A 56,319-nucleotide genomic window follows, 5' to 3' on the forward strand; every position below is an offset into this window, starting at 1 on the left:
TTCCGAGTTCACCGGGAGCACGCGAGAGCAGGTAAGTTCCGCCCACGTCAGGGATGAAACCGATTCCGGTCTCGGGCATTCCGATCATCGAGCGCTCGGTCACGATGCGAATGTCGCCGTGTGCGGACACTCCGACGCCGCCGCCCATGACGATCCCGTCCATGATTGCGACGTACGGCTTCGGGTAGTTCGCGATCTCGGAATTGAGGATGTACTCCTCACGCCAGAAATCGAGCGAACCGGTCTTGCCGTCCTTGGCGTCGTGGTAGATCGAGACGATGTCGCCGCCGGCGCACAGACCACGCTCGCCGGCGCCCGTGAGTACGACCGCCTTGACGTCGTCGTCGTACTTCCATTCCGCGAGTGCCTTGGCCATCGCCTTGACCATCGAGTGGTTGAGGGCATTGATCGCCTTGGGCCGGTTGAGGGTGATGAGCCCCAGTCCGTCACGCTTTTCGATCAATACCTCGAGCTCGTCGCTCATACTGCTCCTTGCTTTCCCTGACCTGATGCGACCACGCTGCGCGCGATGACCACCCTCATGATCTCGTTGCTGCCTTCGAGGATCTGATGAACCCGAAGATCGCGGACGATCTTCTCGATCCCGTACTCAGCAAGATAGCCGTACCCGCCGTGAAGCTGGAGAGCCTTGTTGGCTACGTCGAACCCGGTGTCGGTGGCAAAGCGCTTGGCCATCGCACACAACTCCACGACGTCGGACGCTCCGTCTTCGAGTGCGGCAGCGGCGCGCCACAGCAACGTCCTGGCCGCTTCGAGTTCGGTACGCATGTCGGCGAGCTGGAACTGCAGGGCCTGCGACTCGATCAGTGCCGAACCGAAAGCTTTGCGGTCCACCAGATATTCGACTGCCTTCTCCAGCGCTGCCTGGGCCCCACCAACCGAACAGGCGGCGATGTTCAGCCGGCCGCCGTTGAGACCTTTCATGGCGATGCGGAATCCGCTGCCCTCTTCACCGAGCATGTTGGCGGCAGGAACTCGCACGTCTTCGAAGATCACCTGACGGGTGGGCTGCGCGTTCCAGCCCATCTTGACCTCGTTGGCACCGAAGGACAGTCCGGGCGAATCCTTGGGCACGATGAACGCCGAGATCCCCTTGGCGCCGGCAGATCCGGTGCGCGCCATCACGACGTACACGTCGGAAGTGCCTGCGCCGGAGATGAACTGCTTGACGCCGTTGAGGATGTAGTCGTCACCGTCGCGAACGGCCTTGGTGCTCAGGCCCGCAGCATCGGAGCCAGCGCCGGGTTCGGTGAGGCAGTAGCTGCCCAGTTGATCCATCGAGCAGAGTCCGGGAACCCACTTGTGGCGCTGTTCGTCGTTGCCGAACTGGTCGATCATCCACGTGACCATGTTGTGGATGGAGATGTACGCGGCGATCGACGGATCGCCCTTGGCCAGCTCTTCGAAGATCCGGGCAGCGTCGACGCGGCTCAGCTCACTGCCGCCCACGTCTTCACGAATGTAGATACCGCCCATTCCCAGGGACGCCGCCTTACGGAGGACGTCCACCGGGAAATGCTTGGTCTGATCCCACTCCACTGCGTTGGGCGCCAGATGCTCGGCCGCGAAGTCGCGGGCAGTGTCACGAATCGCCCGCTCGTCATCGGTCAGAGTAAACATGGAAAGTGTTCCGATCAGTTCATCGTGGGGATGACGAAGTGGTTGGTCTCTTCCTTCTTGCCGGAAGGCCAGCGCTGCGTCACGGTCTTGGTCTTGGTGTAAAAGCGGAAGGAGTCGGGACCGTGCTGGTTCAGGTCACCGAATCCGGAGCGCTTCCAGCCACCGAAGGTGTGGTACGCGATCGGGACCGGGATCGGCACGTTCACGCCGACCATGCCGACGTTGACGCGAGCGGTGAAGTCACGCGCGGTGTCGCCGTCGCGGGTGAAGATGGAGACGCCGTTGCCGTACTCGTGTTCGGTCGGAAGACGCAGTGCCTCTTCGTAATCGGCAGCGCGGACCACCTGAAGGACGGGTCCGAAGATCTCTTCCTTGTAGATGCGCATGTCCGAGGTGACGTTATCGAACAGGGTTGCGCCGGCGAAGAATCCACCTTCGTGGCCTTCGAGGGTGAAGCCGCGGCCGTCGACGACTGCCGTTGCGCCCTCGTCGATGCCGATCTGCACGTAGTTGTTGACGCGGTCGAGGGCATCCTGGCAAACGAGCGGTCCGAAATCGACGCCTTCGTCGTCACTGCGACCGATCTTGAGCTTCGCGACGCGCTCCTTCAGCTTCGCGACAAGAGCGTCCGCGGTCTCCTCGCCGACGGGAACGGCAACCGAGATGGCCATGCAACGCTCGCCGGCGCTGCCGTAGCCTGCACCGATCAGGGCGTCGGCAACCTCGTCGAGGTCCGCGTCCGGCATGACGATCGCATGGTTCTTGGCGCCACCGAAGCACTGTGCGCGCTTGCCGTGAGCTGCGGCCGTCTCGTAGATGTACTGAGCGATCGGCGTGGAGCCGACGAAGCCGACAGCCTTGATTCGGTCGTCGGTGAGCAGAACGTCGACAACTTCCTTGTCACCGTTGACCACGTTGAACACACCCGCGGGCAGTCCCGCCTCGAGGAACAGTTCAGCCAGGCGCAGCGGGACGGAGGGGTCGCGCTCGGAGGGCTTAAGGATGAAGGCGTTACCGGCGGCGAGGGCGGGGCCGGCCTTCCACAGCGGGATCATCGCGGGGAAGTTGAAGGGCGTGATGCCTGCAACGACGCCGAGCGGCTGGCGCATGGAGTACACGTCGATGCCGGTGCCGGCACTCTCGGTGAATTCGCCCTTGAGCAGGTGCGGAGCGCCGACGGCGAACTCGATGACCTCGAGGCCACGCTGGATGTCGCCCTTGGCGTCGGCGACGGTCTTGCCGTGCTCGGACGAGAGGAGGCGGGCCAGAGAATCCATCTCGGCCTGGGCGAGCTGCAGGAACTTCATCAGCACGCGGGCACGCTTCTGCGGGTTGAACGCTGCCCACACCTGCTGCGCCTCTTCGGCATTGGCGATGATGGCTTCGGTCTCGGCCTTGCTCGCGAGGGGAACGCGGGCCTGCACCTTGCCGGTGTTGGGATCGAACACGTCCGCAAATCGATCAGATGTCCCGGGAACACGCTTGCCACCGACGAAGTGCGTCAACTCGTGAACCGTCGCATTTTCAACCATTGTGCTAACCCGTTCCTTGCTCGTATGGACCGCCCAGGAGGCAGCAGTGAATATGTCTACCATCCTATAGTTGGATGTCCATGTATGTCTAGAGCCCAAGGGCTGTGCGCCTTTATTAACCGCGGGGGGTTAATAAAGGCGCACAGCGCGGAGCGCGGCTGCCGCTTCCTGCGCGACTACTGCATCGGTGACGTCGTATCCGTCCGATCCCCCACCAGGTCCGCCGGAAACTGCGACAACCTTGCGCGCCGAGAGATGCACCGCATCGACGCCGACGGCGGCGATTGCCGGGATGTCGTCGACGGTTATTCCGCCACCGGCCATGATCTGGATCCGGCCCGCGGCATGTTCGACCATTCGACCGATCTCGTCGAGTCCCTCATTGCAAGTGTCCGCACCCCCGGACGTCAGCACGCGGGTCACGCCCAGGTCGATCAGTTCGTCCAGCGCGGTCAGACGGTCGGTCACCACGTCCATCGCACGATGTACTGTCACCTCGACTCTCGCCCGGTCCACGCATCCGATGATGCGGCGCAGCACGACGGTGTCGATCGAATTGTCTTCTGTCAGCGCGCCGATCACGATGCCGGAAGCTCCACCGGCCACAGCAGCATGTACGTCGTGCTCCATCACCCACACTTCGTCGGGTGAGAACACAAAACCTCCGGCGCGCGGACGGATCAGCGGGTGAACCGCGATCCCCACTTCCGACACAGCCTCGATCACTCCGATGCTGGGCGTCAATCCCCCCGTCGGGCCGAGTGCCGCACACAACTCGACTCGAGTCGCTCCCACCGAACGCGCGATCCTCGCCCCCCGCACGTCCTGCACAGCCAGCTCCAGAACCGTCATGTCAGAAGGACTGCCACGACGGCTTGTGTTCGAGCGCATACCGGTAGTAGTCGGCAAGTTTGAGTGAACTGGCCGCAGCTTCGTCGATGACGACGGTGACATGGCGATGCAATTGCATCACCGAAGCCGGGCAGAAGGCAGACAACGGACCTTCGACGGCAGCGGCGATCGCGTCAGCCTTGCCTTCTCCGGTCGCGATCATCACCAGATGCCTTGCATCGCTGATGGTTCCGAGCCCCTGGGTGAGCACGTGATGTGGGACGTCGTCCACACCGTCGAAGAAGCGTGCGTTGTCGATCCGGGTCTGCTCGGTCAGCGTCTTCACGCGGGTTCTCGAGGTCAACGACGATCCGGGCTCGTTGAAGCCGATGTGGCCGTCGGTACCGATGCCGAGCAACTGCACGTCCACTCCCCCGGCCGCCGCGATGCTCTGGTCGTACCGGGCGATCTCCTGCTCCGGGCACGGCGCTTCACCGTTGGGACTGGACACCATCGCGGGATCCAGGTTGACGTGATCGACGAACTCCGACCGAATCACCGAGTAGTACGACTGCGGATGGCGTTTCGGCAATCCCAGGTACTCGTCGAGCAGGAATGCCCGAGCCAGCGAGAAGTCGAGTTCGGCGTCGCGATGCCTCGCTGCCAGTTCACGATAGGTTCCGATCGGCGACGACCCCGTTGCGAGACCGAGCGTCGTCGCCCCGGCTCTGACGTAGCCTTCGACGATGTCCGCGACGGTCGAGTCGACCTCCGCGGGTGTCGGCTGAATTACGATTTCCATGATTTTTCCTTTCCGGCGACTTTTCCGCCGAGTAGTACACGCCCCAGGCGCAAGTGACGATCGGTGATCAGGATGTCGGCTCGGCAGCCCACGGCTAGCGATCCGATCAGGTCGCCAAGTCCCAGCAGACGCGCTGGGCTCCGAGTTGCCGCTGCCACAGCGTCTTCCAGCGCGACGCCGCCGTCGAAGACAGTGCTGCGAAGCACGTCGAGCAATCTTGCAGTCCCTCCGGCGATGGCACCGGAACTGCCGTCGGTGGTCGCGAGTCTTGCCACTCCGTCGGCAACCGTGACGTCGAGCGCACCGAGTTGGTAGTCGCCGTCGTCCATTCCCGCCGCGGCCATCGAATCACTGACCAAGGCGATCTGGTCCGGTCCGACAGCGTCGAAGACCATCGACACGGTCTCGGGCGCAAGATGCACACCGTCTGCGATCAGTTCCACCACCATCTCGCCTCTCGCGGCAGCCGCCAGGCACGCCGCGACGGGACCCGGAGATCGATGGTGCAGGGGCGGCATCCCGTTGAAGAGGTGGGTCGCGCTGATCTGTCCGGCCCAATCCCCCTGCACCGCAGCATCGATCCGCGCCGACGTCGTTGCCGCGTCGGCATCGGTGTGACCGAAACTCGGCACGATGTTGCGATGACGCATGATCGCGAGCAACTCTTCGAAATTCTCGGTCTCGGGCGCCAAGGTCATGGACCGCACGGTCCCACGCGCGGCGTCACACACGGCTTCGAGCAGATCCGGATCACCGGGAATGATCGCCGCCGGATCCTGGGCACCGCAGCGGACGCCGTTGATGAACGGCCCCTCGAGGTGGATACCCAGAAGTTCTCCGCGTTCGACCAGATCGGCGAGCATCGTTGCTTGTCGCACCAGATCTGCGCGCGGTGCGGAGACCAGGCTGGCCAGCATTCCGGTCGTGCCGTGCTCACAATGATGCGCCGCCGCGCGGCTCGCTCCATCGGCGTCGGTGTTCGGGAAACCAGCACCCGCGGCGCCGTGGCTGTGGACATCGATCAGGCCGGGCATGATCACCGCGTCGGTGCGTTCCGGAATGACGACGACGGGTGTGGACGCCACATAGTCCGCAGCCGAGCCGACCCAACTGATCTTTTCGCCGTCCACGACGACGACTCCGTCGTGAATCTTCCCGGCCGGAGATCCGATCACAGTTCCCCGCAATACGATCGGATCGCCGACAGTAGCCGAGCCTGATGTACTCATGCCGACTCGCGAATCCGCGCGACGGCCGCTCTACCCTCGATCGGGTTTCGCGCGCCCCGCGCCGCCGCGGCCATGTCCTTGCACACCGCCAGATCGAGAGAGACCAGTTGCGCGCGAACTGCGCCCAATGCCGGGACCGACATCGACAGACTCGTCACGCCCAAACCGACCAGAACCGGAGCCAACAGCGGGTCCGACGCGGATTCTCCGCACACACCAACAGGTTTTCCGGCATCGGCGCCCGCCTGACCGACCATCGCGATCAGATCGAGGACCGCCGGCTGCCACGGATCGAGCAGTTGCGCCAGGCCTCCGGCCATACGATCCACGGCGCAGGTGTACTGGCTCAGATCATTGGTACCGATACTGACAAAATCGAGGTGCTCGAGGATATCCTTCGCCCGCAACGCTGCAGCTGGAACCTCGATCATTGCTCCGACCTTGCCGATCCCCCGCGAACGCGCAAGTTCTGCAAAGTCTTTCGCCTCGTCGGCCGTAGCTACCATCGGCGCCATGACCCACAGATCGGCACCCGTCGCATTGCCGGCCGCCGCGAGGGCGTCGAGCTGGCTGATGAGGGTGTCGGGATAAACCGTGCCGACACGGAGCCCGCGGATACCAAGGGCCGGATTCTCCTCGACCCCGAGATCGAGAAACGGCAACGGCTTGTCCGAACCCGAATCGAGAGTGCGGACCACCACCTTCTGTCCGGCGAAGTGCCCGAGCACCGACGCGTACGTCTGTGCTTGCTCCTCCACCGACGGTGCGTCGTGACGCCCGAGATACGAGAATTCGGTACGGAACAGTCCGACGCCCTCGCAATCCGCCGCTCCGGCCCGCGCCGCGTCCTCGAGGGTTCCGATGTTGGCCGACAACCTCACCGCGAACCCGTCACGCGTGCGTCCTGGACCCTGTGCCGAAGCCGACTGCTCTGCCACGAACGATGCTTCGAGGACTGCGCGCTCGCGCGTTTCTGCCGAGGGATCGATGGTGACCGTCCCGGTGGTGCCGTCGAGGATGAGAAGTTTCCCCTCCGCCAGCAGATCGGTTCCCGAGCAGTTGACCACGGCCGGGATTCCGAGCGACTTCGCCAAGATAGCCGTATGGCTGGTCGGACCTCCTTCGGCAGTCAACAATCCGACCACGTCACTGCTGCCCAGCGTCGCCGTATCCGCCGGAGCGAGGTCGCGCGCCACCAGTATGTACGGGTAACCGGGAGTGGGGATTCCGGGCATCGGCTCCCCTCGAAGAACGGCCACGGCTCGCTGCCCGAGATCGCGCAGATCGGTTGCCCGTTCGGCCATGTACCCGCCGAGCGCCGTGAGCTTTTCACAGAAGGCGTCGAAGGCGACTGCGACGGCGTGTGCGGTCGGCAGCCCCGATTCCAGGTTCGCCTTGGCCGCCTTCACGATGCCCGCGTCGCGCGCCATCGCAGCCGACGTCGTCAGGATCTCCGCGGAGACGCCCTCGACTGTCTTTGCACGCGAGAGCAGTTCCTCCGCGACGGCGTTCAGTGCCTCACGGATCCTGATCAGCTCCGCCTCGGGACTGCCTGTGATCGGGTCCGACGCCGAGGTCGGCTCAGGCGTGGAGAATCGCAACCACGGCGCGCAGACCGAACCCGCGCTCACTCCGATACCCGCGATGCGGTGGTCCACACTCGCCGTCATCAAGCTTCGTCCAGTTCGGATGCGAGAAGCTCTGCGAGCGAACCGACCGCAGCGTCGGCGCCGTCACCGTCAGCACGCAAGGTCACCGAATCCCCGAATGCTGCACCGAGAGTCATGACAGACAACATGCTGGAGGCATCGACGGGTTCGCCGTCGCCGAGCGCGATGGTGACGTCTACCGGTAGATCGGCTGCGGCGCGCGCGAAGAGCGCTGCGGGTCGTGCGTGGAGTCCGACGCGGGATCCGATTGTCGTGGTTGCGATCGCCATGTTCAGCGTCCTTCCAGTTCCTTGTCGAGCTTGTTTTCCAGTTCGGCGACGAGCGGGGCGTCGGTGCGGCTGTCACCTTCGGCAGCCAGTGCCAGTTCGGCCTCGAGCAGCGCTGGGTCGGGCTCACCTGCGGCCACCTCGACCTCTTCTTCTCGTCCTGGCGTGCGCAGATTCCACTTCTTGATGACGAAGCTGAAAAGGAAGTAGTAGATCACGGCGTAGCCGAGTCCGATCGGGATCAACATCCATGCGTTGGTTGCCTTGCCGAAGTTCAACACGTAGTCGAAGAAGCCTGCGGAGAACGTGAATCCGTCGTGAATCCCGAGCGCATTGACCAAGGCCATCGACGTTCCGGTCAGGAGCGAGTGGATGACGTACAGGGGCCACGCGACGAACATGAAGGAGAATTCGAGCGGCTCGGTGATACCGGTGAGGAATGCGGTCAGGCCGGTGGAGAGCATGATGCCGCCGACGAGCTTCTTCTGAGAAGGCTTGGCGTTGCGCCAGATTGCGAAGGCTGCAGCGGGGAGGGCGAACATCATGATCGGGAAGAAGCCGGTCATGAACGTACCAGCGGAGGGGTCGCCGGCGAAGAACCGGTTGAGGTCACCGCGAACGATCTGACCGCTCGCGTCCTGGTAGTCGCCGATCAGGAACCACACGGCGGAGTTCAAGATGTGGTGCAGGCCCGTGGGGATCAGGAGGCGGTTCGCTGCGCCGTAAATGCCGCCGCCCACAACGGTATTGGAAGCAACTGCTTCACCGACCCAGTTGAGGCCGGAGTTGAACAAGGGGTACACGAATGCCATCAGGACACCGACCACAAGACCGGTGATCGCTGTCAGGATGGGAACGAGCCTGCGCCCGTTGAAGAACCCGAGATAATCGGGAAGCTTCGTTCGATAGAACCGCTGCCACAAGATCGCCGACAGCAAGCCCATCACGATACCGGCGAGCACACCGTAGTTGATCAGGGATTGATCCCCGTTCGGGTCCGTCTTCCCTTCGAGGACGATCGGCGACATCGCCTTGAACACGCCGTCGATCACCATGTAGCCGACGACGGCTGCCAAGGCAGTCGATCCGTCGGCCTTCTTGGCCCAGCCGATCGCGATACCGACGGCGAAGATCAGCGGCAGCCACGTGAAGACTGCTTGTCCTGCCGCAGAGATCACTGCAGCAGCACTGTGCATCGAACTGAATCGCCCGAGCAGGTCGTCCTGGCCGAGGCGGAGCAAGATTCCCGCAGCCGGCAGAACGGCGATCGGAAGCATCAAGCTTCGGCCGAGGCGTTGAACCCCGGCGAACACTTTCGATTCCTTCTTCGGGGTGTCTTCGAGAGTCATCAAGGACCTTCTTCGTTCGCCGGGCCGCGTCGCGATCGGCCGCTGGTTCTGGAAATTCGGGTGTCGTACACGTGCAGGTTTCGTGAAAATGCAGGTCACGGTTCTTGCTCGGAAGTGAGGCCGAAACCGTTTTGTCGAAACTGTTGTGGAGCCGGACTTCCAACGGGTACTGTCCGGTCATAACCAGTTGTAGTTTTACCTGGTGGAGGCGAGTTGTCAACACCCAAATGTGACATACGTAACCGGGATAGCCTTGACCAGCAACTAGTCAGCCCACCTGTACGACCGTTCAACGATCACGACCAACCCGACAATCAGGAGCAGCAAATGTCGAAAGCGGAAGCAATCATCAAGGGCCTCGGCGGCGCCGAGAACATCGTCGAGATCGAGGCTTGCATCACCCGCCTGCGTACCGAGGTCAAGGACGGAGCGAAGGTGAACGAGTCCGCTCTCAAGGCTGCCGGCGCACACGGCGTGCTCAAAGCCGGAACGGTTGTCCAGGTCATCGTCGGGCCCGAGGCCGACACCCTTGCCGAGGACATCGAGGACATCCTGTGACGGTCGTCCTCGCCCCGCTGCCCGGTCGGGTCGTCGCACTCGCGGACGTCCCGGACCCGGTGTTCGCTCAGCAGATGGTCGGCTCGGGCGTCGCGATCGAACCCGCCCGCGGTCAAGGCCCGCTCACGGTCGTGGCGCCGATCAGCGGAAAGATCCTGAAACTGCACCCCCACGCGTTTGTGATCTTCGGCGAGAAGGCCACCGGCGTGCTGGTCCATATCGGCATCGACACGGTCAAGCTGGAAGGCGACGGATTCACGCTCATCGCCGCCGAGGGTGACACCGTCGATGCGGGTGATCCCATTGTCAGCTTCGATCCAGCGCACATCGACACGACCGGCTACTCGGCGATCTGCCCGGTTGTCGTAATGGATTCCAAACCGGACACCGTCGAATCCCCTTCCGTCGGTAGGGACGTCACCACTGGCGACACTCTGTTCGACTGGTCGGCGTAGCGCAAAGGGCGAGCACACCGGAAGGTGTGCTCGCCCTTTCGCTTCGAACGATGACTATTGGTCGCCGCGCGTTTTGGGCCGCGCTTGGCCCTGGACTTCCATCTGCAACTGGTAGCGGTCGGATCGGTACCAACTGCGAGTGTGCTCGACCGGTGCGATCTCGCTGAACGACACTCGATCGAAGTACAGAACCGGAGCGCCTTTACGAGTGCCCAGGAGAGTCGCGATCTCCGTACTGGCACCATCTGCACTGACTGTCTGCTCTGCCCGATCGATCGGCTTGTCGTACTTGTCGGCGGTTGCCCGATAGATCGAACCCGTCAAGTCCATGTCGAGTAAACCCGGCAACAGTTCGGGATTGAACCAGCCGTCGTCCACGCTCACCGGCTCGCCGTCGGCAAGGCGCAAGCGCTTGACGTGGTAACCGTCGGAACCCGGTCGCATATTCAGTGCGGCAGCAGTGTTTTCGGGGACCGGCCCCTGTTCGCTGACCAGGACCACCGTCGTGGGGTGATGCCCCTGGGCGCGCATTTCCTCGGTGAAGGATGCAAGGTGCAGCTTGGATTGGACAGCACGGTGCGCAACGAAGGTTCCCTTGCCACGCACGCGAACGAGGTGTCCGTCATTGACCAGTTGCCCGATTGCCTCGCGAACCGTGATCCGACTGACGCCGTAGTCCTGCATCAGGTTTCGCTCGCTGGTCATCAAGTCGCCAGGCTGGAGCTCTTGGGTGCACTTGCGCAGGAGAATGGTGCGCAACTGCTCGTGTTTGGGTATTGCGCTGTCGCGCAAATGAACGGGCATCACAGCGACTGTCCCTCCGAGAAATGAATAGTCGTCTATTCGCCGACGACAACGACCTGAAATCGCAGGCAGGTCCCGACCGGACCGGTCCAATTAACGATACTGGAATTTACGACAGGAAACTAGCACCAGTCCGGAGTTGTCCGATTTCAACCGTCCAACCGTCGGTAGATGGACCGTATTTCGTCCAAGGCGACGTTCTGCTGAGCCATGTCCAATCCCAATGCCGCAACCGCCTCGCGCAACCGCCTGATATCCAGATCGTCGATCGCCGCGCGAAAAGGCACCTTCGGTAGCGCAGGGAGGGCAGCCGCGATTCCGAACCAATTCTCGACGTCCACCGAAACAGTCGACTCGTCTTCTACTCCCCCGATCAACTGCTCCAGGTCGACCCCGCGAAGTCTCAGCAACCTGAGCGGATCGGTGTCGATTCGCTCCGCGGTCAAGAACGCCACGGCCGCAGCGTGTTTGCACGGCCAACCGACATCGGGGCAGGTGCAGTCGAAGCGAAACGCCGACGGACCGTCCGGTATCAGTTGAGCAGCAAGCATGTCCGGGACAACGCCGGACACCAGTGCGGCAAGACTTCCCGGCACGCGGCGGATCTTGGTGATGATGTCGTCGATATCCGATTGATCGAGGGTGTCGATCGACAGCGTGGAAACGAACGGTTGAAGTTGGCTGCCTTGAACCTCGGCCGTCACCACTCCTGGTTCGATGTCGAGCGCCAAGACCTGACCCGAACGCGCATACGTACGCCCACGCGTGACACGAGGTTTGTCGCCGATCTCTTCGACGACCCGAACAAAAGCCTTGCCCCAGAACGTCCTCCCGAACGCTGGACGAGGCTTGACCGGCGCGGGTGCTCGCCGTCGAGGCCCGGTGTACTCACTGAAATCGGGGCCCTTACCGCGCGGACTCATTCGCCCACCGCGTCGTCGCCGAGTCGCAACAGCTCGTCCAGTTGCTCGACGCTCATCTCCGTCACCCAGTTCTCACCAGTCCCGACTGCAAGTTCGGCGAGTTCACTTTTACTCGCGATCATCGTGTCGATTCGCTCTTCCAAGGTTCCGACGCACACCATCTTGCGTACCTGAACGTTCTTTCTCTGACCGATGCGGAAGACACGGTCCGTCGCCTGGTTCTCTACCGCCGGGTTCCACCATCTGTCGAGGTGAACCACATGGTTGGCCGCCGTGAGATTCAGACCCGTGCCGCCGGCCTTGAGCGAGAGCACCATGATGGGCGGGCCGCCTTCACCTTGGAATGCCTCGACCATGGCGTCGCGCCCGGCTTTCGACACTCCGCCGTGGAGAAACGGAACTTCGGTGGTGAACCGGTCGGCCAGGTACGGCACCACCAATTCGCCGAACTCACGAAACTGTGTGAACAACAGAACCTTCTCGTCGTCGCCGATGACCGACTCGACGATGTCCTCGACCAGTCCGAGCTTTCCCGAACGGTGTTGCCCGCGGCGCATCACCGGCGAACCGTCGCGCAGGAAGTGCGCGGGATGATTGCACACCTGTTTGAGTTTGGTCAGCGCAGACAGGACGGCGCCCTTGCGCTTCATCCCTTCCGTCCCCTTGATCTGCGCCATCATCTCGTCCACCACGGCGCGGTACAACGCGGCCTGCTCTTCGCTGAGATTCGCTCGAACCGTCATCTCCAACTTCTCCGGAAGATCCGCGATCACGGCGGGATCGGTCTTCACGCGCCGCAGCACAAAGGGGGACGTGACGGCTCGCAGTCGAGAGACGGCAAGCTGATCTTTTTCCCGCTCGATCGGTACGACAAACCTTTTGCGGAACATCTGCTCCGAGCCGAGCACACCGCGATTGGCAAAATCGAGGATGGACCGCAGCTCGTCCAGTCGGTTCTCCACCGGCGTTCCGGTCAGAGCAACGCGATGATCCGCGGGGATGCTGCGAGCAGCTCTCGCCTGAGATGTCTTGGCGTTCTTGATGTGTTGAGCCTCGTCGAGCACTACGCGCCGCCAGTCGAGATCCTTGAGGGCCGCGACGTCGCGGGTCATGAGCGCGTAGGTGGTGATCACGAGGTCACTCTCACGAACTGCCTGTTCCAACTCCGCCCCGGTAGCGCGATCCGAACCGTGATGAACGTAGACGCGCAAGCTCGGCACGAATCGCGCCGCTTCACGCTGCCAGTTACCCACAACCGACATCGGGCACACCAAAAGGGTTGCTGTCTTGGACTTCTCGTGCGCAAGTAACGCCAACAGTTGCAGCGTCTTACCCAGACCCATGTCGTCGGCCAGAACGGCGCCGAGCCCGAGAGCACTCATGTACGCCAACCAGTCCAGACCGCGTCGTTGATACGGACGCAAAGTCGCGTTGACCGTCGACGGTACCGCGACCTGCCGCGGAGCCACCGACTGGTCGAGCAGTGCCGAAGCCCATCCGGTTGCCTTCACTTCCTCGACCGGCAGGTCTTTGAGGTCGTCGGCGATCAAATCCTTGATCAGATCGACGATCGCTCGGTCCCCGCTCGAGTGCCGCTGACTGACAAAACGAGCCGCGCGGGCCAGGACGTCTTTGTCCGCCTGAACCCACTCGCCGCGCAACTGGACCAGATCGGACTTCGCATCGACGAGTCGGGTCATTTCCTCGGCGGTGAGTACCTTGTCTCCGAGCGCCAATTCCCAATCGTATTCCAGCAATTGGTCCATACCGACCGTACGATTCTCCGCAACGATCGGAGATGCCGCCGAGGTCACGCGCACACGCAGGGATGGAGACACCACGTTCCATGCGCGAGGAAGCAACAGCGTGATCCCTCGCTCTCGCAGGACAATCGCGCCGTGTCCGACCAGGTCCATCACGACAGGTGTGGGCAGCAACAGGTCGAGGCTGTCCTCGTCACGCGGCACGTCGCGAAAACGTGGGTAAGCCTTGATTGCGTCTTCGAGCTTGCGGCTGCCGAGCTGGATACGTTTGGGATCTGCCCGGTGCAGTCGAACACGTTCGGGCGCTTCACCTTCGGGACGCAAACACACGTGCAGACGCCACAGCGCGTCGTCGTCCGGATCGGAATTGTCGTCGAGTTCAGGCTCGATCAGCCGCAGAACCAGGTCCGGCTCTCCGGCGGTGAACGTCGCCCCCCATTCGGCGAGTCCCTCGGCCGCTCGTACCGACACGTCGTCGAAAGCATCCCCGGACAGTACGGCCTGCCACAGCGGGGTCTGCACCACCGGATTTGAGTCACCGAGAACACGACGGACGATCGGGTCCGTGAGTTCGTTCGTGATGTCTTCGATCGTCGCCCTCGGCGAGCCGACCGCCCGCTGCACCGGCGGCATGGCCACTACCAATTCGCCGATCCAGGCGCGCTGGCGTTCCCCCACAGACAACTGCCACCGCGGCCACCAACTACCCTCGGCTCGCGTCAGCGCCGGCACCACCCTCCCGGCGCGCACCCAACGGTCGATACCTCGCGCCACATGTACGAGAAAGTGCAGGTCTCCCGCAATTCGCTGATCGTCGGCCTTGAACCGCAGCAGGAGATCGACTGCGTCCGGCGGCGCCAACGCAACAGCTGCGTACTCACTCTGCAAAGGCCCGCCAGGTACGGGCGGCATAGCGACATTCACACGATGACGGAACTTGCGATGCAGGACAGCACTGACCGGATCACGGGGATCGTCGGTCCCGGCACCCTCGTGCCCGTCGACCCACAGTTTGAGCCCCACCGACCGCGCAGTCCCCACCTCCGCCCTGGTGCGTGCCCGCGCCGGCATCTTCGGCATTTTCGGCATCAACGGATTTCTCCTCGCGATGTGGGTCGTCCACATCCCGTCCATCGAACACCGAGTGGGGATCAGTCACTCGACGCTCGGCTCACTGCTTCTCCTTCTTGCTGTCGGAGCCATTGCCGGTATGCAATTGAGCGGTCCGCTCGCAGATCGATACGGCAGCAGACGCATGGTCGTCCTGGCGGGTAGCGGGCTGGCATTCGCCACTCTCGGCCCGGGGTTTGCCACGAACACCTGGCAACTGGGCGCTGCACTTGTCGTATTCGGGTTTGCGAATGGTGCATTGGACGTGTCGATGAACTCGCAGGCCGTCGAGGCCGAACAGCTGTACCGGCGCCCGATCATGGCGGCCTTTCACGGCATGTTCTCGGTCGGTGGCGTATTGGGCTCTGTCATCGGATTCGGCACTCTCGCACTGGATCTTCCGCCGTACGTCACGCTCAGCATCGCGTCGGCAATCGGCTTGCTGGCAGTCTGGTTGTGCTCGCGACCCCTTCTCCCTCACGTCGACGTGCATGCCGAAACCGGGTCGACTACCCGAAAGACACACGGCAGATTCTCGGCTCGCGTACTTGCCCTCGGAACCCTCGCCTTTGTTCTGATGCTGGCCGAGGGAGTGGCAAACGACTGGAGCGCGCTGCAGGTCAAGGAAGATCTCGGTGTTTCGAATGCCGTTGCCGCACTGTCGTTCGGCGCATTCTCCGCCATGATGACCGTCGGCCGGTTCACCGCGGATCGGATCAGCGCGGCGGTAGGCCCGGTGGCAGTGGTTCGCTACGGTGCGTTGCTTTCGTCCATCGGAATGCTGACCGTCGTGGTATCCGGCTGGCTACCACTGACGTTGCTCGGTTGGGCCCTGTTCGGCGCCGGCCTGTCGGGATGCATTCCGCAGATCTTCACCACGGCCGGAAATCTGGGCTCAGGTTCGGCCGGCACCAACATGTCTCGCGTCGTCGGCATGGGATACATCGGATTCCTCGCCGGTCCGGCAACCATCGGCTGGGTCACCAAGCTTGTGCCTCTCACCACAGCAATGTTGATCCCGTTTGCATGCGTCCTGGTCGCAGCGGGTTGTGCGGGTGTCGTTCGGCGCGATTCTCCGACCGCCTACAGACCTCACAGCTGATCCTCACGATCGGCACAGACTCAACAGGGATGCTGGTACTCGTGACCGTCTCGACCTCCACCCAGCACCCCGCTCCCTCCACAACCACTCGCTTCCTCGTCCTTGCCGCGATCGCCGTCGTAGCGCTGGGCGTCTTGTACTTCGTGCGACCCACCTCGCCCGGTTTGAGCGTCCCGGAACAGGTGCGCGCACTTGCCGAGTGGACGGTAGGCCGATTCGACGTCACCGCTGTACTCGCAGCCACTACCGCTCTGGCCGTCGTCTCGATGGTCCGCGGACTGCCATACGGCATCGGCGCGATCCTGCTCCTCGGAATGGGCGCCAATCTCACCAACGCGGCATTCGGTTCCTGGCTCCCCGATGTTCCCCAGGACCTATTGCCCAGCGGTCACGTCGCAGCGGCGACCGCGCTGTACTGCTCGGCGATCTTGATCTCCGCCCCGCAGTGGCGTCCGGTGGTCGCCGGGCTCGGATTCGTCGGAGTTGCTGCGATCGGTGCCAGCGCGCTCGCCGCCGAGCTGAGCGACCTTTTCGGAGTGATAGCTGGCATTCTGATCACCCTGGTATGGGCCTGTGCCGCAGCCATTTTGATGGCACGATCGCCCATCGCCGCGAAACGTGAAGAGCTGCGCCCAGATACGGCAGCCATCGCGTTCTCCAGGCACCGGAGCATCCGACTTTAGTCCTAAATCTTTGGGATTCAGAGATTTTCGCCGATAGCTCTCCCGCCACGGTTGGACATGACGTATGTTCTGAAATGTCCGAATCAAGTAGTTCCACAGCGAAGGAGTCTTTACCGTGAGCCTCGAAGATCTGAACCCGCTCGAACTGATCCAGAAGTTGATCGAACTACTTTCCGGCTTCTCTTCCGACCCCGAAACCCCCGAGGTTCCGTAAAACGTCGCCAGAGGCGCCTGTTCCGAGTTTCGTCTCGGACCAGGCGCCTTTGTCGTTTCAGCACAAGAAGTCGTTTCAGCACAAGAAGTCGTTGCAACACACGACATCTTTGCAACACACGGCCACGAAAAAAGGCGTCCACTCGCAGCTGCGAGTGGACGCCCCTTCCGAGTACCAGCGCTAGAGCGCCTTGAGCTCCTCGGTTACTTCGGAGACCGACTTCTTGGCGTCACCGAAGAGCATCGAAGTGCCCTCGGCGAAGAAGAGCGGGTTCTCGATACCGGCGAAACCGGAGTTCATCGAACGCTTGAGCACGATGACCGACTTCGACTGGTCGACGTTGAGGATCGGCATTCCGTGGATCGGTGAGCTCGGATCGTTGCGCGCCGCCGGGTTGGTGACGTCGTTCGCACCGATCACCAAGGTGACATCGGTACGAGAGAACTCGTCGTTGATATCGTCCATCTCCTTCATCGCGTCGTACGAGACATCCGCCTCTGCGAGAAGAACGTTCATGTGACCAGGCATACGGCCGGCGACCGGGTGAATGGCGTACTTGACCTCGACACCCTTCGACTCGAGCAATTTCGCCATGTCCTTGACGGCATGCTGAGCCTGCGCGACGGCAAGTCCGTATCCGGGTACGACGATGACCTGGTTGGCGTAGGCCATCTGGATGGCCGCGTCGGCGGCCGAGGTCGCCTTTGCCGTGCGCACGACACCGTCGGAGGATGCGGCTTCACCGCCACCACCACCGAAGCCGCCGGCAACGATGGCCGGGATGGACCGGTTCATGGCCTTGGCCATGAGGTTGGTCAAGATGGTGCCCGAAGCACCCACGATCATGCCGGCGACGATCATCGCCTGGTTGTTGAGCGCCAAACCTGCAGCAGCAGCTGACAAACCGGTCAGAGCGTTGAGCAGCGAGATGACGACGGGCATGTCCGCGCCGCCGATGGGCAGCACGACCATCAGTCCGAGGATGCCCGAGAGCACGAGCACGCCGACGATCCACAGTGAGCTGGTCGGGCCTTCCGGTGAGATCGCCTTGATACCGATGATCACCGAGAACGCGACGGCGGCAATGAGCAGCAGAGCATTGAGCGGCTGCTGGAGCTTACCGATTCCGATCGGACGACCAGGCAGAGTTTCCTGCAGCTTCAGGAACGCGATCACGCTGCCCCAGAAGGAGATCGATCCGATCACCGCGGCAAAGAGCGACGCGATGACGATGTGTACCGTCGGCGATTCGCCGTGCTGGAATGCGGTGAAACCGTCCGAGTCCAGGAACTCCGCGTACGCGATCAACGCGACCGTGCCGCCGCCGACACCGTTGAACAGTGCCACCAACTGCGGCATGGCCGTCATCTTCGTCCGGAGCGCCGGCGGAACGCCGAGCACGACACCGATGACAAGGCCGGCAGCGATGAGGATCCAGTTCCCCATTTCCGCATCACGAATGGAGATCAGAGTTGCAACGACGGCGATGAGCATGCCGACCGCGGCGATCTGGTTGCCGCGGACTGCGGTCTTCGGGCCGGTAAGACCCATGAGGCCGTAGATGAACATCGAGAACGCGACAATGTAGAGCGCATTGACCAGGTATTCCATTACTGGTCACCATCCTTCGACACAGACTTGGCGGCCGGCTTGGCCTTGAACATCGCCAACATGCGGTCCGTGACCACAAAACCACCGACAACGTTCACGGTTCCGAAGACGAGCGCGACGAACAAGATGATCTGCAACCCGATCGAGGGATCGTGCACCTTGCCCAGGACGACCAACGCACCCAGGACGACGATGCCGTGGATGGCGTTCGTACCGGACATCAACGGGGTGTGCAGGGTGTTCGGAACTTTGGAGATCACAGCGAAACCGACGAACCCGGACAACACCAGGATCGCGATGTTCGCCAGCAGTGATGTGTACATCAGGCGCCCTTCTCTTCACGGGTGACGCACGCACCGGCCAGAACCTCGTCGGAGAAATCAGGCGCCAAGGCACCTTCCACCAACATGAGTTCGATCAGCGCGGAAATGTTCTTCGAGTACAACTCGGACGCATGCTCCGGCATGGACGCCGGCAAATTCAACGGAGAGCAAATGGTCACGCCGTGCTTGACGACGGTTTGACCCGGCTCGGTCAGCTCGCAGTTACCACCGGTTTCACCCGCGAGGTCGACCACCACACTGCCCGGCTTCATGCCTTCGACCGCGGCAGCGGTCACCAGGCGCGGCGCCGGACGACCCGGAACCAGAGCAGTGGTGATCACAACGTCGAAGCCCTTGATCGCATCTTCGAGTGCCTGCTGCTGCTTCGCTCGCTCGTCGTCGGTCAACTCGCGGGCGTATCCACCCTCGCCCGCCGCATCGATTCCGAGGTCGAGCCACTGTGCACCCACCGAACGCACCTGGTCGGCGACCTCAGGACGCACGTCGTACCCGGTAGCGCGGCCACCGAGACGCTTGGCTGTCGCCAGCGCCTGCAGACCTGCCACTCCCACTCCGAGGACCAGAACCGTCGCAGGCTTCACCGTGCCCGCAGCGGTGGTGAGCATCGGGAAGAACCGCGTCGACTCCGATGCTGCCAACAGAACAGCCTTGTACCCGGACACGTTCGCCTGCGAGGACAACGCGTCCATCACCTGCGCGCGAGAGATACGAGGAATCGCCTCCACGGCGTATCCCTCGATGCCGGCAGCCTTCAACTCGGCGATGCGGTTGTCCGCATTACGCGGATTCAGGAAACCGATGAGCTTCGCGCCGGTACTGATCCGGGCGATCTCTTCTGTCGACGGAGGCGCAACCTTGACCACCACGTCAGCAGTCCACGGATCGCCGATTTTCGCGCCGGCAGCGGTGTACAACTCGTCGGGAATCAACGCCCCGAGACCGGCCCCGGACTCGACGACCACGTCGACACCCTTGCCGATCAAAGCGGACACAATTTTCGGCACCAATGCGACCCGACGCTCACCATCACTCGATTCTCGAGGGACGCCGACCGACGGACGCACTTGTGCGCTCTTCGATGTTTCCATTTTCCATTACCTTCTGCGGTTGGTGGTTCGCCTGCTGCGACGAGCGGCAACCAGCATGTGATGAGCGGAAGATGACCCGCTTTTGGGTGAATGGTGACTGATAGTAGCCAGAGTTAACGCGGCGTAGGGAAACCGACGACGCACTTTCTCCATCTGAATCGAGTCCGAACAGTATGTTTGGACATACCTGAAGAAGCCTACTGTGAGGCCGATCACACCGGAATGGCGGACTATTCCACTATTTGAAACGGCCGAAAGACGTAAAGGCATCAGAATGGCGCGCCGAATAATCACCGTCGAGCGAGTTTACGAACCGGCTTCCGAATGTAACGCCGTCCGACTCCGCGTAGACCGACTCCGGCCACGCGGCCTCAAACGCGAAAACCTGCAGTACGCCTCGCACCGGCCTCGGATGCTCGACCCGTTGTTCTACTGACAGCAAGCAAGGACCTGCCATACGGTCACGCGCAGGTCCTTGCCGACTATCTCGCAGAATTACTCTGATGTCCTAGCATTTCACTAGAGCATCAATCGCTCACATATTGAGACCGCAACTTGTGCTTGACGAGCTTTCCTGTAGCGGTCCTAGGCAATTCGTCGGCAAAGTCAATGCTTCTCGGAGCTTTGAAATGTGCGACCTGACTGCGAACGTATTCCAGCAATTCCTCGGCGACATGGGCACCAGGCTCGATTCCCTCCGCTAGTTGGACAACCGCCTTGACCTGCTCACCCATTTCTTCGTCGGGAACACCGATGACCGCCACGTCGAACACCTTCGGGTGCAAAGTAAGGATGTTCTCGGACTCCTGTGGGTAGATATTCACACCACCGGAGATAATCGTGAACGCGGCGCGGTCGGTCAGATAAAGGAAACGCTCGGAGTCGATATAGCCGATATCTCCACTCGTCGTCCACGTCGGATGATCCGGATGCTGCGCGGCAGCCGTTTTCTCGGGATCATTGTGGTACCGGAACGGCAAAGTCTCCCGCTCCCAGAACACGGTACCGATCTCGCCGACCGGAAGATCGCGCCCGGCGTCGTCACAGATGTGCACGATCCCCATCACTCCGTCACGCCCGACGGAACCCGGATGCGACAAGGCCTGCTCACTGTTGATGAAGGTAGCGCCCGAACCCTCGGTCGAGGCGTAGTACTCGTAGATCACCGGCCCCCACCAGTCGATCATTGCCGTCTTCACTTCGGGCGGGCAGGGAGCAGCAGCGTGAATGGCGACCTTCACCGTCGAGACGTCGTAACGATCACGGGTCTCCTTCGGAAGTTTCAACATTCGAACGAACATCGTCGGTACCCACTGACTGTGCGTCACAGCGTATTTACCGATCAACTCCAGCGCGGTTTCGGCTTCGAATGCATCCATCAAGATCACGGTTCCGCCGACCGAATTGATCACGCCGCAAAAACGCAGGGGCGCCGCGTGATAGACCGGAGCCGGGCACAAATAGACTGTGTCGGAATCGAACCCGTACATCGGTGCGAACACCGCGGTGTACGGATCCATGGTGGTGTTCACCTCACCCTCCGGGAGATCTCCTTTGATCCCCTTCGGCCTGCCGGTGGTTCCCGACGAATACAGCATGTCAGCCCCACGCGGCTGCGAGTCGAGTGGAGCAGTGGACTGCACATCGACCGCGTCTTCGTAGTCGTCGAAACCCTCGAGGGCGCCGCCGTACACCAATCGGTGACGCACGCGTGGAATCAGCTTCTCGTCCAACGGAACTGCTGCGGACGCCTGCCCCGACGCCACCAGAATTGTCGCCTCGCAGTCGTCGACGATGTAGGCAGCCTCCGCAGCCGTGAGATGCCAGTTCACCGCGGTGATGTAGAGGCCGGATCTCAACGCTGCCCAGTACACCTCGAACGCCCGGAGATCGTTGTTCGAGATGAGAGCGACGTGGTCCCCAGGCTTGGCACCGACACTTCGGAAGTATCGCGCCAACTGCGTCGACCGTTCGTCGAGTTCCCGATAGGTGATGGACTCACCCGTCGCAGGGCGAATGACGGCGGGCTTGTCCGGCGTGGAGTGGACAAAATTTCCTGGAAACACGAAGACTCCTCTGTCGGTGACGACAACGCCGCGTGAGCCTGCTTCGGCGTCGACAATCCTGGTCTACCACAGGAACTCTGCCACCCTCGGAGGTTTGGTGACACCGACTCGAAGCATGGGAATGCCCGCTCACTTATCCGCCGGGACATACAGTGAGGAGAACCGCACCGTCCGAAACAGGAGATGTCCACATGAGTGGTTGGCCCCAGGACTCAGTAGTCGACGCATTGACCGAGGAATGGAGAGTCATCGACGCACTGCTGGCCGAACTCGACGGCGATCAGTGGTTGGCACCGTCGAACCTTCCGGGGTGGACGGTTCACGACATCGTGTCCCATCTGATCGGTACGGAATCACTGCTCTCGGGCATCAATCCGCCGTCGATCAATCTGGACGTGCACGCATTGCCCCACGTCCACAACGAGATTGCGGCGTTCAACGAGCGCTGGGTCGAAGGCCTGCGGCGGACACCGCACTCGGACCTGCTGACCCGATATCGCGAGATCACCGCCGAACGAACCGAAGCGCTGCGCTCGATGACCAGCGCGGACTGGGACGCCGAGACACAAACACCGGTCGGTCTTGCGCCCTATGGCCGGTTCATGCGTATTCGGACCTTCGACTGTTGGATGCACGAACTCGACATCAGAGATGCAGCTGGCATTCCGGGTGAGGAAGGCGGATTGCGCGCGGAGACTGCATTCGGCGAAATCACCAGCGCGCTCGGATTCGTCGTCGGAAAACGAGGAAAGGCGCCAGAGGGAGCACGGATCACTTTCGAACTCGAAGGGCCACTTGCCCGTTCACTTCACGTCTCGGTCGACGCGCGAGCAACACTCGTCCCGGAGCTGGACGGTCCGGCGACCACGACCATCTCGATGAGCTCACCGCTCTTCACCCGAATTGCCGGTGGCCGCGTCCACGCGTCGGATCACCGAACCGACATCTCGCTTCGCGGTGACACCACGGTGGGCACACGCGTCGTCGACAATCTGGCGTTCACGATTTGAGGGCTGGGTGGGTAGGTCGCGAAGGTACTGAGAAGTGAAACTGTTTCTCTCGTCCTACCGATTCGGCGACCACCGCGAGGCCTTTGTCGATCTCGTAGGCCGCGGCGCTCGCATCGCAGTCATCGCCGCGGCTGCAGATTCGTGGCCCGTCAATGCCCGCAGTTCAGCAGTCACCAGCGAACTGACTCCACTACGGGCAGCCGGCTTCACCGCAGAGGAAGTGGATGTCCGAGACTTCCTGGGTGCACCGGAAGCACTGGAACTCCGGCTCCGCGATTTCGACTGCCTGTGGGTTCGCGGCGGAAACACGTTCGTCCTGCGAGCTCAGCTAGCTCGAAGTGGCGCTGACCGGGTCATCGAGATGCTGGTTCGTTCAGGCGTCGTGGCCTATGCGGGATACAGCGCCGGAGCGTGCCTGGCGACTCCGACTCTGATCGGGCTGGACGCGTCGGACGACCCCGCTGAAGTCATGCCAACGTGCGGTATCGACCCGATCTGGTCGGGGCTCGCGCTGATCGACTTCGCGATAGTGCCGCACGGCGGCGATTCGCTACTCGAAGATCCACAGGTGACTGCGCGGACGGTTGCGGCCCTGACCACGGCGGGCGTGCAATTCACCGTGCTCACCGATTACGAGGTGATACTCGTCGACCCTTGATGTAACGCAGACGGTTGATCTTGACGCAGACTGAGCAGTCGACTCGGCCCGACCGGATCAGCCGTGCTCTGCCACCGCGGTTCCGGCTGCCGGCGACTGACGCTCGAGCCTCGTCCACGCGATCTCCCAACGCTTGACAGAGACCTCGTCAGCGTCCTCGAGAAGGGCGTCGAGGAGCAGGCGTGGATTTTCGCGCCATGCCAGTTCAGCGGCATGGACTTCCGCAGCCGAGAACAACCCGGAAGCCTCGAGATCACGAATCCATTCGCAGATCTCGCCTCGGTGAATCCGTGCGATGGTCTCGTATCCCAGACCTTCGTCAAGGAAGTCGTACGAAAAAATTGCGGCAAAGTAACTGTTCGACTCACGCTGCCCGAAAATCATGTGCGTTCCTTCCTCGAAGTTGTCCGACGAAGACTCGAAATCGAACCGTTGAGCAGCGACGCCAAAGTTTTTTTGGCGAAGTTGTAACGCTTCTTCTATCCCCGACGATTCAAACGCTAACCCCCCGAGCGGGTCTTTGGGATCACGTCCGAGAAACGATCTGATGACCAACGCAATACCCCTGGGGTTTCCGGCCACTCGCACCCATCATCGACACGCAACCAGCGCGCCGCTGACCTGCAATTTGCCCGTTTCAGGCCCTCCACTTAATCCATCCGAACAGACGACAAAAAACTTTGTGACCGGTCCCACATATTGGGATAGTTACGATCGTGATGCATATGTATCACCCGTTGTGGGCACAAAAGTACGGGCAAATCGGCACGTACAGACCAGTTTTGTTCGTTCTCCATGGCGACGAAGGTCCCTTGAACGGTCGTCCAGTTGTAGTTGCGCTAAGTAACGGATCCCACGTCGGCAACCGATATTGCGGACGGCCTGCCAGGTAGCGTGCTCCAGAGAACGTAGACGCGGCGCGGCGCAACCGGCCGCCCTTTCGAAACGGAGCCCGAAGATGACCGAGACAGTGGCGCACAATCCCGCGGAAACGCGTTTCGAGATCCGAGTCGACGGCGAACTCGCCGGTTTCGCCGAGTACTCGGACCATTCCGGCGTCCGTGATTTCCACCACACGGTGACCTGTCCGCAGTTTCGTGGGCGCGGGCTTGCCGCCATCGTGGTGCGTGAAGCGCTCGATCAGACCCGGAACGAGGGATTGAAGATCCTTCCGACGTGCTCGTACGTCGAGAAGTTTGTTGCGGAGAACCCCGTCTACCAGGCATAACCGAACGAGAACGGCCGGCGAAAAACCAGTCGCGAACCTGCAGACCCCGCTGCTAGCGTCGATGGTGCCGTCGTCGAAATCCTGGGCGGCACCATCTCGGGGAAGGAAAGAACGTGGTCGCCTCAGCAGATCGGCGTCCACCTGCGTCCCCGGACGTAGCTATCCCCAGCTATCTCCCTCTCGTACTGGTCAATCTCGCGACGCTGTTCTCGGCGATCGGCAACGGTATCGCCATCGTCGTGCTCCCCTGGCTGGTTCTCGAACGAACCGGTAAGGCTACCGACGCGGCGATAGTTGCCGGCGCAGCAGCCATTCCGCTACTCGTGTCGAGCCTGTTTTCGGGGACATTCGTCGACAAGTTCGGACGCCGTCGAACGTCGATGATTTCCGACGCTCTCTCCGCGATGTCCGTTGCAGCGATTCCGATCATCGCGGCCACCGCGGGCTTGACGATCCCGGTGATCGCGGCGTTGGCCGCACTCGGCGCCGTGTTCGACCCCGCCGGAATGGCGGCGAGGGAGTCCATGCTGCCTGCAGCGACTCGGACCGCCAAGTGGAAGCTCGATCGAACCAACAGTGTGTACGAGGCCAACTTCAACGTCGCGTATCTGATCGGCCCTGGCATCGGCGGTGTCCTCATCGCAACGATCGGAGCGGTGAACACGCTCTGGGTCACGGCGGCAGGTTTTGTGTTCTCGATAGTCGTGGTCGCCTTCATCCGGCTTCCCGGCGCCGGAGTGCCCGAACACGAACACCGTCCGAAATCGATCTGGCACGGCACACTCGACGGTCTTCGGTTCGTCTGGAACAACAAACTGCTGCGCACCCTGGCGCTGATCGACATGGCAGTCGTCGCGCTCTACATGCCTGTGGAGAGTGTCGTGTTCCCGGTGTACTTCACAGAGTTGGATCAACCGGCCCAACTCGGATCGGTGTTGATGGCCTTGGCGATCGGCGGCATCATCGGCTCTCTCGCCTACGCCCCACTGGCGCCGATCATGTCCCGGCGGCTGATCATGATTTTTGCCGTCGCCGTTCTCGGCATAGCGATGCTGGCCATGGCGCTCCTACCTCCACTGTGGGTGATCCTCGTACTTGCCGGACTGCAGGGCCTCGTCTACGGACCAGTCGGCCCGATCGCCAACTACGCCATGCAGACGCACAGCCCGGAGCACATGCGTGGACGCGTCGTCGGTGTCATGACGTCGACGGCCTACGCCGCAGGCCCGCTCGGCTACCTCGCGGTCGGCCCGCTGCTCGATCAACTCGGAATCGCGTCGACCTTTGTGGCCCTGTCGATTCCGATCATCCTGATCGCCGCAGTCTGTGCCTCTCTGCCGGTGCTTCGCGAACTGGATCGTCCGCGGCACTCGACCGACGTCAGTTGAACCCCATCACGTCGTTGCCCCAGGCGACGCGCAATCCGTGATCGGGGTCGCTGACGAGGGTGTCGGCGGAGTCGATCAACAGCGTCGACCGCTTCTCTTCCTCGTACGGCGCCCAGTGCTTCGAGCCGTCGAGGGCCGCCGGCACTGCATGCCTGGCGAAGGCCAACCATCGCCGTTGGATACGGCCGGCCACCTCCATCGCGGCCTTCCGACCGCCGAGCCAGAACGTGGGGTCGACGTTCAGGGTTCCGAAATTGCCGAATACATAAGGTAATTCGGTCGCGTGGCCCGCGCCGATCCGCGCCGCCTTGAGCATCGGCGTCGCGTGATCGAAGCGGTAGACCCATGTAGGGGAATGCCTGCAGTGCGCGTCTGCGATCCAGAGGGTCGGCATGCGAAACGCAGCGTCCCGTGACAGTGCCAGCGCGCCACTCGGTTTCGCATGGTCAGGGTAAGCCGACATGATCTCGGCAAGTTTGGTCGCGGAGATGTCGGGGTGATCGTCGGCCAGTAATTGGAGCATTGCCTCGACGGACTGCGCACTCACCGGCATCAGCGGAGACTTCATGAACTTGAAGATCGACGCCTCGTCCTTGTTGGAACCGATGATCAGTGGGATTCGGTGCGCGTAACCCTTCTGGAAAGCCGCAACCGGGTAGTGCGGCACCAGATCGCGATCGACAACGGGTGCCATCGCCAAAGTTCCCGGAATCCGGGTCGGAATTTCGTTGACCAAATCATCGCTTGCCTTGACGAGCAGTTCCAGATCCGTGGTCAGCAGATCGCCTGCGTCTTCGGGGTCGATCGAGAGCAGTTCGAGAAACCGCTCCGCCACGGTCTTGGCGCGCTCGGCCCCGTAGACGGAGGTCGCGGGCGGACTCTGGGCAATCGCACGATGGAACAGACCTTCGGCGCTCGGACAGGTCATGAGCGTCGTGATGGATCCTGCGCCGGAGGACTCCCCGAACACGGTCACCGCACTCGGGTCACCACCGAAGGCGTCGATGTTGTCTCGAACCCATTCGAGTGCCGCAATCTGGTCTCGCAGACCACAGTTCGATTCGAAAACAGTATCCGCGGTGGAGAATGCAGACAGGTCCAGGAATCCGAGTGCGCCGACGCGATAGTTGAAGGAGACGAGAACGACGTCGCCGGTTTCAGCCAGATGACGGCCGTCGTAGATCGTTTGGGCGGCGGATCCGAGGCAGTAGGCGCCGCCGTGAATCCACACCATCACCGGTCGCGGCGTGCCGTCGGGTCGCGGGGCCCAGACGTTGATCGACAGGCAGTCCTCGTCGATTTTGAAGGCCCGATCGATCGGAACCGCCGGACTCTGGCCTTGCGGCGCGATCGGCCCGAACTCACGACAGTCGCGCACCCCGTCCCACGGCTGTGCGGGTTGTGGCGCTCGGAACCTCCGCTCACCCACCGGCGCCGCTGCGTAGGGCATGCCCTTCCACGCGAATACACCGCCATCCGGATACCCGCGGGCTTCTCCGCCTCGCGCCCGGATCACCAGAGTTCCGTCCTCGCCGAGATTTGGTCGAACGTCGGTCTCCATGTCTGAATCCCCTCCCGACCCGCGCGTGTGGCAATCAAGACCAAACCTACCAATCTCGGACGGGTGTGCGCCGAGTACGCAACCCCTCGGTGTTAAGGTCGCCTAGTTCTGACACGGGGTGCTCCGCATGGGCGGGGCTGAGAACACACCCGGGAACCTGATCAGGTAATGCTGACGAAGGGATGTCATGGCTACTACGCAGCCTGCATACAATTCTGCCGAAAACTCGGTGGCCACAGCGCCGTCGACGGATCGGTTCACAGATCGACTCTGGGCCGAGACGAAGGCCCTCCGCGAGTCGATCGACTCACTGGAGTTCCTCCGCCGCCTCGGCGACGGAACATTGCCTCTCGACGCGTTCCGCACGTACATCGAGCAGGACAAGCTTTATCTCGAGGGGTATTCGAAAGCGTTGTCCCTGGTCGCGGCCCATGCCCCGGATCCGCAGTCCGCGGGCTTCTGGTCGAATTCCGCGTCCACGGCAGCGACAGTGGAATCTGCGCTTCACGACGGACTTCTCACCGGTGGAATTCTTCCAGCGGGATCGGGAAGGCTCGAGCATTCGCAGGCCTGCCTGGGATACGTCTCGTATCTGACGGCGACTGCAGCAACTGCGCCTTACCCGGTCTCCGCAGCGGCAGTACTCCCCTGCTTCTGGATCTACGCCGAGGTCGGCCGCGATCTTGCCGCTTCAGCGCGCGAGGTACTCGACGCCGATCCGTCGCATCCGTACGCACAGTGGGTCACGACCTACGACGCACCCGAATTCCACGAGTCGGTGGCGCAGGCCCGCGTACTGGTCGATGCTGCGGCCGAAGCTGCCACCGAGACAGAGCGTGAGGCGATGAGTGAAGCATTCCGCATCGCCAGCCGCTATGAGCTGATGTTCTGGGATTCCGCACTCCACCAGCAGCCTTGGCCGGCGTCGTGATGTCGTTTGCGGCGCTGCGCCGCACGCTTGCCACGTCTGCCGCGATCGCAGCCGCGTTCACAGTTCTGACCGGATGCGCCTCTGACACCGGCTCTTCCGACGGGACCATTCGGTTCGCACTCGACTGGACACCGAACACGAACCACACCGGTTTGTACGTAGCACTCCAAGAGGGCTACTTCGAGGACGCCGGCCTGGACGTCTCGATCCTGCCGTACAACAACACCTCGCCCGACACCCTGGTCGATGCCGGCAATGCCGAGTTCGGCATCAGCACACAGAGTCAGGCCACGTTCGCCCGTGCAGCCGGCGCCGCCACGACGTCCGTCATCGCGCCACTTCAGCACCGCGCCACCGGCATCGGCGTGAAGGCGGATCGTGCGGACATCACGCGCCCACGTGATCTCGACGGGAAGACGTACGCCGGGTTCGGCGATCCCGGCGAAGTCGAAACGCTGCAGCAGATCATCCGCAACGACGGCGGGACCGGGAACTTCACGACGGTCACGCTCGGAACTTCCGCGTACGAAGCCGTGTACTCGGGCCAGGCAGACTTCACCGTCTCCTACTTTGCTTGGGAAGGCCTCGAAGCGGAGCGAAACGGAACTCCGATGCGGTACTTCCAGTACACCGATTACGGCTTCCCCGATGCATATTCGATCGTGATCAACGGCAACCAGCAGTGGTTGAAGGACCATCCCGACGAGGCACGCAAGTTCGTCAAAGCCGTTCAACGCGGATATCAGACTGCTGCCGACAACCCGGACCAGGCCGCGCAGGATCTCATCGACGCGAACCCCGGAGCATTCACCGACGAAGACCTCGTGCGTGAGAGTCAGCGGATGCTCGCCGCCGACTACATGAAAGACGCCAACGGTGTTGTGGGCGCCCAGAATCTCGAAACCTGGTCGGGCTACTCGGGATTCCTCTTCGAGAACGGATTGCTCGCCGGACCCGACGGGAAGCCGTTGACCCAGAAGCCGGACTGGTCGGAGTACTTCACCAATGAGTATCTCGACGCGTCCTGACGTGAGCGGACGGTTGGTCTCGACCATGCGGCGGGCGCTTCCCGCGCTCGCCGTGGTGGTGCTCCTCGTGGCGGCGTGGCAGATCTACGTCGAGATCAGTGGGATTCGGCCGCAAGTACTTCCGTCTCCGGGGCGCGTTCTGTCCCAGGGGTGGGACAACCGCGAGATCATCTCCGGCCACGCCTGGTCGACATTGCAGGTCACGTTGGTCGGCTTCACTGTTTCATTGGTATTGGCCTGGATTCTTGCTGTGGTCGTGGACTTTTCGCCGTGGTTGTCACGCGCGCTGGTACCACTTTTTGTCGTCTCGCAGACGCTGCCGATCATCGCCATCGCGCCGCTGATGATCATCTGGTTCGGCTTCGGGCTGTTGCCGAAGGTGTTGGTGATCGCCCTTGCGACGTTCTTCCCCATGACCATCGGACTCATCGAGGGATTTGCCGCGGCCGATCGGGAAGCGGGCGCTCTCCTGCGCAGTATGGGCAGCACTCGCTGGCAGGAGTTCCGATACGTTCGCCTTCCTTCGGCAATTCCGCGATTCTTCACTGCCCTGCGCATCGGCATCACGTATGCGGTCGTGGGTGCGGTGTTCTCCGAATACGTCGGCGCTACTTCCGGTTTGGGTATCTACATGAGCACCCAGAAGAACTCCTTCCGCACCGACCTGGTGTTGGCGGCCGTACTGGTGACCGCGTTGATCAGTGTCACGCTGTACTTGCTGACGTTCGCCATCGAGCGCATCGTTGCACCATGGGCGATGAACGAAAGGTCGCGGACATGACTGACCCGATGGTCGAGGATGCAATGGTCGAAATCCAGGACCTGACCAAGAGGTTCGACACGGCCGGAGAATCGCGTCTCGTGCTCGATTCGGTGTCCTTTGGCGCCGACGCGGGCGAATTCGTGTCGGTGATCGGGCCGAGCGGCTGCGGCAAGAGCACGATCTTCAACGTCCTGGCCGGGCTCGAATCCCCGACCGCGGGTTCGGTCCGTGTGGGCACGCGCGCAACGGAATCCGAAGCAGCCGCCGAGGTGCACACCGCGTACATGCCGCAGAAGGATCTTCTGTTCCCTTGGCGCTCGGTACTGGACAACACGGCCCTCGGTTTGGAAGTGCAGGGAGTCGGCAAGAAGGAAGCACGCGAGCGCGCTCGCGAGTTGTTCCCGGCGTTCGGACTGTCCGGATTCGAGGACGCCCGGCCGTCACAGCTGTCCGGCGGCATGCGCCAGCGAGCGGCGATGCTGCGCACCGTTGTTCAGGGCAAACCTGTCCTGCTGCTCGACGAGCCGTTCGGCGCACTGGACTCGTTGACCCGCACCGAGATGCAGGCCTGGCTGCAAGACGTGTGGCAGCAGTACCGGTGGACCGTGCTGATGATCACCCACGATATTCGTGAAGCGATCTATCTGTCCGATCGCGTGGTCGTTCTGTCGGCGAGGCCGGCAACGGTCAGGTGCGTCGTCGACGTTCCCTTGCCGAGGCCACGCGAACTGGACATGATCACCTCGCCCGAGTTCGCCGACGTCGAGCGTGAACTGCTTGCCGTTCTCCACGACGAGACGCGCAAGTCGCTACACCCCTAGCGGTTACTGACAATGCGCTGAGAGCGCGCCGATTTCACCTGCCGTTCAAGAGAAAGTGCATCGCAACGGTGCAACTTCGCGTAGGATGTCGCGGCGCGTTCGCCCAAAACGCCTTAATATCAGCAAGATCCGAACGCTCGACACGCAATCCGTCAACGCTGCACAATTCTCTGTACTCTTCGGTAACGTACACTCGGTCGCCTACGAGACCAACGGCCAGAAGGTAACTGGACGGTAAAGCGGAATCGTGGAGGCACAGTCATCGCAACAGATTTGGAAAGGGACAGCGTGAGCACACTGCAGTCAGGTCAGAGCCTCGGAGTCGGCCAGGAACTCAAGTCCGACAACGGCGCATACACCCTCACCTTGCAGGACGACGGCAACCTGGTTCTGTCCGAGGGCGGACAGGCTGTTTGGGCCGCGGGCACCAACGGATCCGGCGCCAACCGCGCCGAGGTGCAGGCTGACGGAAACTTCGTCATCTACAAGGACTCCGACGCCGTGTGGGCATCGCAGACCGCAGGCAACGACGGTGCCTCCCTCTCGGTTCAGGACGATCGCAACGTCGTTCTGTCCGCCGGCGGAAATGCTCTGTGGTCTTCGGACACTGCAATCGCAGCGCCGGCCGCCGAGGCTGCCCCGGAGCCCGCTCCGGCACCCGAGCCCGAGCCTGCCCCCGCCGCTCCGGCAGCGCAGAGCTACACCGTCGAAAGCGGCGACACCCTGTGGGCGATCGCAGAGCGTTTCTACGGTGACGGCAACCAGTACCAGCGCATCGCGGATGCAAACGGCATCCCGAACCCGGATCTCATCAACGCCGGTCAGGTACTGACGATCCCCGCCTGATTCACTGCTTGAACTGGCCCTGGGTGCCGACGTCCGCGTCGACACCCAGGGCCTTTTGTGTTCTACGCCACACAGATTCGCGTCCCGCCCAGCAGGCCCTGATACTCCATTGCGGCATCTTTTCGCCTACAGTACTTCCGTACTGCTCCCGAAGGACAGGTGTGCATGAAAGACAGAACAGTCATGATCGGCGCTGTCGCAGTGGCCGCTCTTTCTCTGACATCAGGCCTCGTTTTCGGCGGAGCAGCCGGCGCATTCGGTGCCGGCGGCCCTGTGGTGAAGCCTCCCACTCTGGTCTCGTCGGTTTCCGTGGAGTCCGTCGCCGGGATCGAACCGGCCGCGTTCTACAGCTCGGTTGCAGTCCCCACGGTTGTCATCCCGCCGACGCCGACCTGGCGAATCGCCGACGAGACGACCGCTCCTCGCAATCAGCCGCTTGTGGTGACCGCGACAAGCACGAGCTCCGCCACCTCGACTACGACGGCCACCAGTACGACAACACCCGTCTCATCCACCACAACTGCGTCGGCTACCGCGACCTCGTCACCGACCGCGACGGCCACAACCACCAAGACCAGCACCACCCCCGTTGTCACGACCGGGTCCACGCCGCCCGTCGTCGAGGTCTCGCCCGTTCTCGCCGGATAACCCTCGCTCTTTCGCCCGCACACCGCCTGGCGTGACGGCGGTTACAGGCACACTTCAGTCGCCGCTCTCGAATAACCGATCTACCTGCGACTACCTTCCTCGCCGTCACGGTTCGTGGTCCGCTGCAATCCGGTCGACCGGAAAAGGACAGCAGCATTGTCGGAGCCTCGCGATACCGTATAGGTCTGAGCTTTTGCGGAAGGAGGTGGCTGATGAGCGCAATGGGCTTCGATCTCGATGTCAGTGTCGACCGGGCGTGGGCAGAATTTCAACGTCGCCTCGGCGATCACATTTCCATCATGGTCGACGGCGACGTGCTTGCCGTGGAATCGTCCACCGGCGACTTCGATCCAGCTGACGGCGCAGCGCCATGCGTTCAGTTCCTCGTGTGGGACGAGAACACAGTCCGCTGCGAGGTTCCTTCCAACGACTTCCTTCATCCGCGCTATCGACTCGAAGATGCCGACGAACAAAAGTTGATCGCACTCGGCTGGAATCCGCCTTCCGAGAATCTGGAGGATCCGAACAACTCCCCCGCCTTCTGCGTCGACAAGGCGCAGAACTGGGCCGATCAGCTCGCAGCGATGACTGTCGCTGCATTCCGTGATGTGTTCGGTGTGCACCACCCGGCTTTTCTATCCAGCGATCTCACCGGCAACGAGCAGACTCCGGATTTCGATCCGTCGGTCGTCGAGTCGACAGAACTTCCGACCCTCGACCCCACCGCGGCCTACATGCCCAACGACATCGACCATCTCAAGGAGTTGGTCACTCTCGCTTTGCTTCCCATGCTCGGCACTCTTCCCGAGCGAGACAGCGACGGCGACATACCCATTCGTGTCGGTTCGACTGTCATGTTCGTCGGTCCACTTTCCGAGTCCATGGACGTGCAGTTGTTCTCGCCGCTCGTTCAGGACATCAGCAACCGCACCCGTGCAGCCGAGGTCATCGCCGATCTCAACCGCAAGTGGTCGCGCATCAAGTTCGTCTTGATCGACGACCGTCTGTCGGTGTTCCTCGAGGTGGCGGGTTCGCCATTCGTTCCCAAGCAACTCACCGATACGTGCGCCGCCCTGACGTCGTTCCTGCGTACCGTGGACGACGAGTTCGCCGCACGCGTCGGCGGAGACCTCTTCTTCGCGAACAAGAGCGGTGACTCCTCCTCACTGCAGCCCGATCTGACGGCCGAGGACCTGCCTCCCGAACTCGAGACCCTGCTGCACCTCGATCTGGACGTGGCCGAGGATCTCGACGCGGTAGCCGATGTCTGTGGTCGTGATCGCGATCTGATTCTTCAGCTCCTCCACATCAGCAACGAATGGCAGATTCAGCTGCGTAGTCAGGCTGTGGACGCCCACAGTCGCGGAGACGCCGAAGAGGCTGCGGGATACGAGGATCAGATCGGCGGGTGGGAACTCATGGTCGACCGTCTGCGCGGGGCTTTGCGACTGGTGGTCCTGCCCAATTCTCGAACCGAGACGCCGACAAAGCCGCAACCTGAGCAGATGGGCTTGTTTGCCGATCCCTTGCAACAGAGCCTCTTCGACGATCCGTCCTGATAACACGGATCGGCTTTCCCGCTATTCGAAGTGGGATTTGAAGATCTGTCCGTGGACGCCCACGGTTCGATCGACTACCTGCGAGACCGTGAAATCGGCTGCGGCAGAAAGATACGCGTAGGCCGTCGCTCGATCCATACCGCGATCATGCTCGAGGAAGTCGAGTGCGTTGACCACCGCACGTCGCATGGCACCGTTGAGGTCACTGTTCTGCCCATCGACCGAACCGTTGGGGTCGGACAGGCCGATCGGAATCCACGCCTCCTCGGTCTCGGCGAACGGGTATCCGAAAGCCACCGATGGAGCGTCACCGGAATCCTTCTTGCACACGCTGAGTCGGAACGTGCCGCGCAGCGATCCTTCCATCGCCGTCAGCGCCGCCTCACCGTCACCCATGGCCATGTGGGGGTCACCGACGTAGAAGAGGGCGCCTTCAGCGAATACCGGCAAATAGAAGGTTGATCCGACACCGAGATGCCTGATGTCGATGTTTCCGCCGCCCAGGGTCGGAGGAATGGAGTTCGACGACGGGGATGTCGGGTCTGCATCCGCAGAATAGGCAACTCCCATCATTCCCATGAAGGGCCGCAGGGGAAACCGCACCTTCGACTGTCCGAAAGGCATCACGCCCTTGCCGTCTTCGATCGCCGTGAAAGTGGAAACACCGCCGTACTTCAACGGGTCCTTTGTTGCGCGCCCGTCTGTGGCGACCGGCGGCATGACTTCGTCCAGAGTGATTCCCGCTGGAGCGGTTCCGTCTGCTGTGACGGCGAGAGCGCCCTTGCCGTGTCTGCTCGACACAACGCCGTACGGCACGCGGGGAATGGCTTCGAGAGTCTCGATCTTGAGTACGTCTCCAGGCTGAGCGCCTTCGACGAAGACCGGGCCGGTGACGACATGCGGTCCGTCCTTGTCGAAGTTTCGTTCGGTTCGGTTGTATTCGGCCGCAACGGCAATCGCATCCTCGAGCACGTCCTTCTCGGAAACGCCTTTGCTACCGAAGTATTCGAGAGGATTGCGCCCTTGATCCTCGAGAATTCCCTCGTGCGAGAGGGCGTCGATCGTGACGGTCTGGCCCGACTTCATCCGCATCACCTCGCGGGTGTGGATGTTGGGCACATAACCCCACATGACGTCCGACGGATCCGAACTCAGATAGTGATCGCCACTGACGTTTCCGCTGCCCGGTTGCAGAATCGGAATGCCATCGGCGAACGGTAGTGCAGAGGAGGACGATCCAGCCGGTGACGCGTTCGAGTGCGCGCATCCCGAAGCCACACCGGCAACTCCTACGCCCGCACCGAGGGCAGCGACTGCCCTCATGAATCCGCGTCGGCCAAGACCTTTCGTCAGGTCTTCGGCTGCGTTGCGGGCAAGAGTGTATTCCATCGAGATTCCTCCGGAGTGCGTGACGATGTGCGACTGCGAAGAAAGCTAGACCCGATTTGTTACTCGTTCATTACCATTTCATGGCAGGAAAATACCGTTGACTGAGAATGAATTCAGCGACGGCGAAGCCGCCAGAGCGAGGTCGTCTCTCGTGTCCGGGCGGCGTGAAGCGCATCGGTTCGGTCACTGACCTTTGCGTGCGTCGGTTTGACGTCCATGCGATCGACAACAGTGAGTCCACCGGCCGCAATCAGGTCGTGTAGTTCGGATCGCGTTCGGAGACCGAGGTGTTCGGCAATGTCCGAGAGGATCAGCCACGCTTCTCCCCCGTCGTCCAGATGCGCTGCGACACCAGTCAGGAAGCCCTTCAGCATCGCTCCAGCGGGGTCGTAGACGGCGTATTCGATGGGCGAGGTGGCCTTGGCCGGAATCCAGGGAGGATTGCAGACCACCAACGGAGCGGTGCCTTCGGGAAAGAGGTCTGCTTCCACCACGGTCACCTGATCGCCGTAGCCAAGCCGCGAGAGGTTGCTACGAGCGCATTGCAGTGCCCGGGGGTCCTGGTCGGTGGCCGTCACCGTCTGAACTCCACGCCGCGCCAGGACGGCAGCAAGAACGCCGGTGCCGGTGCCGATGTCGAAAGCCGATTCCGTCGACGGCAGTGGCGCAGACGCGACAAGATCGACATACTCCCCGCGGACGGGTGAGAACACTCCGAAGGCGGGATGCACTCGTGCGTCGAGAGCCTCGATGAAAACACCTTTGCGGTGCCACTCGTGAGCGCCGATCGCGCCGAGGATGTCACGCAACGAGCGAACCGAAGGCTCACCGGTAATCCCGAAAGCTTCGGTCAACGCGACTTGCGCGTCCGGGGCTCGCCGGAGTGGAATCGACAGATCTGCATCCAAGGGAATGAGCAGCATGCCGAGGATCTGCGCGCGGCGTCCTTGGGTCTGCCGGTGGAGATGGAAGGCTTTGGCTGGGTCGTCGGACGCTCGGCGCGGCTTGCGGTCGATGCGCGACGCGACGGCCTTCGACAGTTGGCGAGCGTTCTGAAAATCTCCGCGCCACAACAACGCCGTGCCTTCGCATGCCAAGCGATAGGCGTCGTCGGCCTTCATCGTGTCGTCGGCGACAACGATGCGCTTGGGCACCGGGGCGTTGCTCGTCGAACCCCAACGGGCCGATTGCTCGACGTCGTTCTCGGTCCACACTGCGAATTGTTCAGTCATGTAAGCCCTTCCGGCGTCCGACGCATAGCGGCCGGTCTACCGGCTGATGTGGTCCAGATCTGCAAAATCTGCTCGTCTGGTGTCCACACTAGTCGGGACCGGCCGCGCTACATGACTGCGAGAGGGATGTCAGCCCTTGGCTACGCGAGCTGCCTCGGCGATCCGAGCCTCGGCGACCGCGTCAGCAGCCTCGCCGGCGAGGATTCCGTCGTTCTTCGACTTCGCGAAGATCTCGGTGACCGTGTCGAAGATCTTCTCGACCTTGAGCTTGACTTCTTCGGCCGAGTTGCCCTTCAGCTCGCCGGCAACCTGGATGAGGCCGCCGCCGTTGGCGACGTAATCGGGGGTCCAGGTGATGCCGCGGTCGCGGAGAATGTTCTCGACCTCGGGCACGGTGAGCTGGTTGTTGGCAGCGCCGCAGACAACCTCGGCCTTGATCGAGCGTGCGGTCGTGTCGGTGAGGGTTGCGCCCATCGCGCAGGGTGCGTAAACGTCGAGATCGGCGTCGATGATGCTGTCGACGATGCTCACCTGCGGGAAGTCAGCCTTGACGCGGTCGAGCGCTGCGGCGTTGACGTCGGTCGCGAGAACGGTCGCGCCGTCTGCGAGGAGGAGCTTGATCAGCTCGTAGCCGACCTTGCCTGTGCCTTCGACACCAACAGTCTTGCCTGCGAGCGACGGAGTGCCCCAATGCGACTGCGCCGCGGCGCGCATCGACTGGAATACGCCGAGGGCCGTCATCGGAGCGCTGTCGCCGGAACCGCCGACCGTAGCGTTGCGGCCGACGACGAAGTCGGTGTTACGACCGATGATGTCGAGATCGTTGGAGTTGGTTCCGACGTCACCAGCGGTGATGTAGCGGCCGCCGAGGGTCTGGACGAATTTTGCGTAGGCGCCGAGCAATTCGTCGGTCTTGGCCGTTGCGGGGTCGCCGATGATGACGGCCTTGCCGCCGCCGAGATCCACGCCGGCAACCGCGGCCTTGTAGGTCATTCCGCGCGAGAGACGCAAAACGTCTGTGACTGCGGCGGATTCGTCGGAGTACGGGTAGAAGCGCGTTCCGCCGAGCGCGGGGCCGAGCGTCGTGGAGTGGATGGCGACGATGGCCTTGAGGCCGCTCGCGGGATCCTGGAAGAAGCTCACCTGCTCGTGGGGGTAATCGCGCAGGTAGTCGGCGCGATCGAACACGCCCGCAGTGTCGTCATGGGAAACAACGGAGTTCACGGGCTCGGCGGTGAGAGTCATTGTGGGATAGACCTTTCCGAAGGATAGACGGGGCGCAGTCGAAATATTGGGGCGAAGTGTTCATTGGGTACTATTGGGACAAATAACCCAAAGAGAATCCCGCTGAGCAATTCGTGGAACCAATGCTCTGCCTGAGTTACGATTTGGTCAATGCAAATCTCTTGAACTAGTCAATTCGATCATCCAGTGACTCAAATCACTGAGGAGAGGTTCACAAAGTGCTCAGCATCGACAAGCTCGACGTCCAGTTGCTCGGACTGCTCAGCAAGGACTCGAGGATGAGTGTGGCCGAGTTGGCCAACTCGTTGGGCGTCGCCCGCAACACCGTCCAGTCGCGAATGAAGCGCATGGAATCCAACGGACTTCTCACCGGGTTTCGGCCGAATCTCAATCTCCCCGAGGTCGGTATCCCGATTCAGGCATTTGTCGGTCTGGAACTCGAGCAGGGCAAGATCAGCGCAGTCGCGCGGAGTCTGACCGAGTTGCCCGAGGTGATCGAAATTCACGCGACGACCGGTCGCGAGGATTTGCTCGTTCGCGTCGCCACCTCGACGCACGCGGCCCTGCAGAAGTTGGCCGAGCAGATCGTGTCACTTCCAGGCGTCACGCATTCGACCACGACCATCGCTCTGACCAATCCCCTTCCGTATCGAATTCAGCCTCTCCTCGAGCACCTCACCAATGACGCCGGCTGGGGTCGTTCGACCGCCTTCCCCCGTCAGCAGGACTAGGACGGGTGGTCGCGTCGATGCTTCCCAGTGCGCTAGTTTCATGGTTATGAGTGAGATCCAGGGACAGCGCATCGCGTTCATTCAGGCGACGTGGCATCGCAACATCGTCGACCGTGCACGCGACGGATTCACCGACGCGATCGTCGAGCTCGGCTACCCCAAGGACACGGTTGATTTCTTCGAGGTACCGGGAGCTTTCGAGATCCCGCTGCATGCTCGGCGGTTGGCCAAGACCGGCCGCTACCAGGCCATCGTTGCCGCAGGTCTGGTCGTCGACGGCGGTATCTACCGGCATGACTTCGTGGCGACGGCTGTCATCGACGGTCTGATGCGCGTGCAGCTCGACACCGACGTTCCAGTTTTCTCGGTGGTCTTGACGCCGCATCACTTCCACGAGCATGCCGAGCACGTCGAGTACTTCAGCACGCATTTCGTGAAGAAGGGCGCCGAGGCTGCTCGCGCGGTCGACGCCACCGTCAAGTCGTTGAAGGCCCTGCCCACCAACTAGTCGTTACCCAAGTCTCGCTGAGTCGAATGCCATCGGCTCAGCGAGATTTTTTGTGTCTATCGAGGGGTGTCGACGCTTGCCAGTGCGGAGGCATTCGAGCCCTCGACTTCGCCGTAGCGGTCGACGCATTGCTGGAAGAAGTCCCGCATCTCGGTGACCACCTGAATGTGGCTGGTCAACGACTCCTCCAACGAATCTTCACCGCCGACGGCCTTCTTGGAGAACTTCGCGGCGAGGTCCTGCCCAGACTTGAGTGTTCCCATCCCCTTCACGTCTCCGATTCGCTCACACATGAGCACCATCGCTCGCAGCTCGTCGAGCAACGAATTACAAGCACATACAATCGGTTTCGCAACATCGGGCTCGACAATCACAAGCCCCCTCGCCGTGCTCACCGCGGGAGGTTCCCGTCGAGGTGTTCTGCGACGTCTGCAACCAATTCACACGCCGACTCTTGGTGCGTGACCCCGGCCTTTGCTTCGACATTTACCCACACCGAACCCTGCGTTGCCGCAAAAGCCACGTAGCACCCATCGGCTGCTGCATCGCTTCCTCGCTGGAACCGGATACCCGCGCGATCGCCAATAGTCATTTCAACAAACTCCGCATATTCCGGGTTTCGGGTCACTTCAATCTGGGTGTATCGGTTGGAGAGAACTGACACGAAGAACCACGTTCCCGTCCATGAGCAAATTCTCCATCCAGGCTGCTCAACTCCCGCGATATCAACTTCCTCGGTAGCCGGATCAAGCCCCACTTCTTCCAACACCGAGTCCGGAATGTCCTTGCACGGATCGAACAATCCCTCTTGGCCGGATGCAGGCTCAGCCGCCCCCTCCACGACTGAGCTGCATCCTGCCGCAGCCCACACCAACACCCCAGCCATGAGCAGTCGCCCAACCCCCACCGACCCCCGCATGACACCCCCTGTTGATGTGGACCCACTGTATTGGATGCACCGGAGGCTCGATCGGTTCCCGCACTCTTGAAATTCCCAGTTCAGGTTCGCCGGTTCACTCAGAGCGCATCTTCAGCGATTGACGCTCAGCTCAGCAGTCGCATACTGGAGAGGTTGACTACGACTTCGGGAAGGCACCGAGTGAGCGCACCGAAAGCCCCGGCCAAACCAGCGATCCTCAGCGTCGACGACGATCCTGGTGTTTCGCGTGCCGTCGTTCGAGACCTCCGCAAACGGTACGGAGAGAAGTACCGAATCATTCGTGCGGAGTCCGGCGACCAGGCTCTCGAGACCTTGCGTGAAATGAAACTTCGCAGCGATGCAGTCGCTGTCATCGTCGCCGATTACCGCATGCCTGGTTTGAGTGGAATCGAGTTCCTCGAACAGGCAATGGACCTGTATCCCGTAGCTCGGCGCGTTCTACTGACCGCCTACGCCGATACTGATGCTGCGATCGACGCCATCAACGTAGTCGACCTCGACCACTACCTCCTCAAGCCTTGGGATCCGCCGGAGGAGAAGCTGTACCCCGTCATCGATGCGCTGCTCGATGCCTGGGCAAGCTCGAGTCATCACCCCGCCGAGGAAACAAAGGTGATCGGCCATCGTTGGTCCGAGCGATCATCCGACGTCCGAGAATTCTTGGCACGCAACCAACTTGCCTATCGCTGGTACATGTCGGACGAGCCGGAAGGCCAACGACTGCTCTCGGCCGCCGGTACCGACGAACTGCGGCTTCCCGTCGTCATCGCATCCAATGGGGATGTCCTCGTCGAGCCCACTGACGCCGAACTTGCCGACAAACTCGGGTTGAGTACTACTCTCTCCGAAGACTTTTACGATCTCGTTGTCATCGGCGGCGGCCCTGCGGGTCTGGGAGCTGCCCTGTACGGCGCTTCGGAGGGACTTCGGACGGTCCTCATCGAACGGCGAGCGACCGGCGGTCAGGCCGGCCAGAGTTCACGAATCGAGAACTACCTCGGCTTCCCCGACGGAGTTTCCGGCGCACAGTTGGCCGATCGGGCGAGACGCCAGGCAACCAAGTTCGGCGCCGAGGTCATCACCGCTCGCGACGTCACCGGTTTGGAAATCAACGGCTCTGCCCGCACAGTACGTTTCGACGACGGTTCGTCGGTCGACGCCCATTCGGTCATCTTGGCGACCGGTGTTTCCTATCGCCAACTGTCGGCGCCGGGGCTCGATACCTACACCGGCCGAGGGGTTTACTACGGATCGGCCGTCACCGAAGCTGCACGGTGCAGCGAGCAGGATGTGTACATAGTCGGCGGCGCCAATTCAGCCGGCCAAGCTGCGGTCTATCTCTCCCGCGGAGCTAGGTCCGTCACCATTCTCATTCGCGGCAACTCGCTCGAAGCCTCGATGTCCTACTATCTGATTCAGCAGATCGAAAAGAATCCGAAGATCACCGTGCGCACGTGCACGGAGGTAGTCGGCGCTGAGGGTGACGATCACCTCGAACGAATCACGCTGCGTAACAGAGCCACCGGAGAAGAAGACGCTGTCGATGCTCAGTGGTTGTTCATCTTCATCGGAGCCGCTCCCCTCACCGACTGGCTCGGCGACGTGGTGGTCCGCGATGGGAATGGCTTCGTTCTTGCCGGCCCGGACCTTCCGTCCGAAGGTGTCACCCCGGACGGGTGGCCGCTTGATCGCGCACCACATCATCTCGAAACCAGTGTCCCCGGAGTATTTGTCGCCGGGGACGTACACGCCGAATCGGCCAAGCGCGTCGCGTCGGCCGTCGGAGAGGGCGCGATGGCCGTGATGTTCGTCCACCGCTATCTCGCTCAACAATAGGGAGATTCGATGTCCATTCCTGAATGCAGCCCAGACTTGCTCCGCACCCTGTTCCTGTTCGAGAAGCTCACCGACGATCAGCTCGAATCACTCTGCCAGGCAGGCCATATCACCGAGATCGATCGAGGTCAGGTCTACCTCGAAGGTGAGCCTGCCACCTGCTTCTACGTCCTCATCGAGGGCGAGGTGGTGCTGTCCAAGCTGTCGGGCGGCGAAGACATCGAGATCAACAGGACCACCCAGCGCGGCGTCTACTCGGGAGGATGGACGGCGTATCTCGGCGATCGGGTACCGCAGGTGTACGCCGGTTCGATGCGGGTGACGACGCCCTCGACGTTTTTCGTCCTGGACGCCGACAAATTCGGCAATGCGATGCGCGAGTGGTTTCCGATGGCGGTTCATCTACTCGAAGGTGTTTTCTTCGGCAAGAAGAACACCCAGCAGATCATCGACCAACGAGAACGGCTATTGGCGCTTGGATCACTGTCGGCGGGATTGACTCACGAGCTCAACAACCCTGCAGCTGCGGCGGTTCGAGCGACGGCGTCGTTGCGTGAGCGTGTTGCAGGTATGCGTCACAAACTGGGAATGGTTGCATCGGGCACCTACGACCGCGATGCCCTCGTCACTCTCATGCGACTTCAAGAGGAAGTTGCAGAGGTTGTCGCCAAGGCGCCGACGCTCACTCCCCTCGAAGCCTCGGATCGAGAGGATTCGTTGGGTGAATGGTTCGAGGATCATTCGATTCGAGAAGGTTGGGATCTGGCTCCGACCTTCGTGCAAGCTGGTCTCGACACCGCTTGGCTCGAGAATGTTGCTGCAGCCGTTGACGAGTCCGTACTCGAAGGCGCAATTCGCTGGCTGAATTACACCATCGAATCCGAACTCCTGATGAACGAGATCGCCGACTCCACAACGAGGATTTCGACTCTCGTCGGTGCAGCCAAACAGTATTCTCAGATGGACCGCGCACCCTTCCAGACCATCGATGTCCACGAATTGCTTGACAGCACGTTGATCATGTTGGGGCAAAAGATCGGAAGCGGAATGGAAGTCGTCAAGGAGTACGACCTTGCGTTGCCTCCGATCGACGCCTACGCCGCCGAACTCAATCAGGTGTGGACCAACCTCATCGACAATGCGGTGTCTGCCATGGACGGATCGGGAACACTCACCGTTCGGACAAGCCGCGATGGCGACCGCGTGTGCATCGAGATCTGCGACACCGGCGCCGGGATTCCCGATGACGTCATCGACAGGATCTTCGAACCCTTCTTCACGACTAAGCCTGTCGGTGAGGGAACCGGTCTCGGCCTTGATATTTCGTGGCGAATTGTGGTCGGCAAGCATCGTGGTGAGCTGCGGGTCACGTCTGAGCCCGGTAACACCCGGTTCAGAGTTTTGTTGCCAATCGCGGGCCCACCGCGGGATACGCGCGACGACTAGTCGCCCTTGCACGGCCGGTAGGCAAAGCGCACGATGAAATGACCGACTTCAGTCAGCGAGAGGGTGGACCATGACCGACGGACTTCCAGCGGGGATCGATCCGAGCGTGCCGCCCAGTGGCGCGGGATGCGTTGAATGCGATGCGAGCGGCGGCTGGTGGGTGCACCTGCGTCGATGCGCGCAGTGCGGGCACGTCGGTTGTTGCGACTCGTCACCGTCACAGCACGCGAGCAAGCATGCGGCCTCGACAAAGCATCCGTTCATGCAGAGCTACGAACCCGGTGAGGATTGGTTCTGGAGCTTCGAAACCAACGAGGCGTACGACGGACCTGAATTGGCGGCGCCCACTTCACATCCCGTAGATCAGCCGACGCCGGGACCTAAGGGTCGTGTCCCAGCCGATTGGCAGCAACACATCCACTGACTCAGTTCGGTTGGTCGATCGACCTCAAAGTCGAGGCGTTCGACGACTCCTGATCCAATGCGTTGTCGATGCAGGCTTGAAACTGAGCCTGCATTGCCTCCACGACCGCGATATGACTCGCCAACACATCGACGAGCGCATCCGGGCCGCCAACCGCCTTTTCCTCGAACTTAGCCTGTAGCGCCTGTGCGGATCCTAGGGTTCCAAACCCTGTCAATTGACCGAGTAGTGCGGCGGAGTTCAATGCTGCCTCGAACTGCGCGCGGAGTTCAGCGCAAGCCGCGATCAGCTCGCCGGCGACTTTGGCATCGAGATACAAATTCGACATGTAACTCCTGTGTTCGAGGGTGAAGCTGCAATCAGGACCGCTGTCACGGGAGCAATGGAATCACTGTCTCGGAAATTCGTTCCACCAGCGTGCACGGCGTCTCGGGGCGCGCCACACCGACCTTGGCGCCGACGCGGATCAACGCAGTGGATTGAGAGGTCGCGAAGGCGACGTTGCAAGCAGAATCTGTTTTGTCATTGCGTTCCTGGTATTTCAGAACGTCGCGCCCGGCGATTTGGGCTCGATGAAGGTCGCGCATGACTGGATTCTGTTCGACCTCTACGAGCGAATGATCGGTCGATGTCAGAGACAAGAAGTACCACTCACCGTTCCACGAGCAAATGTTGAAACCATCGATATGCGTGTCAACGATGTCAACCTCTTTTGTTGCCGGGTCAACTCCGACTTTCTCCAATTCCTCATTGCTGAGAACCTCACACGGATCAAACATCCCAATCACATCGACAGGGAATGCCTCGCCCTCGACCGTCGAGGAACAACCCCCAACCAACAGCGCGGCCGCGACCAAGACCACTCCACCCCTCACTCCCACAGCACTCCCCCTCATTCGCTGCCCGGACACTCCAGCGACACTTCGCTGCCTCAATTTGGCAGGTCGACCGACCTCAAAGTCGAAACATTCGACGACTCCTGATCCAATGCGTTGTCGATGCAGGCTTGAAACTGAGCCTGCATTGCCTCCACGACCGCGATATGACTCGCCAACACATCGACCAGCGCGTCGTGGCCACCGACGGCCTTCTCCTCGAACTTCGTCTGAAGCGCTCGACCTGATGCGAGCGTCCCTAAACCACCAACCCAACTCAGTTTCGCAGCAGCAACAGACAAATGCTCCAACGTCATTTGGTATTCGCCGCATGCCGTAACTAGCAATCGCGCCGTGTCCGGATCCAGCGAGAACGAAACCTCGGTCCCGGAGTCCTCATTTGAACCCATGCGTAGCACCACCTTCATCAAGCGAGCGATTCATCTGGGGAGCTCCGGGAAGAGTTTGTCGGTAATCGTCGAGGCGAGGTCACACGGGTCGATCGGCGTCTCACCGAAATCTGGGGCGATCCGAACGATCAGCACCCCCTGATTGGTCGGCCAAGCTACTGAGCAAATCTGTCCGGTCGCATCGTCACGCTGCCCGAATTTGATAGCAGGGCCGCCATGAACACTCGCAGCCCTTACATCGGCATTGTTGGTGTTCGCTTCGACTTCGTCGAGAGTGTGGTCAGTTGACCAGACGCTCAGCGAGATTCCCGTCCCATCCCATGAGCAGATTTCAAATCGTCGAATCTGAACTCCAAGAATCCCGCCTTCCTCAGTCGCCGGATCAACGCCGACATACCGCAAGGCGCTGTCGCTAATGCCGCTACAAGGGTCAAATAGCCCAACAGCCTCGTCGGCTCGTACTGCATGCCCCTCGACCGTCGAGGAACAACCCCCAACCAACAGCGTGGCCGCGACCAAGACCACTGCACCCCTCACTCCCACAGCACTCCCCCTGATTCGCGACCCGCTCACAGTATTGGACGCTCCCCAGCACAGGTCGGTTCCACGACATTGCATTCCGTTGCAACCCTTCACCCACGCCGATAATCGGCCTAGCGTCGATCTACCAGGGGATTCACAACGAAGTGAGGTGCGGATCAATGAAGGCAGCACGGTTCCACGGGCAGAAAGACATCCGGATCGAAGAGATCCCTGAGCCCGAATTGCGGCCAGGAACAGTCAAGCTGAAGGTCGCATGGTGCGGAATCTGCGGCACCGATCTCCACGAGTACCTCGAGGGACCGATCTTCATCTCCGCACCCGGACACCCGCATCCACTCTCACACGAGAATGCGCCGGTCACGATGGGCCACGAGTTCTCCGGCACCGTCGAAGAGGTCGGCGAAGGTGTCACGGACGTCGAGGTCGGCGAAAATGTTGTCGTCGAGCCGTACTTCGTCTGCAACGAGTGCGCCCCGTGCAAGGCGGGCAACTACCACCTGTGTACGAAGATGGGGTTCATCGGCTTGGCCGGCGGAGGTGGCGGGCTCAGCGAGAAGGTAGTCGTCGACCGTCGCTGGATCCACAAGATCGGCAACATCCCGCTCGACGAGGCAGCCCTCATCGAACCGTTGAGCGTCGCCCATCACGCAGTCGTACGCAGTGGTGCCGAAAGCGGCAACGTCGCCATCGTGGGCGGAGCCGGACCAATCGGACTCCTCGTTGCGGCAGTCCTCAAGGGTCTGGGTGTCACGACGATCGTCACCGAACTCAGCGAAGCCCGCAAAGCCAAGGCCCTCTCCAGTGGAGTCGCCGACTACGTCATCGATCCCACCACCGAAGACGTCAAAGCGCGCGTCCTCGAACTCAGCGGAGGCATCGGCGCAGACATCGGTTTCGAGTGCGCAGGTGTCAACGCAGTACTCGACACCATGCTCGACACGGTCAGGCCTGCTGGAGTTGTTGTCAACGTGTCGATTTGGGGCAAGCCCGCGACCATCGACATGCAGAAGCTGGTCCTCAAGGAGATCGATCTACGCGGAACCATCGCGTACGTCCGTGACCATGAAGCGGTCATCAAGATGGTCCAGGACGGTGTCGTCGATCTGGCGCCATTCATCACCGGTCGTATTCAGCTCGAAGAGTTGATCTCCGAAGGATTCACCACTCTGATCGAGCACAACGACACTGCGGTCAAGATTCTCGTCAGGTCGTGACCGGACGGGGCACCTCGGGACCCACCGCGGTCAGCGACCCTGGTGCCCGCCCCTTGCCCCATCCGATCTTCTCTCGGTAGCGGCCGATGTGATCGTCCTCGATCACATCGGCCGTTTCCAACGGTGTGGATTGCGGATGCACATACAACGCATCCGTCGGGCAATATGCCTCGCACATGAAGCAGGTCTGGCAATCCGATTGGCGCGCAATCACCGGGACGCCCGAGGGCGTCCGGTCGAAAACATCTGTAGGACAAACGTCTACGCACTTGTCGCAACCGATGCAGTCAGGCGCGGACACCAGCTCGATCATGACGCCACCAATGCAGACCCGACAGGTTCCGACGTTCGGGTCCACACCGAATCCAAACCTCCGGTGAGAACGTGATGATGCTGCGTTCCATCGAGTTCGGGATAATCGTCACGCTTGCTCATTCCCCGAGTCTCGGTCCGCGCCAACGTCGAGTGGTACATCCAGCGACCGACGGCCGTGATCGCGGCAGCCTGCCGCGCCGCCATCCGACCTGCTGGATCCGCGCCCAGATCCGCACTCACTGCACCCCACAGCGATTCGAGCTCACCGAGCGCTGCGGATACTCGATCACCGCTGCGGAGGTAGTTCTTGTCGAAGGGAATCAGCTGCGCCTGAGCAGCTTTCACCACATCGTCGGCAGTAAACCCGGTACGTACAGGATTACGCAATCCGACGGTTCCGGCTCCGCGAAGAACACTGGCAGACCCGCGTCCGGCCGACAGCGCATAGCGCGCAGCACCGGTTCCCGCCCACGAACCAGAAGACATCGCCCAAGCTGCGTTGTGACTTCCCCCGCCGGTAAACCCTCCGCAGATTCGCTCTCGGGTTGCAGCGTCCCCGGCGGCAAACAGTCCTGGAACGGATGACGCGCAATCGTCATCGACGACGTTGATTCCCCCAGTGCCGCGCACCGTGCCTTCAGCGAGCATGCCGACCTCGAATTTGTCGGTGAAGGGATCGATTCCGCGGCGATCGAATTGCAGGAAGAAGTTGGGTTGCCCCAGCCTCATTCGACGCTGTACATCAGCGTCGGCCCGATCGATCTGCGCGAAGACCGGCTCGTTCCGCAACGTGCTGGCGATGACGGACCTCCCCTTCGCCGAACCGGCCCCTTCGAGCACGCTTCCGTCTGCGTGAAAGAACGTCGCGTACGCGTAGTAAGCCGTCTTGGTGATCGTCGATCCGGCCGCTGCGATTCCGTACGCGTTGGAGAACTCCATCCCAGAGAACTCCGCTCCGACTTCGGCTGCCATCAATGCACCGTCACCGGTATCGACGTTGGTACCCAACGCACCGGACAGAAACGCACAACCTCCGCTGGCGACAACTACCGCGCCTGCCGAGACTCGGTAATCCTGTTGCTCGTGGCGTTGGTAGCCCGCCGCTCCGCGAACTCGCCCGGCGTCGTCCACCAACAACTCCAGTGCCGGCGAATGGTCGAGGATCCGCACCCCGGCTCGACGAATCCAGGTGCGCATCCGTCGCATGTACTCAGGTCCCTGCAAGCCGGTACGGATCTGCTTGCCCGTGCTGGGGTCGATGGGGAACGGATATCTGCCCTCCACCGCGAGGAGATCCATGTTGGAGTAGGTCTGCTCGAGAACGCGGTCCATCCAATGGTGGTCTGCAAGATATCCGCCGAGCGCCTCACGACCGGCCTTCGCCCGCTCACGGGCAGTCGTATCCGGTTCGACGTACCAAACACCTGTTCCGGAGGGGGCCGTTGCGCCGCTCGTTCCGCAGTAGCCCTTGTCGACCAGGACGACGTCTGCACCGGCCTTGGCCGCGCGCAACGCTGCCCATGCGCCGGCGGGGCCACCACCGTTCACCAATACATCGGTGGAGAGTTCGAGGACGTCCGTCACTGGCCAGCTCCTGTCAGAGGTCTACGCAACACTTCTGTTGCCGCAATATTCCTCGAACGAACTACGCAGCGCCACAGTCAGAATCACTGTGAACTCAACCGGTCGCTACGACGCTTCCCGCTCCTCGTCGGTGCACAACGCGGAGTACTTGGCGAAGGCTTCCTGCAAGGTCAGCGATTTGCGTCGCTCGGCGATGTCGCGGGGCTTTCCCTGTGCAACGCATCGACGAGCATGCTCGATCACAGCTTCACGAATGACGCTGGAAATGTCCGCGCCCGTGAGCTCTTGGAGGGTCTCTAGGGCCCTCAGTTCCTCTACGTCGAATCTCACCGTTACCGATCGTCTAGCCACGCTCAGGATGTTACTTGCGGGTACACCAAATTTGGTGAGTTACATATGCGTCGAGTCGAATATCTTTGGGCGCCAAACCCTTCGAATTCCGATCTACGTGGGTAAATAGTTTTCCACTCACGGCACTCATGTAATGCAACGCACACGGCGCTAGCCAGCGTGCCGACGGACACTGTCGCTGTCTATGCTTGCGAAACACTGCCTTCGATCGGAGATATACCGCGTGAGCATCGACCACATCGTTTCCGCAGTCGACGGCGATGCTGCCGAGCGAATCAAAACGGCCCTGACCCAGAGAGCCGCAACCTCGACGGACACGACCACGCTGGTGTTCGACGGCGTCCGGATCGAGATTCCACCGTCGGTCGGCGACGCCGTCGTGCAGCTCCTGACCTACCTCGCTGCCGGGGACAGCGTCGCCCTCGGGCCAGTCGCAGAGCTCCTCACCACCTCGCAGGCAGCAGAGATCCTCGGCGTTTCGGACACGTATGTGCGCAAACTCGCCGACGCCGGGAAACTCCCGATCGAACTACGCGGCACCCACCGCAGGTTCCGCCTCGACGACGTGATGGCTTACCGCGAGCAGTTCCCCAAACGCGCCTAGCTCTTCGCGTACATTCCTTCGATCTCTTTCGAGAACCGATCGACGACGACATTGCGCTTGATCTTGAGCGTCGCTGTCATCTCACCGTCTTCCTCGGTCAGATCGCGATCGAGAATGACGAACTTCTTGATCGACTCTGCATGTGAGACAGCGGCATTGGCGTCGTCGACGGCCTTCTGCAGCTCCGCTCGAAGGTCCTTGTCGTCACGTAGTTCGGCGACGGTGGCACCAGAAGGCTTGCCGTTCTCCGCCTTCCACTTCTCGAACACCTCGGGGTCGACGGTCAGCAACGCCGTGATGTAGGTCTTCCCGTCGCCGACGACGACTGCCTGCGAGACGATGGAATGCGAACGGATACGGTCTTCCATCGGGCCGGGCGAGACGTTCTTGCCGCCCGCCGTCACCAGAAGATCCTTCTTGCGTCCGGTGATGGAAAGGTAACCTTCGCTGTCGAGTTCACCGAGATCACCGGTTCGCATCCAGCCGTTGACGAATGTCTCTTCGGTGGCCTTGTCGTTCTTCCAGTATCCCTTGAAGACGACTCCACCGTTGAGTTCGATCTCGCCATCCTCGGCGATGCGAACCCCGTTGCCGCCCATCGGCTGTCCGACGGTTCCGATCTTCTGAGCACCCGGGACGTTGACGCAGTGCGCTGCTGTGGTTTCGGTGAGGCCATAGCCTTCGTAGATCGGAACTCCGAGCCCACGGAAGAAGTGCCCCAGCTCAGGAGTGAGGGCGCCGCCGCCGGAGATCGCGAACCAGCACTCGCCGCCGAGAGCCGCGCGAAGTTTCGAGTACACGAGCTTGTCTGCCACTGCGTGCTTCACCTTCAGGATCAGCGAGGGACCGCCCTTGTCGAGAGCCTGGCTGTACTCCTTTGCAGTGGCTTCTGCGAAGGCGAAGATCGCGCCGGGAATCTTTCCACCGGATTCCGCCTTGCGTGCTGCGCCGTCACGAACTTTTTCGAAGACACGCGGAACACCGAGGATGGTGTTGGGCTTATAGCGCTCGAATTGCGTTGTGATGGTGGCAAAGTCGGACCAGTGCGCCTGCGACGCACCAGCTTCGAACGTCGCAAGGGACACCGCGCGGGCCAGTACGTGCGCGAGCGGGAGGAAGGTCAGGACTCGGTTTCCCGGAACCGCCACCTTGCCGATCGATGCCGTGAGAATCCCGCGCACCTCGGACAGGAAGTTACGATGCGTGAGGATGCATCCCTTGGGACGGCCTGTGGTGCCGGAGGTGTAGACGAGTGACGCCAGATCGTCGGCCTTGATGCCCGCGAGTCGCTTCTTCAACTCGGTATCGTCAACGTCGGCGCCCTGTGCGGTCAGCTTTTCGACTGCTCCGTCGTCGATCTGCATGACGGCCTTGAGAGAGCTTGGCGCGTCCTGGAACAGCTGCTCGTGCGCGCCGGTTTCGACGATCGCGATGACGGCCTCGGAGTCTTCGAGGATCCAGCTGACCTGCCCCTGAGACGACGAGTCGTAGATCGGAACGGTAGCGGCGCCGGCAGCCCAGATGGCGAAGTCGAAGAGCGTCCACTCGTATCGGGTCGCGGAGAGGAGTGCGACGCGGTCGCCTGCCTGCACCCCGGCTGCAATGAGACCGTTTGCGACGCCGGTGACCTGCTCGGCGAACTCTTTGGCTGTGACGTCTACCCAACCCTCTCCCTTGGGGCGGGAGAACACCGTCAGTTCGGGCGTGCGCTCGGCGTGAGTGAAGACGGTGTGCACCACGGACTCATTGTCGGAGATGGTGAACTGGGCTTTGGCGCTGTACTCACTCACAGGGTGTCATCTCCGTTGGTCTGCGATTCGATGCTGATTCTGAAGCGGTGGAGTGCGCGGGCGAAGTCTGCGACCTCGGACTCGGTCCAATCGTGCAGCCTGCCGGCGACTTGGTCGAGCCGACGCGCGTCGGCGGCGTCGAGGTATTTGCGGCCAGCCTCCGTGAGGTGCAGCGGATTGCCCTGACGAACGGATCCCGGATCGGCATATACCCAGCCTGCCTCGATGCACCCGCGCACTTGGCGCGAGATGGTCGAGCGGTTGACGCCGAAGACTTCGGAGATCTCCGTGGCCTTGCATCCGTCATTGCGGCCGATGAAGGAGAGGAACGAATGCTGGGCGATCGACGGGTGGTCATCGGAATGCCGATCCCCCGTCATCAACTGCCGCGTCAGGTGCACCAGCTCGTCATGAACGGCTGGTGGACCGGTGAGCGCCATTGCTCCGTCGTGTTGCACTGGGCAACTATAACGCTGCCCCCAGTCCCGATTGCAATATGACCGCCGCCACCGACAAGAAGTCCGTCGGTGGCGGCGTGAAAAGTTAGACCAGATCCTCACCGTTGCGGCGAGCAGTTGCCCAATCCTTGAAGAATCCCTTGCTGATGACTCCCAGCACGACCAAGACCAACGCCGGCCAGATCAGAACATAAATGGTCAGTAGAGCTGTACTCATTCGTATTCCTTCCACTTGTCTCGACGGTTACTTTCCGGACGCTCCCACGGCAGGAAGCTCGTCATCGTCGAAGTCTCCCGTCCGCTGCTTGATCAGTTCGAAATCGAACGTCTCACGCTGATTGACGGACATCGCAAAGCACACGACGGTACTGACGGCATAGGCCACCAAAGATCCGCTGAGCGTTGGGTAGTCGTGGAGGAAGCCGATTGCGAACGGCGCGGACAGCACGATCGCCAGGCCACCGACGATCTGCGCAACCTTCAGACCGAAGAATCCAAATGTCATGAGCCCCAGCACCACTCCGATACCGACAACGGCGACGATGTCGGAGAGTATCCCGAACATCCCATCCATCGGCACCCAACTGAATCGGACGGGCAAGAAGGCAGCAAGAGCCACCAGCACCGACACAGTGAAGGCTTTGTTGGTGACCTTGCCCCAGTAGAAGCTCGCAATAACCGGGAACACCAAAGCGCCCCACAGCGCGCCGACGAACACCAACAGATCCAGAATGCTCAATTGCAGACTTGCCAAGGAGATAGCCGCCGCCGTGGCAACAATCATCGTTACTCGGCCGATGAGCAGCATCCGTCGAGGGTTCGCATCAGCCTTGCCTGCGACGGCTTGGCCGTAAACGTCGGTCATCACGATGGACGAGAGCGCAGCAAGGTCCGAGTCCGCCGTCGATGACAGCGCGCCGATGATCATGACAAAGAAGACAGCCAGCAAAATTCCGGGCAGGTACGACGCGGCCATCTGCGGAATCAGATTGTTGACGTCACCATCCATCGGCTCGATTCCGAGGTACAGCGCAAGAACACCCAGCATTCCGACACCAATGACCGTTGCGCCGTATCCGACGGTTGCGGTGATGAAGGTGGGCTTGATCAGGTCTTCGCGGACCGCGAACAGACGTTGGGCAATGGTCTGGTTGCCGATTGCGTAGGCAAGAACTGCCGCGATGTACGGCGCGCCCTGCTCGAAGAAGGCAACGCTCGAGAAGAAGTTGCCGTGCTCAGCAGTAAGGTTGACTGCCCCGGATTCGAAGGCTGCCGGGAACCCTGCCGCAAAGAAGATGAACGGCACCAAAACCGCTACCGCACCGAGCATTCCGATCAGCTGAACGAAGTCGGTCAACACCGAAGCGCGGAAGCCCGACCACAACGTGTACAGCAAAACGCCCAGCGCAACGATGAACACACCCTGGATGAAGTTGAACGGCGAAAGCAACGCGATCAGCAGACCACCAGCGAGGAAGTTCGACATCAAACTGATGAGACTGCCGACGATATTGGAGCCCGCGAGCATCAGCTGACTCGAGCGTCCGTGCCGCGCGTACATGACCTCAGCCAGGGTGTGGGCTTTCGGCGCTACTTTGCGAATTCGCTGGCCAAACGGATAAATGAAGAGAATCATCAACGCACCCCATAAACCGTAGTGAATGGGGCCAGAGATTCCATAGGTGTAACCAGAAGTGGCAGATGCATACATCGACGACGCCCAAATCCAGGTGGCCGTCATACTCGCGGCCGAAACACCAAATCCTAACTTATTTCCGGCGGTCATAAAACCGTCGGCATTTTCCTGCTTCTTTCCGATACGAAGAGAAATCAGAAATGTTCCACCATAAAAAGCAACAAGCAGTGAAACAATTACCAAGGTACTGAACTGGACCATGTCGGACCCCGTCACATGCCACATCCTTCGCACATAATCGGCAGAACAAAGCACAAAACCCCTGTTCAGGAGCTTTGCGCTTCGTTTCTGCACGCCCTAGGAGCGACCGTCATACCAACACCGGTCACATATTCAATTGACTAGCAACACGCACTTCGTCTTTTCGGAAACCCAACCTCCACAAAATAATTCTTCTGCGCAAGCTTTTGGCTCGACCACGCAATTCAACAACTGAGAATCGACCATAGCATGATGGCAATTTCGAACAAAAACTCCGATAATTTCCCACCCGAATTTTTTCGCCTGCTGGCAAAGGAGAATCGCGTCGGCATGAGGGGGCCGGAGTGCCACCCCTGGGCCGAGAAAATTTCGGCGGGAGCGTGCGAGTGACGAAAATTTCTCGGAGCCATCGGCCGGCGCTTGCGCCGCCAGGGGTTGCGCGCAGGTCACCGCCGACAAGAATCGGAAGGCCAGAAGGAGAACAATAAAGATGTTCTTCATCAGGACGCAGCGCAGCGGAGTTCGTTTCGGGGGACACCGAAGGTGGCCGGCCGCCGGGCAGGCGTGAACACGAGCTCCGGCGACGCAACATCGCCAGCCCACTCGCCGACGTTCGAGGACCCGCGGGTCGCACTCGTGCCATCGCTGCCGCGATCCGTATCGGGATCGAACAGAACTTGGACGTCGACACGGTCGAAGAGCGCATCGCTGCGGCCGAGGCTGCAGGACGTCCGCTCTCACTCTGGTAGCGACGCTGCCACTCGATACTGACGGTGTACGTTTACTGGCTACGTACTTAGTTGCCGTGCAAAAACTTTCGTCTCTAGACCGACATATTATAAGTTATCGGTGAAATATTTCGGATGGTTTTCTGCTGAGCTACAACAGTTTGGCTCTTCTCGAATGAATCGACATGAACCTGTCAGTTAGGGCAATTTGACAGCGCCGCAACCGAGACCGTGCACGCCGGGCTGGGCAGCTAGTCGCCATCGGCGTTGAGCACACAATCTCGACGCCCCTCCGTTCGGTCCAGGACGGTCGCCATCGAGAGCTCCGCTAGGCCTTCAGCAGGAGGTCTGCAATTTTCTCTGCGGTTTCCTTTGCGGATCCTGGGTTCTGGCCGGTGACGAGGTTTCCGTCGACGACTGCGTAGGACACGAAGGGCAGTTTCGCCTTTTCGTACAGTGCACCACGCGCTTTGGCTTTTTCCTCGGCGTTGTAGGGTACGAGTTTGTCGACGCGGGCGAGTTTTTCCTCGCGCCAGGCGAATCCGGTGAGTTTGCGGCCGGCGATGAGGTAGCTGCCGTCGGACAGTGTGGTGTCGAGAATTCCGCAGTACCCGTGGCACACCGACGACACGATCCCGCCGCGTTCGAAGATTTCCCGGGTGATGCGTTGCAGACCTTCGCTACCGGGAAAGTCGTACATGACTGCATGCCCGCCGGTGAAGAAGATCGCATCGTAGTCAGCGGAGTCGACCTGTTCGGGGCTGGCGGTGGAGTCGAGTAGCGCCATCCGAGCAGGGTCGGACCGCCATGCCTTTGCGCTCTTGTCGTAGTTCGGGAACTTGAGCGATCGCGGTTCCAAGGGCACCGCTCCGCCCTCGGGGCTGACTAAAGTCTGCTCGAAACCGTGGTCGTCGAAAACCTGCCAGGCATGGCTGAGCTCGGACAGCCACAACCCGGTCTTATGAGACGGATCGTCGTAGTGGCCGACGTTGGTGACTACGTTCAAGATTCGCTTGGTCATCGAACTCTTCTCTCGATCGCTTTGGTCAGTGGATCTCACCCTTGTACCGCCAGAATCGCAGCAAAAGCTGCTCGCACCCGATCTGCAGCCTCACCGGCCGTGGCCGTCGACATTTTGCCGTCGAGATGCAGACAAGCCAAACCGTGCGCCAATGCCCATGCCGCCGATGCCAACGCCTCGGAATCTGCATCAGGAAAGACAAGCGTCATCCCCATCTGCATCAGCAGATGAATCTCTCCAGCCGCTTGCACGCGCTCGTCGTTACCCGTGTCGCACTCGTTGCCGAACATCAACCG

Annotated in this window: 59 protein-coding genes and 1 riboswitch (2 of these 60 running past the window's edge); of the genes, 22 read left to right on the forward strand and 37 right to left on the reverse strand. The window is 61.4% G+C overall.

Going from position 1 to position 56,319, the window contains the following annotated elements:
* The 9 genes from GN300_RS00265 to GN300_RS00305 all read right to left on the reverse strand — a co-directional run.
* A protein-coding gene (locus GN300_RS00265; RefSeq protein ID WP_007726146.1) for an enoyl-CoA hydratase/isomerase family protein crosses the window boundary here: on the reverse strand, positions 1-484 show its start. It extends 575 nt beyond the left edge of the window; 484 of the gene's 1,059 nt are visible here — the first part of the coding sequence; it begins with the start codon at positions 482-484; its stop codon lies off the left edge, out of view.
* A complete protein-coding gene (locus GN300_RS00270; RefSeq protein ID WP_063316886.1) occupies positions 481-1,641 on the reverse strand; it encodes an isobutyryl-CoA dehydrogenase in 1,161 nt (386 codons plus the stop codon). The genes GN300_RS00265 and GN300_RS00270 overlap by 4 nt, the downstream gene beginning before the upstream one ends.
* A gap of 14 nt (positions 1,642-1,655) precedes the next feature.
* A complete protein-coding gene (locus GN300_RS00275) occupies positions 1,656-3,173 on the reverse strand; it encodes a CoA-acylating methylmalonate-semialdehyde dehydrogenase (RefSeq protein WP_003941275.1) in 1,518 nt (505 codons plus the stop codon).
* 129 nt (positions 3,174-3,302) lie between these two features.
* A complete protein-coding gene (locus GN300_RS00280; RefSeq protein ID WP_050655248.1) occupies positions 3,303-4,025 on the reverse strand; it encodes a copper homeostasis protein CutC in 723 nt (240 codons plus the stop codon).
* Position 4,026: 1 nt separating this feature from the next.
* Positions 4,027-4,806 carry a glucosamine-6-phosphate deaminase gene (gene nagB / locus GN300_RS00285; protein ID WP_007726140.1) on the reverse strand — a complete coding sequence of 260 codons (780 nt, stop codon included), beginning with the start codon at positions 4,804-4,806 and terminating at the stop codon, positions 4,027-4,029.
* The gene (locus GN300_RS00290; RefSeq protein ID WP_080712786.1) at positions 4,794-6,035 is read right to left on the reverse strand and encodes an N-acetylglucosamine-6-phosphate deacetylase; all 1,242 of its coding nucleotides are present in this window, start codon (positions 6,033-6,035) and stop codon (positions 4,794-4,796) included. The genes nagB and GN300_RS00290 overlap by 13 nt, the downstream gene beginning before the upstream one ends.
* Entirely contained in the window at positions 6,032-7,705 is a 1,674-nt protein-coding gene (ptsP, locus tag GN300_RS00295) for a phosphoenolpyruvate--protein phosphotransferase (protein WP_063316887.1), read from the reverse strand. Before ptsP ends, GN300_RS00290 begins: the two co-directional genes overlap by 4 nt.
* Positions 7,705-7,974: an HPr family phosphocarrier protein gene (locus tag GN300_RS00300; RefSeq protein WP_003941322.1), complete on the reverse strand. Its 270-nt coding sequence runs from the start codon at positions 7,972-7,974 to the stop codon at positions 7,705-7,707. Before GN300_RS00300 ends, ptsP begins: the two co-directional genes overlap by 1 nt.
* Positions 7,975-7,976: 2 nt before the next feature.
* The gene (locus GN300_RS00305; protein WP_003941307.1) at positions 7,977-9,320 is read right to left on the reverse strand and encodes a PTS transporter subunit EIIC; all 1,344 of its coding nucleotides are present in this window, start codon (positions 9,318-9,320) and stop codon (positions 7,977-7,979) included.
* Between the two features lie 327 nt (positions 9,321-9,647).
* Between GN300_RS00305 and GN300_RS00310 the strand changes: the two genes are divergently transcribed.
* Entirely contained in the window at positions 9,648-9,878 is a 231-nt protein-coding gene (locus GN300_RS00310) for a glucose PTS transporter subunit EIIB (RefSeq protein ID WP_003941324.1), read from the forward strand.
* Complete coding sequence (locus GN300_RS00315; RefSeq protein ID WP_063316888.1) at positions 9,875-10,333, forward strand: PTS glucose transporter subunit IIA; 459 nt, start codon at positions 9,875-9,877, stop codon at positions 10,331-10,333. The genes GN300_RS00310 and GN300_RS00315 overlap by 4 nt, the downstream gene beginning before the upstream one ends.
* A gap of 54 nt (positions 10,334-10,387) precedes the next feature.
* Here GN300_RS00315 and GN300_RS00320 read toward each other — a convergent pair whose 3' ends face one another.
* From GN300_RS00320 to GN300_RS00330, 3 genes are all read right to left on the reverse strand, one after another.
* Positions 10,388-11,137 carry a GntR family transcriptional regulator gene (locus tag GN300_RS00320; protein ID WP_007726130.1) on the reverse strand — a complete coding sequence of 250 codons (750 nt, stop codon included), beginning with the start codon at positions 11,135-11,137 and terminating at the stop codon, positions 10,388-10,390.
* Between the two features lie 149 nt (positions 11,138-11,286).
* The gene (locus GN300_RS00325; RefSeq protein WP_047270178.1) at positions 11,287-12,060 is read right to left on the reverse strand and encodes an SWIM zinc finger family protein; all 774 of its coding nucleotides are present in this window, start codon (positions 12,058-12,060) and stop codon (positions 11,287-11,289) included.
* Positions 12,057-14,903 (reverse strand): DEAD/DEAH box helicase, encoded by a 2,847-nt coding sequence (locus GN300_RS00330; protein ID WP_233405628.1) that lies wholly within the window; start codon positions 14,901-14,903, stop codon positions 12,057-12,059. The genes GN300_RS00325 and GN300_RS00330 overlap by 4 nt, the downstream gene beginning before the upstream one ends.
* Before the next feature lie 28 nt (positions 14,904-14,931).
* On the opposite strand from GN300_RS00330, the gene GN300_RS00335 reads away from it, so the two are divergent.
* Together GN300_RS00335 and GN300_RS00340 are read left to right on the forward strand one after the other, a co-directional pair.
* Entirely contained in the window at positions 14,932-16,035 is a 1,104-nt protein-coding gene (locus tag GN300_RS00335) for an MFS transporter (protein WP_233405629.1), read from the forward strand.
* Positions 16,036-16,064: 29 nt separating this feature from the next.
* A complete protein-coding gene (locus GN300_RS00340; protein WP_063316892.1) occupies positions 16,065-16,718 on the forward strand; it encodes a hypothetical protein in 654 nt (217 codons plus the stop codon).
* 394 nt (positions 16,719-17,112) lie between these two features.
* On the opposite strand, the gene GN300_RS00345 is transcribed toward GN300_RS00340, so the two are convergent.
* From GN300_RS00345 to GN300_RS00360, 4 genes are all read right to left on the reverse strand, one after another.
* Positions 17,113-18,543, reverse strand: a complete 1,431-nt coding sequence (locus GN300_RS00345; protein WP_003941368.1) for an NAD(P)(+) transhydrogenase (Re/Si-specific) subunit beta — start codon at positions 18,541-18,543, stop codon at positions 17,113-17,115.
* Positions 18,543-18,866, reverse strand: coding sequence for an NAD(P) transhydrogenase subunit alpha (locus GN300_RS00350; protein WP_003941319.1), 324 nt, complete (start codon positions 18,864-18,866; stop codon positions 18,543-18,545). The genes GN300_RS00345 and GN300_RS00350 overlap by 1 nt, the downstream gene beginning before the upstream one ends.
* Positions 18,866-19,975: a Re/Si-specific NAD(P)(+) transhydrogenase subunit alpha gene (locus GN300_RS00355; protein WP_003941381.1), complete on the reverse strand. Its 1,110-nt coding sequence runs from the start codon at positions 19,973-19,975 to the stop codon at positions 18,866-18,868. The genes GN300_RS00350 and GN300_RS00355 overlap by 1 nt, the downstream gene beginning before the upstream one ends.
* 527 nt (positions 19,976-20,502) lie before the next feature.
* Complete coding sequence (locus GN300_RS00360) at positions 20,503-22,041, reverse strand: AMP-binding protein (protein WP_063316893.1); 1,539 nt, start codon at positions 22,039-22,041, stop codon at positions 20,503-20,505.
* A gap of 191 nt (positions 22,042-22,232) precedes the next feature.
* Here GN300_RS00360 and GN300_RS00365 point away from each other — a divergent pair, with 191 nt between their 5' ends.
* Together GN300_RS00365 and GN300_RS00370 are read left to right on the forward strand one after the other, a co-directional pair.
* Complete coding sequence (locus tag GN300_RS00365; RefSeq protein ID WP_054187316.1) at positions 22,233-23,051, forward strand: maleylpyruvate isomerase family mycothiol-dependent enzyme; 819 nt, start codon at positions 22,233-22,235, stop codon at positions 23,049-23,051.
* 34 nt (positions 23,052-23,085) lie between these two features.
* Positions 23,086-23,709 carry a Type 1 glutamine amidotransferase-like domain-containing protein gene (locus GN300_RS00370; RefSeq protein ID WP_063316894.1) on the forward strand — a complete coding sequence of 208 codons (624 nt, stop codon included), beginning with the start codon at positions 23,086-23,088 and terminating at the stop codon, positions 23,707-23,709.
* Positions 23,710-23,766: 57 nt separating this feature from the next.
* Here the strand turns inward: GN300_RS00370 and GN300_RS00375 are convergent, their stop codons facing one another.
* Positions 23,767-24,093, reverse strand: coding sequence for a hypothetical protein (locus GN300_RS00375; RefSeq protein ID WP_003941297.1), 327 nt, complete (start codon positions 24,091-24,093; stop codon positions 23,767-23,769).
* Between the two features lie 574 nt (positions 24,094-24,667).
* On the opposite strand from GN300_RS00375, the gene GN300_RS00380 reads away from it, so the two are divergent.
* The gene (locus GN300_RS00380; RefSeq protein ID WP_063316895.1) at positions 24,668-24,937 is read left to right on the forward strand and encodes a GNAT family N-acetyltransferase; all 270 of its coding nucleotides are present in this window, start codon (positions 24,668-24,670) and stop codon (positions 24,935-24,937) included.
* Positions 24,938-25,098: 161 nt separating this feature from the next.
* Positions 25,099-26,325, forward strand: coding sequence for an MFS transporter (locus GN300_RS00385; RefSeq protein WP_039972654.1), 1,227 nt, complete (start codon positions 25,099-25,101; stop codon positions 26,323-26,325).
* Here the strand turns inward: GN300_RS00385 and GN300_RS00390 are convergent.
* Positions 26,318-27,886 carry a carboxylesterase/lipase family protein gene (locus GN300_RS00390; RefSeq protein WP_007726092.1) on the reverse strand — a complete coding sequence of 523 codons (1,569 nt, stop codon included), beginning with the start codon at positions 27,884-27,886 and terminating at the stop codon, positions 26,318-26,320. The genes GN300_RS00385 and GN300_RS00390 overlap by 8 nt on opposite strands.
* A 104-nt stretch (positions 27,887-27,990) precedes the next feature.
* Positions 27,991-28,086: riboswitch (TPP riboswitch) on the forward strand.
* On the opposite strand from GN300_RS00390, the gene GN300_RS00395 reads away from it, so the two are divergent.
* From GN300_RS00395 to GN300_RS00425, 7 genes are all read left to right on the forward strand, one after another.
* On the forward strand, positions 28,074-28,817 hold the full coding sequence (locus tag GN300_RS00395) for a TenA family protein (protein WP_007726090.1): 744 nt from the start codon (positions 28,074-28,076) through the stop codon (positions 28,815-28,817). (Overlaps the previous riboswitch by 13 nt.)
* Positions 28,817-29,845, forward strand: coding sequence for an ABC transporter substrate-binding protein (locus GN300_RS00400; RefSeq protein ID WP_030536827.1), 1,029 nt, complete (start codon positions 28,817-28,819; stop codon positions 29,843-29,845). The genes GN300_RS00395 and GN300_RS00400 overlap by 1 nt, the downstream gene beginning before the upstream one ends.
* A complete protein-coding gene (locus GN300_RS00405; RefSeq protein ID WP_003941393.1) occupies positions 29,823-30,626 on the forward strand; it encodes an ABC transporter permease in 804 nt (267 codons plus the stop codon). Before GN300_RS00400 ends, GN300_RS00405 begins: the two co-directional genes overlap by 23 nt.
* 8 nt (positions 30,627-30,634) lie before the next feature.
* Positions 30,635-31,429, forward strand: a complete 795-nt coding sequence (locus tag GN300_RS00410) for an ABC transporter ATP-binding protein (protein ID WP_039972652.1) — start codon at positions 30,635-30,637, stop codon at positions 31,427-31,429.
* Positions 31,430-31,717: 288 nt separating this feature from the next.
* Positions 31,718-32,275 carry a LysM peptidoglycan-binding domain-containing protein gene (locus GN300_RS00415; RefSeq protein WP_003941373.1) on the forward strand — a complete coding sequence of 186 codons (558 nt, stop codon included), beginning with the start codon at positions 31,718-31,720 and terminating at the stop codon, positions 32,273-32,275.
* A gap of 165 nt (positions 32,276-32,440) precedes the next feature.
* Positions 32,441-32,923, forward strand: a complete 483-nt coding sequence (locus tag GN300_RS00420) for a hypothetical protein (protein ID WP_003941346.1) — start codon at positions 32,441-32,443, stop codon at positions 32,921-32,923.
* 212 nt (positions 32,924-33,135) lie between these two features.
* On the forward strand, positions 33,136-34,482 hold the full coding sequence (locus GN300_RS00425; RefSeq protein ID WP_063316896.1) for a hypothetical protein: 1,347 nt from the start codon (positions 33,136-33,138) through the stop codon (positions 34,480-34,482).
* A 21-nt stretch (positions 34,483-34,503) separates the two neighbouring features.
* Here the strand turns inward: GN300_RS00425 and GN300_RS00430 are convergent, their stop codons facing one another.
* The 3 genes from GN300_RS00430 to GN300_RS00440 all read right to left on the reverse strand — a co-directional run bounded on the left by GN300_RS00430 (position 34,504) and on the right by GN300_RS00440 (position 38,348).
* Positions 34,504-35,871 carry an acetamidase/formamidase family protein gene (locus GN300_RS00430; protein ID WP_063316897.1) on the reverse strand — a complete coding sequence of 456 codons (1,368 nt, stop codon included), beginning with the start codon at positions 35,869-35,871 and terminating at the stop codon, positions 34,504-34,506.
* A 113-nt stretch (positions 35,872-35,984) separates the two neighbouring features.
* Positions 35,985-37,103, reverse strand: a complete 1,119-nt coding sequence (locus GN300_RS00435; RefSeq protein WP_063316898.1) for a class I SAM-dependent methyltransferase — start codon at positions 37,101-37,103, stop codon at positions 35,985-35,987.
* Positions 37,104-37,232: 129 nt separating this feature from the next.
* The gene (locus tag GN300_RS00440) at positions 37,233-38,348 is read right to left on the reverse strand and encodes a Glu/Leu/Phe/Val dehydrogenase (RefSeq protein WP_007726076.1); all 1,116 of its coding nucleotides are present in this window, start codon (positions 38,346-38,348) and stop codon (positions 37,233-37,235) included.
* Between the two features lie 218 nt (positions 38,349-38,566).
* Here GN300_RS00440 and GN300_RS00445 point away from each other — a divergent pair, with 218 nt between their 5' ends.
* Both GN300_RS00445 and GN300_RS00450 read left to right on the forward strand, forming a co-directional pair.
* On the forward strand, positions 38,567-39,079 hold the full coding sequence (locus GN300_RS00445; protein ID WP_003941343.1) for an Lrp/AsnC family transcriptional regulator: 513 nt from the start codon (positions 38,567-38,569) through the stop codon (positions 39,077-39,079).
* 46 nt (positions 39,080-39,125) lie between these two features.
* On the forward strand, positions 39,126-39,587 hold the full coding sequence (locus GN300_RS00450; protein WP_063316899.1) for a 6,7-dimethyl-8-ribityllumazine synthase: 462 nt from the start codon (positions 39,126-39,128) through the stop codon (positions 39,585-39,587).
* 56 nt (positions 39,588-39,643) lie between these two features.
* On the opposite strand, the gene GN300_RS00455 is transcribed toward GN300_RS00450, so the two are convergent.
* Together GN300_RS00455 and GN300_RS00460 are read right to left on the reverse strand one after the other, a co-directional pair.
* Positions 39,644-39,850 (reverse strand): hypothetical protein, encoded by a 207-nt coding sequence (locus tag GN300_RS00455; protein ID WP_233405551.1) that lies wholly within the window; start codon positions 39,848-39,850, stop codon positions 39,644-39,646.
* 128 nt (positions 39,851-39,978) lie between these two features.
* The gene (locus GN300_RS00460; RefSeq protein ID WP_308190172.1) at positions 39,979-40,506 is read right to left on the reverse strand and encodes a DUF3558 domain-containing protein; all 528 of its coding nucleotides are present in this window, start codon (positions 40,504-40,506) and stop codon (positions 39,979-39,981) included.
* A 180-nt stretch (positions 40,507-40,686) separates the two neighbouring features.
* On the opposite strand from GN300_RS00460, the gene GN300_RS00465 reads away from it, so the two are divergent.
* The 3 genes from GN300_RS00465 (at position 40,687) to GN300_RS00475 (ending at position 44,233) form a co-directional block, all read left to right on the forward strand.
* Positions 40,687-42,363 (forward strand): FAD-dependent oxidoreductase, encoded by a 1,677-nt coding sequence (locus GN300_RS00465; RefSeq protein WP_063316900.1) that lies wholly within the window; start codon positions 40,687-40,689, stop codon positions 42,361-42,363.
* Positions 42,364-42,372: 9 nt separating this feature from the next.
* Positions 42,373-43,809, forward strand: a complete 1,437-nt coding sequence (locus GN300_RS00470) for an ATP-binding protein (RefSeq protein WP_063316901.1) — start codon at positions 42,373-42,375, stop codon at positions 43,807-43,809.
* A 70-nt stretch (positions 43,810-43,879) separates the two neighbouring features.
* Complete coding sequence (locus tag GN300_RS00475) at positions 43,880-44,233, forward strand: UBP-type zinc finger domain-containing protein (RefSeq protein ID WP_003941317.1); 354 nt, start codon at positions 43,880-43,882, stop codon at positions 44,231-44,233.
* Position 44,234: 1 nt separating this feature from the next.
* Here the strand turns inward: GN300_RS00475 and GN300_RS00480 are convergent, their stop codons facing one another.
* From GN300_RS00480 to GN300_RS00495, 4 genes are all read right to left on the reverse strand, one after another.
* Positions 44,235-44,561 carry a hypothetical protein gene (locus GN300_RS00480; protein WP_063316902.1) on the reverse strand — a complete coding sequence of 109 codons (327 nt, stop codon included), beginning with the start codon at positions 44,559-44,561 and terminating at the stop codon, positions 44,235-44,237.
* A 43-nt stretch (positions 44,562-44,604) separates the two neighbouring features.
* A complete protein-coding gene (locus GN300_RS00485) occupies positions 44,605-45,096 on the reverse strand; it encodes a DUF3558 domain-containing protein (protein ID WP_233405552.1) in 492 nt (163 codons plus the stop codon).
* A 68-nt stretch (positions 45,097-45,164) separates the two neighbouring features.
* Positions 45,165-45,536, reverse strand: a complete 372-nt coding sequence (locus GN300_RS00490) for a hypothetical protein (RefSeq protein ID WP_233405630.1) — start codon at positions 45,534-45,536, stop codon at positions 45,165-45,167.
* Between the two features lie 12 nt (positions 45,537-45,548).
* Complete coding sequence (locus tag GN300_RS00495; protein ID WP_197487751.1) at positions 45,549-46,043, reverse strand: DUF3558 domain-containing protein; 495 nt, start codon at positions 46,041-46,043, stop codon at positions 45,549-45,551.
* Between the two features lie 176 nt (positions 46,044-46,219).
* On the opposite strand from GN300_RS00495, the gene GN300_RS00500 reads away from it, so the two are divergent.
* Positions 46,220-47,275, forward strand: a complete 1,056-nt coding sequence (locus GN300_RS00500) for a 2,3-butanediol dehydrogenase (protein ID WP_003941279.1) — start codon at positions 46,220-46,222, stop codon at positions 47,273-47,275.
* On the opposite strand, the gene GN300_RS00505 is transcribed toward GN300_RS00500, so the two are convergent.
* The 3 genes from GN300_RS00505 to GN300_RS00515 form a co-directional block, all read right to left on the reverse strand.
* Positions 47,265-47,588, reverse strand: coding sequence for a ferredoxin family protein (locus tag GN300_RS00505; RefSeq protein WP_007726052.1), 324 nt, complete (start codon positions 47,586-47,588; stop codon positions 47,265-47,267). The two genes, GN300_RS00500 and GN300_RS00505, sit on opposite strands and share 11 nt — an antisense overlap.
* Positions 47,585-49,174 carry an FAD-dependent oxidoreductase gene (locus GN300_RS00510; RefSeq protein ID WP_063316905.1) on the reverse strand — a complete coding sequence of 530 codons (1,590 nt, stop codon included), beginning with the start codon at positions 49,172-49,174 and terminating at the stop codon, positions 47,585-47,587. Before GN300_RS00510 ends, GN300_RS00505 begins: the two co-directional genes overlap by 4 nt.
* 105 nt (positions 49,175-49,279) lie before the next feature.
* Positions 49,280-49,525, reverse strand: a complete 246-nt coding sequence (locus GN300_RS00515; protein ID WP_020908376.1) for a hypothetical protein — start codon at positions 49,523-49,525, stop codon at positions 49,280-49,282.
* Between the two features lie 223 nt (positions 49,526-49,748).
* Here GN300_RS00515 and GN300_RS00520 point away from each other — a divergent pair, with 223 nt between their 5' ends.
* Entirely contained in the window at positions 49,749-50,129 is a 381-nt protein-coding gene (locus GN300_RS00520; RefSeq protein ID WP_007726046.1) for a helix-turn-helix domain-containing protein, read from the forward strand.
* Here the strand turns inward: GN300_RS00520 and GN300_RS00525 are convergent.
* From GN300_RS00525 to GN300_RS00560, 7 genes are all read right to left on the reverse strand, one after another.
* Positions 50,126-51,919: a long-chain fatty acid--CoA ligase gene (locus GN300_RS00525; protein WP_030536812.1), complete on the reverse strand. Its 1,794-nt coding sequence runs from the start codon at positions 51,917-51,919 to the stop codon at positions 50,126-50,128. The genes GN300_RS00520 and GN300_RS00525 overlap by 4 nt on opposite strands.
* Complete coding sequence (locus GN300_RS00530; protein WP_003941330.1) at positions 51,916-52,377, reverse strand: MarR family winged helix-turn-helix transcriptional regulator; 462 nt, start codon at positions 52,375-52,377, stop codon at positions 51,916-51,918. Before GN300_RS00530 ends, GN300_RS00525 begins: the two co-directional genes overlap by 4 nt.
* Before the next feature lie 85 nt (positions 52,378-52,462).
* Positions 52,463-52,594, reverse strand: coding sequence for a putative transporter small subunit (locus GN300_RS00535; protein ID WP_003941363.1), 132 nt, complete (start codon positions 52,592-52,594; stop codon positions 52,463-52,465).
* Positions 52,595-52,621: 27 nt separating this feature from the next.
* Positions 52,622-54,274 (reverse strand): sodium:solute symporter family protein, encoded by a 1,653-nt coding sequence (locus GN300_RS00540; RefSeq protein WP_172403526.1) that lies wholly within the window; start codon positions 54,272-54,274, stop codon positions 52,622-52,624.
* 132 nt (positions 54,275-54,406) lie between these two features.
* Positions 54,407-54,775, reverse strand: coding sequence for a hypothetical protein (locus GN300_RS00545; RefSeq protein ID WP_233405553.1), 369 nt, complete (start codon positions 54,773-54,775; stop codon positions 54,407-54,409).
* A gap of 555 nt (positions 54,776-55,330) precedes the next feature.
* Positions 55,331-56,023, reverse strand: coding sequence for a type 1 glutamine amidotransferase domain-containing protein (locus GN300_RS00555; protein WP_063316907.1), 693 nt, complete (start codon positions 56,021-56,023; stop codon positions 55,331-55,333).
* 35 nt (positions 56,024-56,058) lie between these two features.
* Positions 56,059-56,319, reverse strand: partial view of a TetR/AcrR family transcriptional regulator gene (locus GN300_RS00560; RefSeq protein ID WP_058039359.1) — the final stretch only. It continues 315 nt past the right edge of the window; the window shows 261 of its 576 coding nt (coding positions 316-576); its start codon lies off the right edge, out of view — the gene reads right to left on this strand; the stop codon is at positions 56,059-56,061.

It is taken from the genome of Rhodococcus sp. Ni2 (genome assembly GCF_021352185.1).
Taxonomy (GTDB): domain Bacteria; phylum Actinomycetota; class Actinomycetes; order Mycobacteriales; family Mycobacteriaceae; genus Rhodococcus_F; species Rhodococcus_F qingshengii.

What these genes read in the sequence shown, in the direction of transcription:
- GN300_RS00270 (WP_063316886.1), bottom strand. Translation starts at nt 1,641, where the DNA reads ATGTTTACTCTGACCGATGACGAGCGGGCGATTCGTGACACTGCCCGC.
- GN300_RS00275 (WP_003941275.1), bottom strand. Translation starts at nt 3,173, where the DNA reads ATGGTTGAAAATGCGACGGTTCACGAGTTGACGCACTTCGTCGGTGGC.
- GN300_RS00280 (WP_050655248.1), bottom strand. Translation starts at nt 4,025, where the DNA reads ATGACGGTTCTGGAGCTGGCTGTGCAGGACGTGCGGGGGGCGAGGATC.
- nagB (WP_007726140.1), bottom strand. Translation starts at nt 4,806, where the DNA reads ATGGAAATCGTAATTCAGCCGACACCCGCGGAGGTCGACTCGACCGTC.
- GN300_RS00290 (WP_080712786.1), bottom strand. Translation starts at nt 6,035, where the DNA reads ATGAGTACATCAGGCTCGGCTACTGTCGGCGATCCGATCGTATTGCGG.
- ptsP (WP_063316887.1), bottom strand. Translation starts at nt 7,705, where the DNA reads ATGACGGCGAGTGTGGACCACCGCATCGCGGGTATCGGAGTGAGCGCG.
- GN300_RS00300 (WP_003941322.1), bottom strand. Translation starts at nt 7,974, where the DNA reads ATGGCGATCGCAACCACGACAATCGGATCCCGCGTCGGACTCCACGCA.
- GN300_RS00305 (WP_003941307.1), bottom strand. Translation starts at nt 9,320, where the DNA reads ATGACTCTCGAAGACACCCCGAAGAAGGAATCGAAAGTGTTCGCCGGG.
- GN300_RS00310 (WP_003941324.1), top strand. Translation starts at nt 9,648, where the DNA reads ATGTCGAAAGCGGAAGCAATCATCAAGGGCCTCGGCGGCGCCGAGAAC.
- GN300_RS00320 (WP_007726130.1), bottom strand. Translation starts at nt 11,137, where the DNA reads ATGCCCGTTCATTTGCGCGACAGCGCAATACCCAAACACGAGCAGTTG.
- GN300_RS00325 (WP_047270178.1), bottom strand. Translation starts at nt 12,060, where the DNA reads ATGAGTCCGCGCGGTAAGGGCCCCGATTTCAGTGAGTACACCGGGCCT.
- GN300_RS00330 (WP_233405628.1), bottom strand. Translation starts at nt 14,903, where the DNA reads ATGCCGAAGATGCCGGCGCGGGCACGCACCAGGGCGGAGGTGGGGACT.
- GN300_RS00335 (WP_233405629.1), top strand. Translation starts at nt 14,932, where the DNA reads ATGTGGGTCGTCCACATCCCGTCCATCGAACACCGAGTGGGGATCAGT.
- GN300_RS00340 (WP_063316892.1), top strand. Translation starts at nt 16,065, where the DNA reads ATGCTGGTACTCGTGACCGTCTCGACCTCCACCCAGCACCCCGCTCCC.
- GN300_RS00345 (WP_003941368.1), bottom strand. Translation starts at nt 18,543, where the DNA reads ATGGAATACCTGGTCAATGCGCTCTACATTGTCGCGTTCTCGATGTTC.
- GN300_RS00350 (WP_003941319.1), bottom strand. Translation starts at nt 18,866, where the DNA reads ATGTACACATCACTGCTGGCGAACATCGCGATCCTGGTGTTGTCCGGG.
- GN300_RS00355 (WP_003941381.1), bottom strand. Translation starts at nt 19,975, where the DNA reads ATGGAAACATCGAAGAGCGCACAAGTGCGTCCGTCGGTCGGCGTCCCT.
- GN300_RS00365 (WP_054187316.1), top strand. Translation starts at nt 22,233, where the DNA reads ATGAGTGGTTGGCCCCAGGACTCAGTAGTCGACGCATTGACCGAGGAA.
- GN300_RS00375 (WP_003941297.1), bottom strand. Translation starts at nt 24,093, where the DNA reads ATGATTTTCGGGCAGCGTGAGTCGAACAGTTACTTTGCCGCAATTTTT.
- GN300_RS00380 (WP_063316895.1), top strand. Translation starts at nt 24,668, where the DNA reads ATGACCGAGACAGTGGCGCACAATCCCGCGGAAACGCGTTTCGAGATC.
- GN300_RS00390 (WP_007726092.1), bottom strand. Translation starts at nt 27,886, where the DNA reads ATGGAGACCGACGTTCGACCAAATCTCGGCGAGGACGGAACTCTGGTG.
- GN300_RS00395 (WP_007726090.1), top strand. Translation starts at nt 28,074, where the DNA reads ATGGCTACTACGCAGCCTGCATACAATTCTGCCGAAAACTCGGTGGCC.
- GN300_RS00400 (WP_030536827.1), top strand. Translation starts at nt 28,817, where the DNA reads ATGTCGTTTGCGGCGCTGCGCCGCACGCTTGCCACGTCTGCCGCGATC.
- GN300_RS00405 (WP_003941393.1), top strand. Translation starts at nt 29,823, where the DNA reads ATGAGTATCTCGACGCGTCCTGACGTGAGCGGACGGTTGGTCTCGACC.
- GN300_RS00410 (WP_039972652.1), top strand. Translation starts at nt 30,635, where the DNA reads ATGGTCGAGGATGCAATGGTCGAAATCCAGGACCTGACCAAGAGGTTC.
- GN300_RS00420 (WP_003941346.1), top strand. Translation starts at nt 32,441, where the DNA reads ATGAAAGACAGAACAGTCATGATCGGCGCTGTCGCAGTGGCCGCTCTT.
- GN300_RS00425 (WP_063316896.1), top strand. Translation starts at nt 33,136, where the DNA reads ATGAGCGCAATGGGCTTCGATCTCGATGTCAGTGTCGACCGGGCGTGG.
- GN300_RS00430 (WP_063316897.1), bottom strand. Translation starts at nt 35,871, where the DNA reads ATGGAATACACTCTTGCCCGCAACGCAGCCGAAGACCTGACGAAAGGT.
- GN300_RS00435 (WP_063316898.1), bottom strand. Translation starts at nt 37,103, where the DNA reads ATGACTGAACAATTCGCAGTGTGGACCGAGAACGACGTCGAGCAATCG.
- GN300_RS00440 (WP_007726076.1), bottom strand. Translation starts at nt 38,348, where the DNA reads ATGACTCTCACCGCCGAGCCCGTGAACTCCGTTGTTTCCCATGACGAC.
- GN300_RS00450 (WP_063316899.1), top strand. Translation starts at nt 39,126, where the DNA reads ATGAGTGAGATCCAGGGACAGCGCATCGCGTTCATTCAGGCGACGTGG.
- GN300_RS00455 (WP_233405551.1), bottom strand. Translation starts at nt 39,850, where the DNA reads ATGGGAACACTCAAGTCTGGGCAGGACCTCGCCGCGAAGTTCTCCAAG.
- GN300_RS00460 (WP_308190172.1), bottom strand. Translation starts at nt 40,506, where the DNA reads ATGCGGGGGTCGGTGGGGGTTGGGCGACTGCTCATGGCTGGGGTGTTG.
- GN300_RS00470 (WP_063316901.1), top strand. Translation starts at nt 42,373, where the DNA reads ATGTCCATTCCTGAATGCAGCCCAGACTTGCTCCGCACCCTGTTCCTG.
- GN300_RS00475 (WP_003941317.1), top strand. Translation starts at nt 43,880, where the DNA reads ATGACCGACGGACTTCCAGCGGGGATCGATCCGAGCGTGCCGCCCAGT.
- GN300_RS00480 (WP_063316902.1), bottom strand. Translation starts at nt 44,561, where the DNA reads ATGTCGAATTTGTATCTCGATGCCAAAGTCGCCGGCGAGCTGATCGCG.
- GN300_RS00490 (WP_233405630.1), bottom strand. Translation starts at nt 45,536, where the DNA reads ATGAAGGTGGTGCTACGCATGGGTTCAAATGAGGACTCCGGGACCGAG.
- GN300_RS00500 (WP_003941279.1), top strand. Translation starts at nt 46,220, where the DNA reads ATGAAGGCAGCACGGTTCCACGGGCAGAAAGACATCCGGATCGAAGAG.
- GN300_RS00505 (WP_007726052.1), bottom strand. Translation starts at nt 47,588, where the DNA reads ATGATCGAGCTGGTGTCCGCGCCTGACTGCATCGGTTGCGACAAGTGC.
- GN300_RS00535 (WP_003941363.1), bottom strand. Translation starts at nt 52,594, where the DNA reads ATGAGTACAGCTCTACTGACCATTTATGTTCTGATCTGGCCGGCGTTG.
- GN300_RS00540 (WP_172403526.1), bottom strand. Translation starts at nt 54,274, where the DNA reads ATGGTCCAGTTCAGTACCTTGGTAATTGTTTCACTGCTTGTTGCTTTT.
- GN300_RS00545 (WP_233405553.1), bottom strand. Translation starts at nt 54,775, where the DNA reads ATGAAGAACATCTTTATTGTTCTCCTTCTGGCCTTCCGATTCTTGTCG.
- GN300_RS00555 (WP_063316907.1), bottom strand. Translation starts at nt 56,023, where the DNA reads ATGACCAAGCGAATCTTGAACGTAGTCACCAACGTCGGCCACTACGAC.